Consider the following 57,671-nt stretch of genomic DNA (forward strand, 5'->3'; position numbering starts at 1 on the left):
CACGGAGATGGGCGAAGCGAAAACAGTGGGGGAGGTCATGGTTCACATTTCGTCTAGAGCACAGATTCGGGAGGGTGCGGGTGGGGCTGGAGGAAGCCGCGACAACAAAGATGACTATTGCCCACTATGGGTATTGTCACAACCGAACTCGGGTCTTTCTCAGGTTCACCCCTCGTTCAGGGGCAGACAATGCGCACGAAATAGGCGCAAAAAAGCGGCCGGACCTGCGATAACAGGCCCGACCGCATCCCACGAACAAATTTCGAGTNATCCCACGAACAAATTTCGAGTCCGAGCACAATCCGGCGCACGTGCGCGGTAGATCGGTATGCGGTAGCCGCGGTAAAGGACGCACCAGCTACCGTTCGGACGTCACCTTCGATCCCACGGCGTCCTTGTCAATGTGCAGGTCGCTGGGGCATAATGGCGCTATCGGCACGCTGGCCTCCAGTAACCGAACAATTTAATATTCACCGTCGTGTCACAACCCTGAGTTGAAGGCGCGGTCGTTCCGAGGTCGTTGGGGAAGACGAACCTACTAGGAACGGAGAAACACGATGGATGCATTACCCAACTGTCGGGCGCCGATCGCGCGGGGGGTGTTATTTGTGCATTCTTCTCCGCGAGCGGTCTGCGCTCACGTCGAGTGGTCTGCCGGTCGTGCCCTCGGCGAGGCCGTCAACTTCGACTGGTCAGAACAACCAGCCCTGCCCGGCTCCCACCGCGCCGAGTATTACTGGGAGGGATCTCCGGGCACCGGCGCCGCGCTCGCATCCGCTCTGCGCGGCTGGGCACAGCTGCGCTTCGAAGTCACCCAAGACGCCGGACCAGGTTCGGATGGTGGACGGTGGTTACACACGCCCGAGCTGGGTATCTTTTACGCTCAGACCGACAGCGTGGGTAACGTGGTCGTTCCGGAAGATCGCATTCGATCCGCTATGGAGGGTGCGGGGGCTAACGCCATCGAATTGCACCGGCAGTTACGCCTGGCCCTCGGGCAATCCTGGGACGACGAACTCGAACCGTTCCGGCAGGCGAGCGACCTGAATGCTGTCGTCTGGCTGCACCAGGTCGGCTGATCAGCCAATTTTCAAGCGTGCGGTTCGCTCAGGACGGCGCGGCCCGTCGACCGGCGATATTCCCGGCGACAATCCCACGAAGTCAAGTGAATCCCCTCACAGAAATGACCCCGTCCGAACCGGGCGGGGTCATTGTCTTCTGCTGAACTTTTAGACTGACCGGAACGCCACGACAGCGTTGTGGCCGCCGAAGCCGAACGAGTTGCTCAGCGCGAGCAGGTCACCGGTCGGCAGGGCGCGCGGCGTGGTGACCACGTCGAGCGGAATCTCTGGATCCTGCGACGTGAGGTTGATTGTCGGCGGTGCAGTGCGGTCGGCGAGAGCCTTCACCGTGAAGAAGGCCTCGAGGGCGCCAGCCCCGCCGAGCAAGTGTCCGGTTGATGCCTTCGTGGCCGAGACCGGGATGCCGTCGAGCAGATCGCCGAACACTCGCCTAAGGGCGTTGTACTCGGCGATGTCGCCAACCGGCGTACTCGTAGCGTGAACGTTGATGTGTGAGACATCGGCGAGGCTTGCTCCGGCGTTCTCAATGGTCGAGAGCATTGCGCGGGCGGCCGCCGATCCTTCGGGGTCCGGCGCGGTCACGTGGTAGGCATCACTATTGACAACGCCGCCGAGAATCTCGGCGTAGATGTGGGCGCCGCGCGCCTTAGCGTGCTCCTCAGTCTCAATAACGAGGGCGGCTGCACCCTCGCCGAGAACAAAACCGTCGCGAGTCACATCGTACGGGCGGCTCGCGGTAGCCGGGTCGTCATTACGGGTCGACAAAGCGTGCATCGCTGCAAACGAGGCAATCGGCAGGGGATGAATGGCAGCCTCGGAGCCTCCGGCGATAACGACGTCGGCCAGTCCAGACTGCAGGCGCTTATAGGCGTTGATCAGCGCTTCGGTACTCGACGCGCACGCGGAGACCACCGTGGTAATGCCGGCACGGGCGTGCAGGTCCATTCCGATGGCCGCCCCCGGACCATTGGGCATAAGCATCGGCACGGTCATCGGCAGTACGCGACGCGGGCCGCGTTCGCGCAGGGTGTCCCAGGCATCCAGCAGTGTCCACACTCCGCCGATCCCGGTCGCCCAGTCCACGGCAAGCCGTTCAGGCTCGACCTCGGGGGAGCCGGCATCGGCCCAGGCTTCACGTCCGGCGATCAGCGCGAATTGGCTGGACGGATCAAGGCGCTTGACCTCAAATCGCTGCAGCACATCCACGGTTTTCACCCGTGCCTGTGCGGCGAAAGTTACGGGGATCGCTGTTTGCGCCACCCAGGCCTGCTCGAGGGTGGTAGCACCCGATTCGCCGGCCAGAAGGGCCGTCCAGGTGTCGACCGCCGTGCCGCCCAGCGGCGTAGTGGCACCGATGCCGGTGATAACGATTTTCTTGGTCATAAGTCAACTCTCCATGGAACGACAAACGTGTGGGCCGGTGCGTTGTGGCACCAGCCCAATGAACAGGTCGGCCGTTGTCCGACCGACCCGGTTCAGGCTTGGGTCTAGTCCTGTGCCTTCACGATGAACTCGACGGCATCGCCGACGGTCTTGAGGTTTTTAACCTCTTCGTCGGGAATCTTCACATCGAACTTCTCTTCTGCGTTGACGACAATGGTCATCATCGAGATCGAGTCGATGTCCAAGTCGTCGGTGAACGACTTACCGAGCTCAACCGTGTCGGTTGCAATTCCGGTTTCGTCGTTGATGAGCTCGGCCAGGCCGGTCAGAACTTCTTCGGTGGACAATGCCATGTTTTTTTCTCCTTGAGGGGTGTCTCGGTTGACCGAGACTTAGTTTAGAGGGTGGATAGGTTAGGGCAGCACAACGACTTGCGCACCGAACACAAGTCCGGCACCGAAGCCGATCTGCAGCGCAAGTCCGCCGCTGAGCTCTGGGTGTTCCTCGAGCAGGCGGTGGGTGGCGAGGGGGATCGAGGCCGATGAGGTGTTACCGGTGGTGGCGACATCGCGGGCGATGACGACGGATTCCGGCAACTTGAGCTGCTTGGCGAACTCGTCGATGATGCGCATGTTGGCCTGGTGAGGAATGAACGCGGCGAGGTCGGCGCTTTCGATACCGGCGACTTCAAGGGCCTTCTTGGCTACCTTTGCCATATCCCAGACGGCCCAACGGAAGACGGTTTGTCCTTGCTGACGCAGGGTTGGCCAGTCGGCCTCGCCGCGACGGTACTCCTGCAGGGTGTAATTCATGTGAATCGCGTCTGCCTTGGAACCATCCGATCCCCACACCGTGGTGGAGATGCCCGGGTAGTCACTCGGGCCGATGACGACAGCGCCAGCACCGTCGCCAAGCAGGAATGAGATGCTTCGGTCTGTAGGGTCGACCAGGTCAGAGAGCTTTTCAGCGCCAACGACGAGTGCGTAGTGCGCAGCCCCCGTACGGATGAGCGCATCCGCCTGGGCGATGGCGTACGCATATCCGGCGCAGGCTGCATTGATGTCGTAGGCCGCAGCCGGATTGCTGCCAACGCGGTCGGCCAAAACGGCGGCCATGGATGGTGTCTGGCGGCCGTTGCTGATGGTGGCCACAATCACGGCATCAATGAGCGCCGGGTCAATGCCACTTTTTTCGATGGCTTCGCGGGCGGCATCCGTTGCCATGTCGACAGCGTTGACGTCTTGGCTGGCACGCGTGCGGGTGATGATGCCGGTGCGCTGCTGGATCCACTCATCGGAGGAGTCGATCGCTGCGACCAGTTCGTCGTTGGGTACGACGAGGTCACCGCGGGCGGCGCCGATCGAAAGGATGCGGGTGTACTGCGGTCCGTGGGACTGCTTCAGTGTTGGCACAGTTGCTTTTGTTGGCTTTGGCATTGTCTCTCTTATCAGATTCAGGACTGCTGGTCGATCATGGCCCAGGCGGCGGGCAAGTCGTCCGGGGTCTTGATGGCGACGGTGGGTACGCCTTTGAGGGCGCGCTTTGCGAGACCGACGAGCGCGCCGGCGGGCGCGACCTCGATGATTCCGGTGACTCCCGCTGCGGCGAAAGCCTCCATGCATCTGTCCCACCGTACCGGCGATGACACCTGACCCACGAGCAGATCCACAAAGCGGATGCCCTCGGCGATCTGACCTCCGTCATGATTGGTCCAGATGGGGAGGGTGGGGTTGGTGGGGGTGAGCGAGTCGGCGACCACGGTCATCCGTTCGACGGCCGGCTGCATATAACGCGTATGGAATGCGCCGGCGACCTGAAGGGGAATGACTCGGGCCCGGTGCGGGGGAGCCGCGGCGAGTTCGGCGAGAGCGTCGAGTGCCCCGGCGACGACGATCTGACCACTGCCATTGAAGTTGGCGGGTTCGAGGCCGAGCTCGGCCACTCGGGTGAGTAATTCGGTCTCGTCTGCACCGATCACGGCGCTCATTCCGGTGGGAACGAGGGCGGCGGCGGCCTGCATTGCCAGGCCACGCTCGCGAACAAATCGCACCGAATCCGTGGTTTTCAGGATGCCCGCGCCCGCGGCGGCAGTGAGCTCTCCGACCGAGTGCCCGGCGATCCCGGCGAGGCGGTCTCGGCGACCATCCGCGAGCAGCGCTTCAAGCGTAAGGATGCCGGCAGCCACGATGAGGGGCTGGGCAATCGCCGTGTCGCGGATGGTGTCGGCGTCGCTGACCGTGCCGTGGGCGACGAGATCCAGGTCGACGTCGTCCGAGATTTGCCGGAGACCTTCATTAAAGGCAGGCAAAGCCAACCAGGGTTCGAGGAATCCGGGAGTTTGGGAGCCCTGACCCGGGCAGACGACAACGATCATTTACTCAGTCTTCCAATCTGGTGACGCAAATGAATGTACAGATGGCACTAAGTATTTCGAGAACCTTTGTAGATTCCTGCAGGCGCATTCCTCGGGGAGGGATTTTGATTTGTCACATCGTGATCGATGGCGGGATCATTTTTGGCTGTTGTGCGATTCAGAATGCACCTTGCCGACCATCGGTTAGGTGTCCCCCACGCCGCTCCCTCCACGCCCGCCTCGGTAACGCCACAGGCTAACACCCATGAGTGACCCGGCCAGCAAGAGGGAAAGCCCAAGGGATTCCCTCGTTTCCGGGATGATCAACATCCCAACGAGCAGGGCGAGGATGCTGAGGATGGCGAACCAGGTGAGGTAAGGGAACAACCACATCTTGAGCGAGAGCGCCTTGGCGGCATCCGGTCCCATGCGGCGGCGCAGGATCAACTGCGAGGCGGCAATCACGAGCCAGACGAACAGGGCGATGGCGCCGGAGGTGTTCACCAGGAACAGGAATACGGTGTCTGGGGCAATGTAGTTGAGACCGACGGTCACAAACCCAACGATGGTCGAGGCGAGCACGGCGCTGCGCGGCACCCCCCTGGCAGAGATCTGTGCCCAGGAGCGGGGAGCATCGCCGCGCGTCGAGAGCGAAAACAGCATGCGGCTGGCGGTATAGAGCCCAGAGTTGAGGCACGACAGCACGGAGGTGAGCACAATCACGTCCATGATCGTGCCAGCGCCGGGAATCCCATAGAGCTCGATGGCCGCCACGTACGGGCTCTTTGCCACGGAGGCGCTGTCCCAAGGCAACAGGGTGACGACAACTGCGATCGAGCCGATGTAAAAGATCAGGATTCGCCAAACGGTGGATCGCACGGCCTGCCGAACAGCAGCGACGGGATTTTGCGACTCCCCGGCGGCGATCGTCGCGATCTCAGCGCCGAAAAAGGAGAAAACGACCACGAGCACTCCACCGAGTACTGCTCCGGCACCGTTGGGGAAGAACCCGCCACGACCGGTGAGGTTGTCGAGACCGGGCGCAGCCACGCCGGGCATGAAGCCAAGAATCGCCACGATGCCAAGCACCAGGAAGACCACAATCGCCGCGACCTTGATCGAGGCGAACCAAAATTCAAATTCCCCAAACGACTTCACCGAGGCCACATTCGTGAGGGTGAGCAGCACCATGAGCAGGAGAGCCCATACCCACTGATCGACCTCGGGCACCCAGCGATGCACGATCGCCGCGCCCGCGGTTGCCTCGATCCCGAGGACGATGATCCAAAACCAGGCATAGAGCCAGCCGATGCTGAATCCGGCCCAGCGGCCGAGAGCCCGATCGGCGTAGGCCGAGAACGAGCCGGTCTCCGGGCTCGCCGCCGCCATCTCACCGAGCATGCGCATAACGAGAATGACTACGAGGCCCGCAGCCGCGTAGGCCACAAGAATTCCGGGGCCGGCCTGCTGGATCGCCGCTCCTGATCCCACGAAGAGGCCGGCTCCGATAACTCCCGCGATCGCGATCATCGAGAGATGGCGGGGTTTGAGGCTGCGGGTCAGTTCGGGAGCCTTCGGAGCGACGCTGGCGGCTGCAGTGGGTTGTGCAGAACCTTTGATCGCGGATTTTGGGGATGGCGGCGTGACACGCTCCAAGTCTGAATACGGGCAACTCTGTTTCACGCGAGACGGCTGATGGCCATGGCAACGGATGCCGGTGTAGCAACGACGCCCACCAAGTCGTTTCTCACATTGAGAGGAACGTCACGACGACGTGACGATCGAATTACACCGTATACCCCCGCACATCAGCAAAATCGCCCGACTTGATTAGCGGCGGCGGCTGGACCCATCGTGGTCGCTGATGGAACCGATGATCAGCGCGGACTGCAAGATGAGCGCCTCGCGGGCTCCAGTGGCGTCGTAGCCGATGACTTCGGACACTCGTTTCAGGCGGTACCGCACGGTGTTGGGATGAACGAAGAGTTCACGTGCGGTGGCCTCGAGGGAGCGGCCGTTATCGAGGTAGCACCACAGGGTGGTGAGCAGTTCGGTGGAGTGCGCTTGCAGGGGCCGATAGATGCGATGGATCAGCGTGGCGCGGGCGAGCGGATCGCCGGCCAGGGCCCGTTCGGGGAGCAGATCGTCGGCCTGCACCGGCCGTGGGGCGTTGCGCCACGAGCGGGCGACGGCAAAACCGGCCAGCGCCGCCTTTGCACTCTTAGACGCGTCAACAAGGTTGGGTACCTCGTGGCCAAGCACCAAATGTCCGGGGCCGAAAATCGGCTCCAACTGCATGGCGATCTCCATAAAAGTGAGGGCAGCGGCCGTGCCGACGTCTTCGCTGTCAGCCGGCGCCGGACGGGCCCGGCCGATTACGAGCACGAGGCGGTTTCCCTGCACGCCGATGAGTACGTCGGCGGCCATGTGCCGGGCGGCCCGGCGCAATTGGTCGACGTCGAGCATCTGCGGGGTGGTGCCGACCAGTACGCAGACCTCACCGTGGCCATGCCAGCCGAGGGCCGCAATCCGGCTGGGTAGTTCGTCGTCATATTCACCGCTGAGAATGGAGTCAACGACGAGTGCTTCCAGCCGTGCGTCCCAGAGGCCGCGTGCTTCGGCTGCGCGTGCATAGACATCCGCTGCCCCAAAAGCGATCTCGCGCGAGTAGAGCAGAATCGCCTCCCGCAGGGCTTCACCGCCGTCCTTGACGCGTTCCTCGACGACCTCAACCGTCACGCGAATGAGCTGCAGCGTCTGCTGCAGGCTCACCGAGCGCAGCAACTCTCGCGGGGCGGCACCGAACACGTCCGCGGCGATCCACGGCGTTGACCGTGGATCGTCAAACCACGAGATGAAACTCGTGATCCCGGCCTGGGCGACCAGGCCGACAGCCGACCGCCGCCCTGGTGGCATATCGCCATACCAGGACAGCGTGTCCTCTAGTCGCTTGAGTGTCTGGGTCGATAGCTCACCAGAGATGGTGCGCAGCCAGTTGAGAGTTTGTTCTTTCGTCTTGGGCGCCGGTGCCACGGTTTCTTAGCTCTCGCCCCCGGCAGAGCCGGTGGTGCCCGCGCTCACATCGTGCAGGCGATACTTTGCGATCGCCTGGCCCGCGAGGGTGCGGTCTACTTCACCGCGACGAGCGAGCAGCTCCAGGGTGCGCACGACCATTGACGGACCGTCGATCTTGAAGAATCGGCGGGCCGCCGGACGGGTGTCCGAGAAGCCGAAGCTGTCGGCACCGAGCGTCGCGAAGTCGCCTGAAACAAACTGCCGAATCTGGTCCGGAACGGCGTGCATGAAGTCAGACACGGCTACGAAGGGGCCGGCAGCGCCTTCGAGCTTCGTGGTGATATACGGGATACGCGGCTCGTCGTCAGGGTTGAGAAAGTTGTGCTCCTCGGCGGCCAGACCATTGCGGCGCAGTTCAGTCCACGAGGTGACCGACCAGACGTCGGCCGAGACACCCCAGTCCTCGGCGAGCAGTTGCGCAGCTTCCAGCGCCCACGGCACGGCGACGCCGGAGGCGAGCAACTGCGCCTTCGGTCCGGTGAGCGCGGATGCGCTAACCCGGTGGATACCGTGCAGAATGCCGTCCACATCGACATCGGCGGGCTCGACCGGCTGTACGGCCGGCTCGTTATAGACCGTTACGTAGTACATGACGTTCGGGTCAGTGTGGGTGCCGCCGTACATGCGCTCGAGTCCGGCGCGAACGATGTGGCCGATCTCGTACCCGTACGCCGGGTCGTAGGAGACGACGGCCGGGTTGGTCGATGCCAGGAGCGGCGAATGACCGTCGGCGTGCTGCAGTCCTTCACCGGTCAATGTTGTGCGACCGGCGGTGGCACCGACAATGAACCCGCGGCTCATCTGGTCGCCGGCGGCCCACAAAGCGTCGCCGGTGCGCTGGAAACCGAACATGGAGTAGAAGACGTAAACCGGAATCAGCGGTTCACCCTGCGTGGAGTAGGACGTGCCTACATTGGTGAAAGCCGCGGCAGCACCGGCCTCGTTGATGCCGACGTGCAGGATCTGGCCCTGCGGGCTCTCCTTGTAGGCGAGCAGCTGGGCGTGGTCGACCGAGGTGTAGTGCTGGCCGTTGGGGTTGTAGATCTTCGCGTTTGGGAAGAACGCGTCGATGCCGAAGGTGCGGGCCTCGTCGGGGATGATCGGAACGATGCGGTTGCCGAAGTCCTTGGCGCGCAGCAGCTCCTTGAGCAATCGCACAAAAGCCATCGTCGTGGCAATTTCCTGCGTTCCCGATCCCTTCTTCGAGACGGCGTAGGTTTCATCGCCGGGCAGGTTGAGCTTGGTGTGTGTGGTGCGTCGCTCCGGTAGGTAGCCGCCGAGCGCACGACGGCGCTCGTGCATGTACTCGATCGCCTCGTCTTTGTCGCCGGGGGTGTAATAGGGCGGCAGGTAGGGGTTTTCCTCCAGCTGGGCATCCGTGATCGGCACGTGCATGCTGTCGCGGAACGACTTGAGGTTGTCAAGGGTCATCTTCTTCATTTGGTGGGTCGCATTGCGGCCCTCGAAGCTCGGACCAAGGCCGTAGCCCTTCACCGTCTTCGCGAGGATGACGGTGGGCTGGCCCTTGTGCTCCGACGCGGCCTTGAACGCCGCATAGACCTTGCGGTAATCGTGGCCGCCGCGCTTGAGGTTCCAGACCTCATCGTCGCTCAAGTGCTCGACAAGCTTGAGTGCTCGCGGGTCCCGACCGAAGAAGTTCTCGCGCACGTAGGCGCCGCTTTCGGCCTTGTAGGTCTGGTAGTCACCATCGGGGGTGACGTTCATCAGGTTGATCAGGGCGCCGTCTACGTCGTTCTTGAGCAGGTTGTCCCACTCGCGGCCCCACACCACCTTGATGACGTTCCAGCCGGCACCGCGGAAGAAGCTCTCCAGTTCCTGGATGATCTTGCCGTTACCGCGTACCGGGCCGTCAAGGCGCTGAAGGTTGCAGTTGATGACGAAGTTGAGGTTGTCGAGGCCCTCGTTGGCGGCGACCTGCAACTGGCCGCGGCTTTCCACCTCGTCCATTTCACCGTCGCCGAGGAACGCCCAGACCTGCTGGTCGCTGGCATCCTTGATGCCCCGGTTGGTCAGGTAGCGGTTGAGCTGCGCCTGATAGATCGCGTTGATCGGGCCGAGGCCCATGGAGACGGTGGGAAACTGCCAGAATTCCGGCATCAAACGGGGGTGCGGGTAGGACGAGATGCCGTCGGGGGCGTGCGATTTCTCCTGACGGAACCCGTCGAGCTGGTTCTCGGTCAGCCGGCCCTCGAGGTAGGCACGAGCGTAGGTGCCGGGGGAGGCATGGCCCTGAATGAAGATCTGGTCGCCACCGCCCGGGTGGTCCTGGCCGCGGAAGAAGTGGTTGAAGCCGACTTCATAGAGGGCAGCGGATGACGCGTAGGTCGAGATATGACCACCCACGGCAATACCCGGGCGCTGCGCGCGATGAACCAAAACGGCAGCGTTCCAGCGAATCCAGGCGCGGTAGCGACGCTCAATGTCTTCGTCGCCGGGAAAATCTGGTTCGTTCTCCGGCGCAATGGTGTTGATGTAGTCGGTTGTCGGAACCATGGGAACGCCCAGATGCAGCTCTTTCGAACGCTTCAAGAGGCTCAGCATGATCTCGCGGCCGCGCTCGTGGCCGTGTTCGGCAACGAGCGAATCGAGGGATTGCGACCACTCAGCCGTTTCCTCCGGATCGGAGTCGGCGTTGTTCGTCGAGTACGGGTCCTGGTCGTTGACCGTCACAGTCGACCTCTCTCTGGGGTTTATGCAGCGATGGTGCTCCGTGGGGACATTCCGCCACTACGAGGGCACGTGCCGTAGGCAAGCAGGTTGGATTGCAACCAACGGCACCCCGTAAGCCTACTGATTCCACTCGACGTCCGCGTACGGGGGTTTCACCGGCTAAAAACTCGCGCGGTCGGGTGGCGCGGTCTGTGAAACCACGCACGTTGCCGGGCTAGAGTGTGTCACCGGCCAATCCGTGCGTCAACGACGCACGACGAAAGGAGCATTTATGGCTCTCCAGAACGATACCCAGGCACCTGATTTCAAGCTCACCAACCAGTTCGGTGAGAGCGTGCAGCTCAGTGCGTACCGAGGAATCAAATCGGTAGCACTCGTCTTCTTTCCGCTGGCATTCTCCGGAATCTGCAGCGGAGAGCTGTGTGAGCTACGCGACAACCTCGCGATGTTCGAAGACGGCGGCGTCGAGTTGATTGGCATTTCGGTCGACTCTCGACACGCCCTGCGCGCGTTCGGGGAGCAGGAAAAGTATTCCTTTGACCTGGTCGCTGATTTTTGGCCCCACGGCGCCGTCGCGAAAGAATATGGTGTCTTTCTCGAGGAGAAAGGGTTCGCGAATCGCGCGACTTTTTTGATTGATCCGAGCGGTATTATCCGTGCCAGTTTCATTACCGCACCCGGTGAGGCGCGTTCGATTGACGCCTACATGGCGGCCCTCGAACAGCTCGTACCAGTCCTGTGACCCTTCCGGGTCGCCAAACCTGCGTCAACACTGACCTATACTGAACAAACCCGCACAGCGAGACGTCGGGGCCTTTAGCTCAGTTGGTAGAGCGCCACGTTTACACCGTGGATGTCATCGGTTCGAGCCCGGTAGGGCCCACAATCACTGTTTTTAGCCGCCACCTGCAAGTTAGGCCCAGTGTTTTGGGGTGTGCACGCCGGCGTTCGCCGTACATCCCACCGCACGAAAATGCGAGATCGCCGAATTTTCCTCTTGCGGGGGTAGACCGGGCATATACTGGCGTGGCGACCCTGGACCTTGGACGTACGTGAACTTTCTGCGAGCTTCGAGGGGCGATCATGAAACGCATATTTCACCCGGGCGGTTCGGTAATAACCGGCAGCGATCTTGCTGATGCGGTGCTTCTTTACGCTGAGGCGCTGTGCAATCGTCGACAAGTCGATGTCGTCGATATTCCCGTGATGGGCGACAACGGACTCCTGCTGCGGGCCCAGTTTTTAATCGGTTCCGCCAGTCAGCTCGTGAGCGTCACTGCTGACGGCGTGTCGCCCGAGCTGGTCGAACCGGAGACCACCGATTTTCTGCAGCGCAAGGCGCAAACCGGGGCCATGATCCCGGCGGCGTGGACGAGGGAAGAATCGGCTGCTGCGCAGTTCGACGATTTCGACTACTGACCCTTTTCGTCGGACACGGGGTATCGGGTAGCTTCGTGTCCGACGAAGCCCGACGCCGGTCGCCCAGTAGGCTGAACGAGTGTCATTCTCGCTAGCCGACTTCACTCGTGTCGTCCATACCCTGTGGCCACTGGACGGTGCTGAAGATTGGGATCGGCCGGGCCTGGCCAGCGGGGACCCGTCGCGCCCGGTGCGTAGTATCCACCTCGCAGTTGACGCCACTTCCCAAACCGTCGATGAGGCCATCCAGGCCGGGGCTGACGTGCTGCTGACGCACCATCCGCTGCTCTTGCATGGCATTACAAGCGTTGCTGAAGATCGCTACAAGGGCGCGCTGCTCAGCCGACTCATTCGGGCCGACTGCGCATTAATATCCGCGCATACGAACGCCGACGTTGTAGCAGACGGCGTGTCGGATATTATTGCCACGCACCTCGAGTTGGTCGAGGTGACGCCCATTACGGAGAGCACCGCACCCGGTACCGGCATCGGTCGCGTGGGACAGCTGACCCAGCCAACAACGCTGGGACACCTCGCGCACACCATGCTGGCGTTACTTCCCGCTACGGCGTCCGGCGTGCGTGTCGCGGGCGACTATGCCGCAGCGGTCACCACGATCGCGCTGTGTGGCGGCGCGGGCGATTCGCTATTGCGCCAGCCCAAGGTAATCGCAGCGGATGTTTACATCACCTCAGATCTGCGTCACCACCCTGCTTCCGAAGCTCGAGAGCAGGCGCTCTGCGCGGGTGGCCCCGCCCTCATAGACGTGTCGCACTGGGCCAGCGAGTGGCTCTGGCTGGAGCCAGCTGCCGCACAGCTGCGGGCGGCCCTCCCCGGAACCGTTGTCACGGTGAGTGAGCTAAACACCGATCCGTGGGACTTTGCCGTAGTGCACTGACTCGTGCACTAACCTCCGAGTCACCCTATTTTTTCGAACCACATCTCATTTTTTAGCGTTAGGTCAGGACATCGTGAAGGCATCACCACTCCACCAGAAGGAACTTCTGCGGCTTCAAGCCCTGGATATCAAGGTTCTTCAGCTCAGCCACCAGTCAAAGTCGCTCGCGGCGCACGCCGAGCTGGCCGAGCTCAATCGTGAAGCGGAAGCCAGCCGCATGAAACTGCTTGGCCGGTCGGGCGAGCTTGACGACGTGCGCACCGAACTGGGACGCATCGAGAACGACGTCGAGGTCGTCGAAAAGCGCATCGCGCGCGATACCGACCGTCTGCAGCACACCTCGTCAATCAAAGACATTCAGGCGCTTGATTCTGAGGTCGCGTCGCTCAAAAAGCGCCTGTTCGATCTCGAGGAGATTGAGATTGCCGTTTTGGAACGCCAGGAGGAGCATGAAGCGGCCGTCGCCGTGGTGGCACGGGAACGTGACGCCATCGCCGCACGGGTCAGCGCGACGGAATCAGCACGCGATGAGGTGCTGGGCGACCTCACCCGCCAGCTCGGCGAGCTCACCCGCGACCGGACGACCGTCGCGGCCACCATCCCTGATGACCTCGCTGCGCTGTACGAGCGCCTGCGCATCTCCGGCCACGGCAACGCGGCAGCGCTGCTGCGTGCCCGCACGTGCAGCGGCTGCACGATGACCCTGACGGGGAGCGACCTCGCCGACGTTCGTCAGGCGCCCACTGACGATGTCATTTTCTGCCCCGACTGTGGTGCCGTACTAGTGCGCACCGAAGAGTCCGGAATCTAGTAACGGTTCGCGGCGGACGGCTGGCCCGGTAGACTAATTTCTCGGAATGGGTCGGCAAGACGGTCGCGTCATTCGGGAGATCTTCGGGTCGAGCGGATGCCGAGGAACGTCCGGGCTCCACAGAGCAGGATGGTGGGTAACACCCACCCGGGGCAACCCGCGAGACAGTGCCACAGAAAGTAGACCGCCACCGGTGCGCGACCTTCGGGTTGAGCGTGGTGGTAAGGGTGAAACGGTGGTGTAAGAGACCACCAGAGGCCAGGGTGACCTGGTCGGCTCGGTAAACCTCGTCCGGAGCAAGGTCAGACAGAAAGCGCTAAGGCTGCTCGCCGAGCTTTCGGGTAGACCGCTAGAGGGCTGCGGCAACGTAGTCACGAGATAGATGGCCGTCGACGGTGTGTGAACACTTGGACAGAACCCGGCGTACTAGCCGGCCCATTCCACCTCACTGTGCCGACGGACCCATTATCCCACCCGGCGCGGCGGTGCGGACCTGACCGGGTGGGGTTCTGCGGTCGGACTAGCCGGGAAAGCGGGCAGCCAAAGCGGCCGCGCCAAGAATTCCGGCGTTGTTGCGGTGAACTGCGGGAATGATGCGCGTCTTCAGATTGAGCAAGGGCAGAAAGTTCTCGTGGTGCTTGGAGACCCCACCGCCGACGATGAACAGGTCGGGGGAGAAGAGCAGTTCGAGCGTCGAGTAATACTTCTGCAGGCGTGCAGCCCAGTTCTCCCAGCTGAGGTCGTCACGTTCCTTGGCGGAGTAGGCCGCACGAGTTTCGTAGTCGTGCCCGTCGATCTGCAGGTGGCCCAGTTCAGTGTTGGGCACCAGCACACCGTCATTGAGCAGCGCCGAACCGATCCCGGTACCGAGCGTGGTCAGCAGCACGACGCCAGCGACGCCCTTGGCCGCACCGAACTGCGCTTCAGCGTAACCGGCAGCATCCGCGTCATTGACGAAGTGAATGGGCAGGCCAAGACCTTTTTCGAACAGGGCTTCAGCGGCGAGACCAATCCACTTCGACGATACGTTTGCCGCTGACATGGTGTGACCATTTTTGACGACGGCAGGAAAACACACGCCGACCGGGAGGTCACCGACGCCTTTCGAGACGGTGGAGAGTAAAGCTCGGGTCGTCTCGACGATGTCCTGCGGGCGTCCCCCCTTAGGCGTGGGCAGCTTCACCCGGTCAGTGAGGAGCGCACCGGTAACCAGGTCGACCACGGCGCCCTTGATTCCCGTGCCGCCGATGTCGATTCCAATTGCCGTCGTTGCAGTCATGTGTGATCCTCTATCTGTTTGAAAACCGTGTCAGGCTAGGGTCAGAATCTCGGCGCCGCGCTCGGTCACTACGAGTGTGTGTTCAAATTGTGCGGTCAGGCTTCGGTCGCGGGTGAGAACCGTCCAGTCATCACTCCAGATGTCCCAGTCACCGGTTCCCAGGGTCAGCATCGGCTCGATGGTGAAGACCATCCCGACTTCCATAACCGTGTCGTACTGCGGTGCGTCGTAGTGCGGAATGATGAGGCCGGAGTGAAAGGCTTCGCCAACGCCGTGCCCCGTATAGTCGCGCACAACGCCGTAGTTGAACCGCTTGGCATAGGACGCGATGGTGCGACCGATCACGTTGACCTGGCGCCCGGGGGCAACGGCTTTGATGCCGCGGGCGAGCGCTTCCCTGGTTCGTTCGACCAGCAGCGTCACCTCCTCGGTGGCTTCGCCCACAATGAATGTGACGTTGGTGTCGCCGTGCACGCCGTTCTTGTACGCCGTGATGTCGATGTTGACGATGTCACCATTGTCGAGCACCGTGTTGTCGGGGATTCCATGGCAAATAACCTCATTCACCGAACTGCACAGCGATTTGGGGTAGCCGCGGTAACCCAGGGTCGACGGGTAGGCGTCGTTGGCCACCAAATAGTCATGACCGATCTGGTCCAGTTGCTCGGTGGTGACGCCCGGAGCGATGGCCCGCCCCACAGCAGCAATCGCCTCGGCGGCGATGCGGCCGGAGTCACGAATGAGCTCGATCTTCTCGGTCGAATAGACGTCGGAGCCGGTGAAGGGGCTCGGCCCTTTTTTGCCCACGTACTCCGGGCGAACGATGTGGGATGGAACGGAACGGGTCGGTGACACCGTTCCCGGGATGAGGTGACCGATGGAATCCTTAGGCATAGGATCAAGCTTATGGCCGTCGACAAAGAACACGCATTCTGGTACAACATGCGCACGGGCGAAGTGGAGCACGGTCTCCAGTCGACATCGCTGGATCGGGTGGGGCCATTCGCTACCCGGGACGAAGCAGCCCACGCCCTGGAGAAGCTGCGCGCGAACAGCGCCAAGTGGTCAGAAGACGACGCTCGGGATGCCCGCTAACCGTTGAACTCTTTCTACTCGTAGCTGTGTTCTGGTGCCGGATAAGCACCAGAGGCGACGTCAGCCGTGAACCGCTGCACGGCATCCGTCAGCACTGCGCGAACATCGGCGTACTGACGCACGAACTTCGGCACTCGACCACTGGTCATGCCGGCAAAGTCTGTCCAGACGAGCAGCTGGCCGTCAACGGATGGCCCCGCCCCGACCCCGATAGTCGGGATGGACAGCCGCTCCGTGACGAGTGCGGCGACCGACGCCGGTACCATCTCCAGGACGACGGCGAAGGCACCGGCGTCTTCCACGGCGAGGGCGTCCGCGATGAGTGTCTCGGCGGCGTCTCCCCTGCCCTGAATGATATGGCCTCCCAAACCGTGTTCGCTCTGCGGGGTGAATCCCACATGGCCCATCACGGGGATGCCGGCCGAGACAATGCGCCTGATCTGCTTGTGGCTGCGCTGGCCGCCTTCAAGTTTCACCGCGTGCGCCTGGGCTTCCTTCATGAACCGGACGGCGGTTCCGAGGGCCTGATCCGCGCCGCTCTCGTACGAACCGAACGGCATATCGGCCACGACGAAGGCACGGGTCACTGCTCGCGCAACGGCACGGGTCAGTGGGATGAGCTCGTCGACCGTGACGGGGAGGGTGGTCTCGTACCCGAAGACGTTGTTGCCGGCGGAATCGCCGACCAGTAGAAAGTCGATTCCGGCCGCATCGAAAATCTGGGCGGTGAGCATGTCGTAGCTGGTCAGGCCCGTAATGGGGATCCCCTGGGCTTTAGCGTTCTGAAAGTGCCGCGTGCGCACTCGCTTAGGCCCGGAAACCGCTTTATTCGGATGCTGCACGCCGGCGTCGCCGCCCGTCGCGTCGGGCTCTGGTGCTGTCAACTCGGGCATGCGATAAGTGTAGTCAGGCGAGCAATCATGCTCGGAGCCAGTAGCCTAGATAGGACGTGTTGAGGACGGTAGCTATTTCGGTACGTCCCCGTTGGAGCAATCAGAAAGAGCGTGAATGGACAAGCAGCGCGACTTCGTTCTTCGGACCATCGAGGAGCGAGGAATCAAGTTCGTTCGACTCTGGTTCACCGATGTCGTCGGTACCTTGAAATCAGTTGCTATCGCACCCGCCGAAGTCGAGGGCGCATTCAACGAAGGCCTCGGGTTCGACGGCTCCGCCATCGAGGGCCTCACCCGTTCTTTCGAAGCGGATGTCCTGGCACACCCGGATCCCACTACCTTTCAGATTCTTCCGTGGCGGGGGGAGGTCGACCCCACCGCCCGCATGTTCTGCGACATCACCACGCCGGACGGCCAACCGGCCGTTGCTGATCCGCGCAATGTACTCAAGCGAACCCTCGCCAAGGCGGCCGAGCGTGGTTTCACGTTCTACACCCACCCCGAGGTGGAGTTCTACCTGCTCAAGTCGTCCAAGTACGGCAAGAACGGTCCGATTCCGGTCGACTCGGCCGGCTATTTCGACAATGTTCCCGGTGGAACCGCCCACGATTTCCGTCGCCGGTCGGTGCGCATGCTTGAAGACCTCGGTATTTCCGTTGAGTTCAGCCACCACGAGGCGGGGCCAGGCCAGAACGAAATCGACTTGCGCTATGCCGACGCTCTGACCACCGCCGACAACATCATGACCTTCCGGACCGTGGTCAAAGAAGTTGCGATCGAGCAGGGCGTGTACGCCACCTTCATGCCCAAGCCCATGTCGGAGCACCCCGGATCGGGCATGCACACGCACATGTCTTTGTTTGAGGGTGACGCGAACGCGTTCTATGAGGCCGGTGCGAAGTACCAGCTCTCCAAGATCGGCCGGCAGTTCATTGCCGGGCTGCTCAAACACGCCCCCGAGATCACCGCGGTGACCAACCAGTTCGTCAACTCCTACAAGCGGCTGTGGGGCGGCGACGAAGCTCCAAGCTTTGTCTGCTGGGGTCACAACAACCGCTCAGCCCTGGTGCGCGTACCGCTGTACAAGCCGAACAAGGGCCAGAGCGCCCGCGTGGAATATCGAGCGATCGACTCCGCGGCCAACCCGTACCTCGCCTATTCGCTCATGCTGGCCGCCGGCCTCAAGGGCATCGACGAGGGTTACGAATTGCCGCCAGAGGCGGAAGACAATGTGTGGAGCCTGAGCGACACCGAACGTCGTGCGCTCGGCTACACGCAGCTGCCAGCCAGTCTTGATCACGCGATTCAGTTCATGGAGGAGTCCGAACTCGTCGCGGAGACGCTCGGCGAACAGGTCTTCAATTATGTTCTGTTGAACAAGCGTCAGGAGTGGCGGGACTATCGGTCACAGGTCACCCCGTTCGAACTTCAAAAAAACCTGGAGATGCTCTAACTCGCCAGTGTGTCGATGATCGAAGGAATCACCCGCAATGGAGCGTTTGCACTTGTCCCTGACCGAACTCGTTCGGGTAGGATTTGTAGACCTTGCCGAGATCCGTGTTCGACTCGACGAGGTTGCCCAGCTCGGTGCGGGCAGTCCGCACCGAGGTTTTGGTCCAGCCGTCCGGTTGACCGATACGCGGGCATTGCTGCCGTTGCTCACGAAGACGGCCAGCCCGGATGCCGCGCTGGTCGCGCTGGTCGCGCTGCTGCGGCAGGGTTCGCCTGAACTGTTCGACCTGCTCCAGTCGCCGAGTACGGCCGGGCGGCTGCTGAAGGTCGTCGGCGCTTCCAGCGGACTCACCGAATTCTTCCTCCGGCATCCGGCGGAACTCGCGGTTCTCGCCACGCCGCTAACCTTGCTGCCCGGCGTCGACGAACTGGTCAACGACCTGCTGGACTCTGTCGGCGCAACCGAGGGTTTCTCCGGCCTGGTCGATGATGCAGCCTGGATCGCCCTCAGGGTACGCTACCGTCGCCGTCTGGCGCAGCTCGCCGCCTTCGACCTCGAACAGGCCGACCCCGTTGCCGGGCTCGACGGCATCGCCCGTACCCTGTCCGATCTGGCCACGGCGGCGCTCGAAGCCGCCCTCGCGGTGGCCCGCACCATGTGCAGCGGCGACGCTGCGGGGCGCGTGCTGTTTGCTGCCGATCAGGTGCGCGCAACCCGCCTGGCCATTATCGGCATGGGTAAGGCCGGGGCGAGCGAGCTCAACTACGTGAGCGACGTCGACGTTATTTTCGTCGCCGACGGCGACGAATCAGCCGGTCTTGAAAGTTCTCGAGCTGTAGAGATCGCGACCCGCCTGGCCATGCTCGTCATGCGAGGCCTGGGCGAATCCGGCATTGAACCGGAGCTGTGGGAGGTCGACCCCAACCTTCGCCCGGAAGGCAAGAGCGGAGCCCTCGTCCGCTCGATCGAATCCCATCTCGCCTACTACGACCGTTGGGCTAAGAGCTGGGAGTTTCAGGCGCTGCTCAAAGCCCGCACGCTGGCCGGTGATCGCGAGCTCGGAGCCCGCTACATCGATGCGGTCACGCCCAAGGTCTGGAGCAGCGCCGGCCGCGAGAATTTCGTCCAATCGGTGCAGCGCATGCGGGAACGCGTCACCGACAACATCCCCGACGATGAGGTTGCTATTCAGCTCAAGCTCGGGCCGGGCGGACTGCGCGATATCGAGTTCACGGTGCAGTTGCTTCAGCTCGTGCACGGCCAGACCGATCCAGTCGTTCGACAGGCCGGCACACTCCCGGCGCTGACCGCCCTGGCCGCCGCGGGGTATGTGGGTCGGGTCGAAGCCACCGAATTCGCTCAGGACTATCGCATGCTGCGCCTGATGGAACATCGGCTGCAGCTGCAAAAACTGCGCCGTACCCACCTGATGCCGCGGGATGAGGCAACTTTGCGGGTGCTGGCCCGGTCAACCGGTCTGGCCACCAGCGCCGCCGGGCTCACCCTCCGCTGGTCGGAGACAAAACAGCGGGTGCGCGGCTTGCACGAGCGACTGTTCTACCGTCCCCTGCTAACGGCGGTGGCGTCCCTGCCGGCCGACGGGCTGAACCTGACAAGTGCACAGGCCGAAGCTCGGCTCGCCGCAATCGGCTTTCTGAACGCCAAGGGCGCTCTGGCCCACATCGCCGCCCTCTCCGGTGGAGTCTCCCGGCGCGCGGCCATCCAGCGGCACCTCCTTCCCGTGCTCCTGCAGTGGCTGTCGCAGGGGGCAGACCCGGACTACGGTTTTCTGGTTTTTCGACGCCTGAGCGACAGCCTCGGTTCGACCTATTGGTTTCTGCGCATGCTGCGTGACTCCTCGGGTGCCGCCGAACGCCTCACCAGAGTGTTGTCCGGAAGTCGTTTTATCGGCGAGCTGCTGGAGAAAATCCCCGAAGCGGTGGCGTGGCTCGAGGACGAAGCCGACCTGCAGCCACGGCCGCTGAGGGCTCTCCAGGACGAAACCCGGGCGGTCCTTGGCCGGCATGAAAGCCCGGATGCCGCCGCGACTATTCTGCGTGCGGCCCGGCGCCGTGAGATGCTGCGATTGGCCTTCGCAGCCCTTCTCGGTCAGATTAATCTCGACCAGCTGGGTCAGGGCCTGACAGATGTCAACGCCACGTATATTCAGGGCGTCATCGCTGCCATTCGTGGGGGAGAGCTGATTGTTCAGGGTGGTCATGATGGTTCCGACAACAGCGCGTCGAGCGGTGACGGCATTGAATTCGGTGTGATCGGTATGGGGCGGTTCGGCGGTGCCGAGCTCGGTTTCGGTTCCGACGCTGACGTCATGTACGTATTCCGCGCTGGAAGTCTCGACAGCGAAGCGGCCAACGAGCGTGCCCGGTACATCGTGCGCGAACTTAATCGGCTTACCGAAGACGGCCGTTTGCCGCTCGATCTGGACATCGGTTTGCGGCCGGAGGGCAACAATGGGCCGGTCGTGCGGTCGCTCGACTCCTATCAGGCGTACTACCGTCGCTGGTCCCTCACCTGGGAAGCTCAGGCGCTCCTCCGCGGTCGCGGTGTGGCCGGTGATGTTGCGCTGCTGCGGGACTTTGAGGCAGTCGCTGACGAGGTGCGGTACCCCGCAGGCATTAGCGAACAGGCCGTGCGGGAAGTACGTCGCATCAAGGCTCGGGTTGAGAACGAGCGTCTGCCGCAGGGCGCGGACCCGAACCGGCACCTGAAATTGGGGCGCGGCTCGCTCAGCGACGTGGAATGGCTGGTTCAGTTGCTTCAGCTGCAGCACGCCGCGGCGATTCCGGCGCTGCGCACGACGTCCACACTGGCGGCGTTGGACGAGGCAGTCAGGGCCGCATTGATACCAGCAGTGGATGCGGCGGTGCTGCGCAGCGCGTGGATCTTTGCGTCCCGCGCTCGCTCGGCCATCACTCTCTGGACGAACCATACCTCGAATGTGTTACCGACCGATCGTGCCGCCCTCGAGGGTATCGCCCGGGTCATGGAATACCCGCCAGGGTCGGGTAATCAATTGGAAGACGACTATCTCGCTGTGACTCGGCGTTCCCGCGCCGTATTCGAGCGCCTGTTTTACGGCCCCGTGGAACGTCCCGGCCCGACCGTCGGCTGACGATTCCACAAAAATCTGATCCACCAGGTCAGGAGCAACACAGACAGGGACCGCATCCGAAGATGCGGTCCCTGTCTGAGTGCCGTGTGGCCTATGGGCAGTGCGGTTTAGACCCCGTAGTACAGTTCGAATTCGAACGGGTGCGGACGCTGGGCGAGCGGCTTGATCTCGTTTTCGCGCTTGTACTGGATCCAGGTTTCGATCAGTTCAGGTGTGAACACGTTTCCGGCCAGCAGAAAGTCGTGGTCAGCTTCGAGGGCCTGCAGGGCCTCCTCGAGCGAAGCGGGAACCTGGGGGATGTTCTTGGCTTCTTCGGGGGGCAGTTCGTAGAGGTCCTTGTCGACGGGCTCGTGTGGCTCGATGCGGTTTTTGATGCCGTCGAGCCCAGCCATGAGTTGCGCGGCAAAGGCGAGATACGGGTTGCCAGATGCGTCGGGAGCGCGAAACTCGAGGCGCTTGGCCTTCGGGTTGGTTCCGGTAATCGGAATGCGGATCGACGCCGAACGGTTACCGGCCGAGTAGACCAGGTTCACCGGGGCCTCGAATCCGGGAACGAGACGGTGGTACGAGTTGACCGTCGGGTTTGTGAACGCGAGCACGGCCGGGGCGTGCTTGAGCAGGCCTCCGATGTACCAGCGAGCCACGTCGGAGAGTCCGCCATAACCGGCCTCATCGTAGAACAACGGCTTGCCATCGGCCCAGAGTGACTGGTGCGTGTGCATGCCGGAGCCGTTGTCGCCGAACAGCGGCTTGGGCATGAACGTTGCGGTCTTGCCCCAGTCGTGTGCCGTGTTCTTGACGATGTACTTAAATTTCAGCAGGTCATCCGCTGCGTGAACCATCGTGTCGAATCTGTAGTTGATCTCGCCTTGGCCGCCGGTGCCGACTTCGTGGTGGCTGCGTTCGAGGATGAGGCCCGATTCAATGAGCTTGAGGCAGATGTCGTCTCGCATGTCGACGTGCTGGTCGACCGGGCTGACCGGGAAATAGCCGCCCTTGAACGGCGTCTTGTTGGCGAGGTTTCCGCGTTCTTCTTTCTTTCCAGAATTCCAGGCGCCTTCGCCGGAGTCGACGGAATAAAAACTCGTGTGCTGGTTCACTTCGTAGCGCACGTCGTCGAAGATGTAGAATTCCGCTTCGGAACCGAAGAGCGCAGTGTCGCCAATACCCGTGGACGCGAGGTATTTCTCGGCCTTCTTAGCTACCTGGCGCGGGTCCTTGGAGTAAATCTCACCGTTACGCGGGTTGTAGATGTCGAAGAGCATAATGAGCGTCTTCTCGGTACGGAACGGGTCCAGGTACGCGGTCGAAACGTCGGGAATGAGCTGCATGTCCGATTCGTGGATCGACGCGAAACCGCGGATGGATGAACCATCGAACATTTGGCCAACGGTGAAGAACTCCTCATCGACGGTGGATGCCGGAATGTTGAAGTGCTGCTGCACACCGGGAAGATCTGTGAAACGGATGTCAAGAAATTTGACGTCATTTTCTTTGATGAATTTGAGCACTTCGGACGAATCGCGGAACATGCGGACTAACTCCAGACGACGGGGGCGTAGAAACGGCCGAATCGGACACATCGGCTCCCCTGAGATTAGTATCGCCGCGTTACTTCTCCGTGACGCTTATGTTTCCCCCATGTTACAGGGAGGGCTCCTCGGTAGACTCATCGGGTGCCAGACTCCAACCCCCGCCCGAACACTTTTGGTCAGCTTCCGCCCAGTAAATGGCCGGGGGAGCGACTCGGACTACCCCAGAGGGGACCCAATTCCATCGGCCGTCCCGGCAGACGGATGCTCGGCTTCGCCATTGATTGGGCGATCGCCATCGGGGTCTCCAAGGTCTTCTTCAACTATGACCCGGCCGCCAACCTGATCATTTTCGTCATTCTGCAGATCGTCTTCATTCCCACGATCGGCGCCAGCATCGGTCATCGGCTGGTCGGGTTGCGGATCATCTCTATCCACGGGGGGTGGGTCGGGTTGTGGCGTCCCATTGTGCGCTCTGTGCTTCTTGGAATTGCACTCCCCGCGCTGGTCTGGGATTCCGACCAACGTGGCTTCCACGACAAAATCGCGGGAACAGCTCTCATTCGCCGCTAGCCCGAAAGTCGGGAAACGCGGTCAGGCCGAACAGAGAACGGCCGGGCGCAGAGCGCCCGGCCGTTCATTTATTTACGGAGACTAACCGCGCTGTGGACGGGCCTTCATCGGGTCGACGCCCTTCGGAATGGGAAGTTTTGTACCCATGGAGTTGAGCCGGTTATTGACGGCGAGAACCTCAGCCTTGGTCAGTATGGGCTTGATTCGGGTCAGGCGGCGTGCCAGCTTGTGCAGCGGCACGGCGTCCTCGTCGGGTCCAACCGAGATCACCGTGACGCCGACGTTGCCACCGATGCGCACGATCTTGCGCTTTTCTTCGTCGAGCATGCGAGCGGTGCGCGTCTTGGGACCCTCGCTGATCAGCACGACACCGCCGCGACCGACGGCGCGATAGACCGCGTCCTGGGTCTTGCCATTGACGGCGACCGGCATCTCGCTGCCGACCCAACCACGCTTCAGTGAGCTGCGCAGCACGGCCCCGACGGCACCGGGCTGACCCTCAATCTGCGAATACGCTGCCTTCTCCGCGCGTCGACCCAGAATGATCAGCATCGCCAGAATGCCGGCAAGTACACCGGCGATGATCCAGAGCACCATGGTGAAGACGTTGCTGCCGGGAATCAACAGGGCCAGGGCCAGGCTGATCAGAACGGGTATGAGGAAGGCCAAAACCAGAATCCAAACGATGTTCGAGTCGTAGCGCCTCGTCATCTGGAAAACCTGCCACATTTGCTTCAAGCGGCCGGGCTGTTTTGGTTTTTTGGGGGTCTTTTCCTTGCTGCGTGCCATGGGTATAAGACTACCCAGTCACTTGAATGCCGCATGACCGAATTTGGTCACGACGCGGCTTGGGCAAACCCGAGCTGGGCATCGGCCAGCTGGCGCAGTTCAGCGGGGATCTCTCGACCGGTCGCGACCATGGACTGGGCCCAGAGTCGACCGGCACGATAAGAAGAACGCACGAGCGGGCCCGAGAGAACGCCAAGAAAGCCGATTTCCTTGGCTTCCTCGTTGAGCTCTACGAACTCCTCCGGGCGCACCCAGCGAGCGACCGGCAGGTGCCGGGCGCTCGGGCGCAGGTATTGCGTAATGGTGATGATGTCGGTGCCGGCCTCGTGCAGGTCGTGCAGCGCCTGGGTGATCTCAGCGCGTTCCTCTCCCATGCCGAGAATGAGGTTGGACTTGGTGATCAGTCCGGCGTTGCGTCCCTGGGTGAGCACGTCGAGCGACCGGTCATACCGAAACGCCGGGCGGATGCGTTTGAAGATGCGCGGCACGGTCTCGACGTTGTGGGCAAATACCTCCGGCTTGGCGTCAAACACCTGGGCCAGGTGCTCCGGATTGCCGGAGAAGTCCGGCACGAGAATCTCGACACCGGTGCCAGGGCTCTGCTGGTGAATCTGCCGAATGGTTTCGGCGTACAGCCAGGCCCCCTCATCGGGGAGGTCGTCGCGGGCGACGCCCGTGACGGTGGCATAACGCAGGTTCATGGTGACAACGGATTCGCCGACACGGCGCGGTTCGTCGGTATCGTAGTCGGCCGGTTTTCCGGTATCGATCTGGCAGAAATCACACCGTCTCGTGCACTGTGAGCCACCGATGAGGAAGGTCGCTTCGCGGTCTTCCCAGCATTCAAAGATGTTCGGGCACCCCGCTTCCTGACACACGGTGTGCAGATTTTCACTTTTGACCAGGCTTTGCAATTTCTGATACTCCGGCCCCATCTTGGCGACCGTCTTGATCCAGGCGGGCTTGCGTTCAATCGGCGTCTCCGCGTTGCGAATTTCTAATCGCAACAGTTTGCGACCTTCGGGTACTGCGCTCATGCGTTCGTCCTGACGTTGTCGAGGCTGGCGGAGGTCGTGTTGGCGAGGTTCACGCTCGCCGAGCGTCGGAAGGCGGCCGTGATGGGGTCAATCAACTCGCTTGGGTCAACCGTGTGTCCCAGCACGCGCGACATGGTGGTCACACCGGCATCGCGAATGCCGCAGGCGATGATGCGCGAGTAGGCTTCCAGCGAGTTGCTGCAGTTGAGAGCGAAACCGTGCATTGTGACGCCCTGGGCGACGCGGATGCCGATGGCGGCGATCTTGTCTTCATGTCCGGCCTCGCCGACCCAGACCCCCGAGCGTCCGGCCACCCGCACGGCGTCGATGCCGAACTCGATCAAGACCTCGATCAGGATGCTTTCAAGGGACCGAACATAGCCGACGACATCGACGGGTTCGTGCAGGTGCAGAATGGGATAACCCACCAATTGACCAGGTCCGTGCCAGGTAATCTTGCCACCCCGGTCGACGTCGATCACCGGGGTATCGTCGACGGGCCGTTCCTCAGGCAGGGTGCGTTTTCCGGCCGTATACACTGCTGGATGCTCCAACAGAAGGACGGTGTCCGGTCGTTCACAAGCGACGACGGAACGATGGACTGCGCGTTGGAGCTCTAGGCCCTCAACATACGGCACGGAGTTGGCGCTTAGCCCCGCGACGACAAAGTCGAGCATGTGCCCCAGTCTAGGGCGCCGTGGGCAATCTGTGTGCAGCGAACACCGTGGGTGCGAGGTCACCGGTGCGAATACTTCGACTCCTCCACAACGGCACGGATCGCTCGCGCTGCACTGATGAAAGATGTGCGGGTCGTTCAGCCGGTTATGCGCACGAACATGGTCCAGTGAGACGACGCGCTGAACGGTCCCCGGCTTCGGTCGACGAAACATATTGCCATGAGTCTGCTCAACAGGTCTCACACCAAGACGCCGACGATGCTGACGTTGATCCGAGCACTGTGGCATCGGTGCACACGGAGGGTGTCGTTGCCGGACACCGGGTAATCCGCCTTTTGGGCGCTGGGCACCGCGCCGTGGTCTACCTGGGACATTCCGGTGCCGGGAGCCTCGTTGCTCTCAAGGTCTTCCACGCCGCCACCGAGACGGCAAGCATTGAACTCGACATCACCGTACTGACGTCGGCCGCAGCGCCGGGACTCGTGCGTCTGCTCGACGTCGCGCAAGTTAGCGATGGCCGCATCTGTCTGATCCTGGAACGGCTCGCCGGGGGTTCCCTCGCCAGGTATCTGGTCGAACACCCGTCCTTGTCACCGGGCGAGGTCGTGACCCTGCTGGCACCGATCACTGTGGCCCTCAACGCGATGCACACGGCCGGGTTCGCGCACGGCGGCGTCACCCAGTCAACAATTCTGCTGGATGCGAATGGCCGGGCAGTGCTGACCGGTTTTGGTGCTGTTTTAAACCTCAACGACGTGCCCCGGGACCGAATACAGAGGCTGCGCGCCGACTACAAACGCTTGGCAGTTGTAATGGTGGCCGTCTTTGAGTCGGTCGCGAAAACGGACCCGCACCGCGAGAGCAGTGCCGCACTGATGCGACGATTTCAGGCTGCCATCAATCCCTCAGCACCTCCAGCACGTCCAGCACAGGCACCTGACGCCGCACACCCCGGATCGATCCTGGGCAGGCTCGAATACGACCTTTTTGATTGGGCCGACGCTGAACCACTTCACGGCTTTGACCCCGACGACCGACGCGATGCACAAGGAGTCACGGCGAACCCTGCCGCTGTCGAGACGAAAGCTGTGCAGGTCAACGGGGTTCAACTCCGCCACAGCGCTCTGCACACAGACCCGGCCGGACCGCGGGCTCCCGACGACAAGGACTTTGGCCATGAAACCCCCGCCGACCCAACGGGCGGCAAGCTCGACAACGAAGTAAGTTCACAGGCTTACCGCCCCGACGAACGCGCCGACGAACTCGTCGAAGACTTCGACGCGAGCTTCGACGATAGGTGGCCGCGCGATCGTTTCGCCGTCAGTGGCGGTGTTCTCCGCAACCTCTCCGGTCGGGGAACCACCCTCCTACGTGCACTACAGCCGCGGGCACGCCTCGGTCGGGTAATCGAGAGCGTGGTCTCCTCTGTGGTCGACTCGCATCCGCTCAACTCCGCGGGGCACGCACTACGTAAACGACTGCACGGGCACCATCGTCCCCTGCTGGTGGCCGCTATCGGAGGCGCCAGCATTCTCATGCTCGCCCTGACCCTGTTCCCCGTCTCAGGCCGTGCCGGGGAAACTGGGCCACCGCGTGTTGCGGCTACAGCCGGTGCTGCACCTGTCAACGACACTCCAGGGCCAACCGACGGTCCGACAATACCGAACGGTTTACCAGTGGATGCCGCAGGCTCCGCCAGCCAGGCGGCAATAGCGGGGGATGACCCGGTAGCGGCCGTGCTGGCCCTGCTCGGGCGCCGGGCCGCGTGCCTGTTGGCCGCGTCCCTGGTCTGCCTGGTCGACGTCGACCAGACCGGGTCGGCCATTCTGGCTTCAGACAGCTACGATGCCCGTGAGCGGCAGCAGGGTCTGTCCGGCCGGGATATCGCAGACTATTCGGACTATGTGCCGTCACTGGTCGAACGCAGCGGCGACCTCGCCGTCGTCGCATTGACCCCGGCGTCCGGGGAGCAAAAAAGCCAGCCGGCCTCGGTCCTTGTGGTTAAGGGCGAGGACGGCTGGCGTCTTCGTGAAATTTTCGACTACTGAACTGCGCCATAACCGCGGGTGGTCCAGGGCCGTAAGTTCAAGCTGTTAGATTCCGAGATTGCCCTCGAACGCACCGGCCTCAAGCCGCGCCTTCATCGTAGCGAGGAAGCTGGCTGCATCCGCACCGTCGATGATGCGGTGGTCGTAAGACAGGGCCAGGTACACGCTCGATCGGATCGCGATCGAATCAAGGCCGTCGTTGGTGACAACAAGCGGCTTCTTGTAGACGATTCCGGTACCAAGGATGGCGCTCTGCGGCAGGAAAACGACGGGCGTATCGAACAGGGCACCACGCGAACCGGTGTTGGTCAGCGTGAACGTTCCACCACTCAATTCGTCGGGCTTGAGCTTGTTGTCCCGCGTGCGAGCGGCGAGGTCCGCGATTTGAGCTGCGAAACCGGCCAGGTCGAGTTCCCCGGCGTTGCGTACGACCGGAGTCAGGAGACCACGTTCGGTATCAACAGCAATGCTGATGTTTTCCTGGGCCGGGTACACGATCGTGTCGCCGTCGATCGTGGCGTTCACGATCGGGATGGCACGAAGCGCCTCGGCGGCAGCCAGAGCGAAGAACGGCAGGAACGAGAGTTTGTTGCCGGTCTTCTCGGCAAAAGCTGCCTTGACCCGATCGCGCAGCAGGGCTACACGAGTGACATCCACCTCGACCACTGTCGTGAGCTGAGCGGATGACTGCATCGAGATGACAGCACGCTCGGCGACAACCTTGCGCAGGCGGGACATCGGCTGAGTCGTTCCGCGCAGCGGTGAGACCTCGATAACGGGCGCCGCTACGGCAGTGCCGACCGCGGAAGCGGCCTGAACGATGTCTTCCTTGCGGATGCGTCCGCCCACGCCGGTGCCGCTGATCGTCGACAGGTCAACGCCGGCCTCGTTCGCCAGCTTGCGCACAATCGGCGTGACGTAACCGCTGGTTCCAGCGTGTGAGCCTCGATTCGCCGGCGCAGCAGCAGGAACGGGGGCCGGCGCAGCTGGTACCGGGGCAGGGACCGGATCCGCTGCGACGGGTGCCGGGGCAACGACCGGAGCCGGGGCAGCGACCGGAGCGGCTGCGACGGGTGCCGGGGCAGCGACCGGCGCCGGGGCAACGACCGGATCCGGGGCAGCCACCGGAGCGGCTGCGACGGGCGCCGGCGTAGCGACCGGCGTCGGGGCGGGCGCAACGGGCTCGGGCTCTTCAACGGCAGCCGGTGCCTCAACGACCGGTGCCGCTGCACCGGAGCCATCGCCGATCGTGACGAGCGGGGTTCCGACCTCGACAGTCTCGTCTTCCTGCACCAAAATGGCTTCGATGATGCCCGCGACCGGGGACGGGATTTCCGTGTCCACCTTGTCGGTCGATACCTCGAGCAACGGCTCGTCGACCTCCACGCGGTCGCCCACGTTCTTGAGCCAGCGGGTGACCGTGCCCTCTGTGACACTCTCTCCGAGTGCCGGGAGGCTGACGGATTCGCTCATGCGTATGTCTCCTTCAAAACCGTTTGGTTGTCTGAAAATTGGTAGAAAATGGTGGGAGCCGACTACATCGCGTGAAGCGGCTTGCCAGCAAGCGCCAGGAACGCCTCGCCCAGCGCTTCATTTTGCGTCGGGTGCGCGTGCAGGAACGGTGCGATGTCCTCCGGGTACGCTTCCCAGTTCACCACGAGCTGGCCTTCACCGATGAGCTCACCAACGCGGGCACCGATCATGTGGATTCCCACGATGGGGCCGTCCTTGACACGCACCAGCTTGACCGAACCGGCCGTGCCGAGGATCGAGCTTTTGCCGTTTCCGCCGAGGTTGTATTCGTAGGTGGAGATCTGGTCAGCGCCGAACTTGTCGGCGGCCTTGGCTTCGCTGTAGCCGACGGAGGCGACTTCAGGATCCGAGTAGGTGACCTTGGGGATATTCAGGTCCTCGACGATGATCGGGTTCAGCCCGGCGATTTCTTCGGCAACGAAGATGCCCTGCTGAAAACCGCGGTGGGCGAGCTGCAGGCCTGGCACGATGTCGCCCACGGCGTAAACGCCGGGGATGTTCGTGGCGAGGCGATCATCGGTGATGACAAATCCGCGGTCCATGGTTACGCCGACCTCGTCAAAGCCAAGACCGGCGGTGACCGGGCCGCGCCCGACAGCCACAAGCAGCAGGTCGGCCTCAACGGTCGTGCCATTCTCGAGCGTGACGACAACGCCGGAGTCGGACTGAGTGACGCTCTGAAAGCGGATGCCGAGAGAGTACTCGATACCGCGCTTGCGGAACGCGCGCTCGAGCTGCTTGGAAATCGACTCTTCCTCGTTGGGCACGAGGTGCGGAAGTGCCTCGATGATCGTGACCTCGGCGCCGAATGACTTCCAAACGCTCGCGAACTCGACGCCGATGACGCCGCCGCCGAGCACAGCAACCTTCTTCGGAACATAGTCCAGGGCAAGTGCGGTCTCGCTCGTGATGACACGGCCGCCGATCTCCAGGCCGGGCAGCGAACGGGAATAGGAACCCGTGGCCAGGATCACGTTCTTGCCGACGATCAAGTCGTCACCGACCTGAACGGTCGTCGGGGATACCAGATGCCCCTCGCCCTCGATCACGGTGATCCCGCGCGCTTTGACCAGGCCCTGCAGCCCCTTGTACTTGCTCGCCACGATGCCCTCGCGGAACGCGGTGACGGCAGCGATATCGATGCCCTCGAACGCGGTCTTGACGCCGTATTTGGCGGCTTCACGGCTGACGTCGGCGACTTCGGCCGAGTGCAGGAGGGCCTTGGTGGGGATGCAACCGACGTGCAGGCAGGTGCCGCCGAGTTTGCCCTTCTCGATCAGACCAACGGTGAATCCCAGCTGCACGGCACGCAGCGCTGCTGCGTATCCACCGCTTCCGCCACCGAGAACGACAATGTCAAAATTCTGTTCCGACACTCAGCTACTCCCTCGCGCATTACGCTCTGTCACGACGGCCGACGGATTATGCTCATCGGCCACGTGGTTTGACAAGCTTTTTCTTGCCCCTTCGACTGTACTACGGGCGTGAAAAGTCCTCGGCCAGTCGAAGAAGCGCCCGAACGGACACCCCGGTTGGTCCCACACCGGTGAAACCCCAACCGGATCCGGAATTCTGAGCCGGCCCGGCGATGTCGAGGTGAGCCCACGGAATGGTTTGGCCAGCCGTGCCTGTTCCGATGAATTCCCTCAGAAATACCCCGGCGAGAAGCATCCCGCCGGCCGTGCTGCCGATTTTCGCATTTGCGATGTCGGCGACGTCAGAATTGAGGGTGGCGCGCAATTCCTGCGGGAAAGGCATGGGCCAGGCCGTCTCGCCGGTCGCGGCGCTGGCTGCGAGCACGTGCTGCACGAGAGTGTCATCTCCCATCGCGCCGAAATACCGGTTGCCGAGGGCCACGACAGCGGCGCCGGTCAGGGTTGCGACGTCGATGATGGCGTCGGGATGTTCTTCACCCGCGGCGACGAGTCCGTCGGCGAGCACGAGGCGACCTTCGGCATCCGTGTTGAGCACCTCGACGGTGCGTCCGCCGCGCAGGCGCAGCACGTCGTTGGGACGGATGGCCGATCCCGACGGCATGTTTTCGGCGATACACATCCATGCGGTGATTCGAACAGGGAGCTGGAGCCGGGCTGCGGCCACCACCACCGCCAGCACGGTGGCGGCGCCAGTCATGTCGTACTTCATGCCCACCATCGATGCCGGCGGCTTGAGCGAGAGTCCGCCGGTGTCGAACGTTATGCCCTTGCCAACGAGGGCGAGGTGTTTGGCGGCACCGCTCGGGCTGTAGCTGAGCTTGACCAGGCGCGGCGGGCGAGTGGAACCCGCACCGACGCCGGCAATGCCGCCGAACCCGTCGGCTGCGAGCTGACGCTCATCCCAGACGGTCACCTCAAGCGGCAGGCCACGTGCGGCGTCGACGGCCAGGTCGGCAAGCGCGGCAGGGAATAGATCGAGCGGCGGCATATTGACAAGGTCCTTGACCAGAGCAATCGCTTCGGCGCTGACCCGGGCGCGTTCCACAGCGGATGGCGCCGGGGTCGTACTATGCACGATAACGCTCCGGGCCGGCAGTTGCGCCGCAGCCAACGAACTGTGCCGGTAGGCCGTGTAGGAATAGCCGCCGAGGGCAGCTCCCTCCAGTACAGCTTCGACCTGGTCGGCATCGTCCATGGGTACTGAGAAGGCCACCGAGGCTGCACCGGTCAGCTGCCGTACGGCAGACCCGGCCGCGTGTCGAAGGGCCTCGGTGTTGAGCAGGCTTCCCAGTCCGACAACGGCGATACTGCGCGGTGTCCCGACCGTGACGACCAGGCGCACCACCTCGTCACGCGCGCCGGTCGCATTCAGGAGCGGCAGCTGGGCCGTCACCGACTTGATCAGATCCTGACCGAGTGTGACATCCGCGAGCAACTGCACCCCGTCATCCGTTTGGAGTGAAGCCAGAATGAGGATATCGGCGGTGGAGGCCTGCGCGGACTCGGTGGACAGGGACAGGGAGGGAACAGTCATACCTCGATGGTATCCGTGGCGCCCCTGGCCACCCGCTCTGGGCTGTTCGCTCAGGGCACGATGGTGAAAACCCTAAAAGACGGCAGGAACGGGCGCCTCGGATTACAGTTAAGGGATGTCAGACCCCGAGGATCTCTACGAACTCACTGCCGACGCTGAAGGCGTCCCGGAGGGACTACACCTGATCATGGGTCTTACCGGCTTTGCGGATGCCGGTGGCGCGGTAGCGCAGTTCACAGACTACTTGCTGACAACGCTGGATCACACCGTCGTTGCGTCGTTCGATACCGATACCCTGCTGGACTATCGTGCCCGGCGTCCGATCATTTACTTCGATCAAGATCACCTCACGAACTACCAGCCGCCTTCGCTCCAGCTGTACCTTGCCCGCGACGAGATCGGTCAGCCATTCCTTTTTCTGACCGGCTTCGAACCAGACTTTCGCTGGGAGCAGTTCACTGCGGCCATGCTGCAGCTCGTCGACCGATTCACGGTTTCCTCGACGACCTGGATGCACGCCATTCCAATGCCCGTTCCGCACACGCGCCCGATCGGTGTAACGGTCAGTGGCAATCGTTCCGATCTCATCGAAAATCGATCGGTCTGGCGACCGCACACGCAGGTAGCCGCCAACGTTTTACACCTTCTGGAGTTCCGCCTGCAAGAACGTGGCGCATCTACCGTCGGCTATGTATTGCTCGTTCCGCATTATCTGGGTGATACCGAGTTTCCGGCCGCAGCCCTCAGCGCGCTGGAGAGCACGAGTGCGTCAACGGGTTTGATTTTTCCGACCGATCGGCTACGCGAAGCAAACAGAGAATTTGTCGCGCGCATCGACGACCAGGTGCAGAGTAATCCGGAGCTGGCCAAGCTTGTGGGCACCCTCGAGCAGCGCTACGACGCCTATATGGAGGGGAGCACGCTGCGTTCGCCACTCACCGACGAAGACGGCGAGTTGCCGTCAGCCGATGAGATCGCCGCAGAACTCGAGAACTTCCTCGCCCTGCGCCGCAGCCGCGATGACGGCGCCAACAGCTGAAGCCAGCTCACGTAACGCGATGACCCGCCGTGAAGTGCCGGTCGGGTTGAACGCGATAGGTTAGAACCAGTGAACTCGTCTCGATCCACCCTGATCTTTATCGTCGGGTCGTTCGCGTACCTGTCGGCCGTGCTTCAGCGCACGTCAATGGGAATTGCCGGGGTGGCCGCTACGGAAAAATTCGGTGGCTCGGCCGCTATTCTCTCGAGTCTGGCCGTCGTGCAGCTCATCGTTTACGCCGCCGCGCAGATTCCGGTCGGGGTGTTGATCGACCGGTACGGTCCGCGAGGGCTCATGATCACGGGAACCACGCTCATGGTCACCGGCCAAATCACCCTAGCCTTGGCACCGGATATCTCGATCGCCGTCATCGGCCGCATTCTCGTCGGCGCGGGTGATGCGACCATTTTCATCTCGATGATCCGCCTTATCAGCTCCTGGTTCAGCGGTCGCATCGTTCCCCTGTTGAGCCAGTGGATGGGTAACATCGGCCAACTCGGTCAGGTGCTCTCCGCGGTGCCCCTGGCTTGGCTGCTGCACGCGCGCGGTTGGACGCCGGCCTTCCTCTCGGCGGCCTCCGTGGCCGTTATCGCCCTGATCGTGATCATCATTTTCGTGCAGGACCGACCCAAAGACACCACTGCGCGCGTGCATACCAACAGCCTCGGAATGGCGCTGACCCAGCTGCGGCACAGTTTTCGGCGCCCGGGAACCCAACTCGGGTTCTGGTCTCATTACGTTTCGCAGTCTTCCGGTACCGTGTTCAGCCTGTTGTGGGGCTATCCATTCATGGTCTTCGCCCTCGGCTACGAACCCGCGTTTGCGGCCGGCATGCTCACCGTTTTGGTCGGTGCAGGCCTGATATTCGGACCAATTCTGGGCCTGCTGACGGCGCGCCACCCGCTGCGCCGCAGCAATATCGTGCTCGCCATCGTGACCGGTATCGGTGTCGCCTGGGCGATCGTGTTGCTCTGGCCCGGCGTTCCACCACTCTGGACGATCGTGCTGTTGCTAGTCGTGCTTGGAATCGGCGGGCCCGGATCGCTGATCGGCTTCGATTTCGCGCGCACTTTTAATCCACAGCGAAGCCTGGGATCGGCTAATGGTGTCGTCAACGTCGGAGGCTTCACCGCGAGCTTCGTCATGATGTATCTAATCGGGCTACTGCTCGATCTTCAAAACGGATGGCGCATCGCCGGGGGAGCAGCGAGTGACCTGTATGCGCTCGACGCATTTCGGGTGGCCTTCGCAGTGCAGTACCTCGTCGTCGGACTCGGCATCGGCTTTCTGGTGCACGCCCGCCGGCGTACCCGGCGCCAGCTTTCCCGCGACGAAGGAATAGAAGTCGCACCTATTTGGGTTGCACTATCACGTGGCTGGAAACGGCGTAATCCGTAATTGTAGTACCGATTGTGGCTTGTCGTCCAGACAAACCGTGCAATAATTGATCCTAGGACCCGTTCTGGTCCGGGGCATTCCGAACTCACTTCGGCATGGGCATCCCGGGACTTGACATGGGTCCAAGTTCTGCCCAAAAACGCTTCTGGCTCCCTTGAGGTTTTCAGAAGCAGGTACGACTCTGCATGAGAGGTGTTCGAATGGCAACCACCGTCAAGACTGAGGTGACCGATGAGTCTGTCGCGACTCCGGTAGTATCGCCGGCCAAGAAAGCCGTCACTAAGGCCGCCGCAGCGAAGGCCGCTGCCGCCGAAGCTGCCGCGACGAAGAAGTCTGCAGCGGCTGACCTGGCTACCGAAAAGCCGGCCCCCAAGAAGCGCGCGACGAAGGCGAAGGTCGTCAAGAAAGACGACGAAGCCGACGTCGTCGGCGGTTCAGAAGCCGATGACGACGAGTTAGATGAGGACAGCACTAAGCGTTCGGCGTCGACCGAGCCGCTCCCCAGCGGGGCCCTCGTGCTCTCGCTCGTTGACGACGACGACGAGGTTCCGGTCTACTCCAGCGCCATCACCGGCGCCACGGCTGACCCCGTCAAGGACTACCTCAAGCAGATCGGTAAAGTCGCCCTGCTGAACGCCGCCGAAGAGGTTGAGCTGGCGATGCGCATCGAAGCCGGCCTGTTCGCTGAAGACAAGTTGTCGGAGATGACCGACGTTGAGAAGAAGAACACGCTGGGCCGCGAGCTGCAGTGGGTCGCCAAAGACGGCGCCAGGGCCAAGAGCCATCTCCTCGGCGCCAACCTGCGCCTCGTCGTGTCACTCGCCAAGCGGTATACCGGTCGCGGCATGCAATTTCTCGACCTGATCCAAGAAGGCAACCTTGGCCTTATTCGTGCCGTCGAGAAGTTCGACTACACCAAGGGCTTCAAGTTCAGTACGTACGCGACCTGGTGGATTCGGCAGGCCATCACCCGCGCCATGGCCGACCAGGCCCGTACGATTCGAATCCCCGTGCACATGGTCGAGGTCATCAACAAGCTCGCCCGCGTTCAGCGCCAGATGCTGCAGGACCTCGGTCGCGAGCCAACTCCGGAAGAACTTAGTCGCGAACTCGATATGACGCCTGAAAAGGTCGTCGAAGTGCAGAAGTACGGACGCGAACCGATCTCCCTTCACACCCCGCTCGGCGAAGACGGCGACAGCGAATTCGGTGACCTCATCGAAGATACCGAAGCCGTCGTTCCCGCCGATGCCGTGGGCTTCACGATGCTGCAGAAGCAGCTCGAGAGCCTACTTGACTCACTCTCCGAGCGCGAAGCTGGGGTGATCCGTATGCGTTTCGGCCTCGGTGACGGAATGCCGAAGACTCTCGACCAGATCGGTGACACCTTCGGTGTGACGCGCGAGCGCATTCGCCAGATTGAGTCTAAAACGATGGCGAAGCTTCGTCACCCGTCCCGGTCGCAGTCCCTACGCGACTACCTCGAGTAAACGTGACAGTGGCAGGTCCCGCCCCGGCTATGCAGTGCGCTTCGTGAGTGCCCTCCGGTTCGCCCCCGCGATTCTGGTCGGTCGAATCGTTCGAGTGCTGGCACGATGGCGCAAACCGGGCGGCGGCTCTGCCATCCCCGGAGTCGTCGTCAACCGCATCGCCCCGGGCTTTCTGGCCGCGACGCTGAACGGTTTTCCGCTCGGTCTCGTGATCGTGACCGGGTCAAGCGGCAAATCAACGACGACCAAGATGCTCGTCGCTATTCTTCGCGCCCACGGCCTCTCCGTGTTCACCAACCAGTCGACAGCCAACATCAGCCAGGGTCTGACCAGCGCCCTTCTGGAACAGGTCAGTCTCGCTGGCACGATCGCCGACGATGTTGCCGTGCTTGAAATGGATGAAGGACACGGCGCGTTTATCGCCAGGTCCCTGACTCCGCGAGTCGTTGCCCTGACCAACGTCATGGTCGACCAGATCGATCGGTTCCACGATTCCGAAATGGTCGCTGCCCTTCTGGAGAAAATCGCCGCTCGGGCGACGGAGTCCGTCGTGCTCAATGCCGATGACCGGTACCTGGCCGACCTAGGCTCTGCCCTCGAACCAGGCATTGCGGTGTCCCGCTACGGTGTGACGGCCGAGGTTCTCGCTGAGTATCCTCGTGGACTCGGTTATGCCGACACCGCATCGACTCGCCTGCCGGCCGGAAGCGGGCTACAGCTCACTCGGGTGGTCGGCCGAGACGCCGACGTGCAGTTTGCCACGGGTATTCACAGCATCCGCTTACCTGCCCGCGGGATCCACTATGCCGTCGACGCGCTGACCGCCTTGAGCACGGCTAGCGTGACCCTCGGCGAACGCTTCTCTCCGGAAATGGCCTGTGCGGCGTTGTCGGCTATGCCGGCCGTGTTCGGCCGCGGCGAAATGGTGACCGTCGGTGGCAAAACCATCGAGTTTGTTCTGGTGCAAAACCCGTCGAGCTTTCAGCTCAATGTCGACAGTCTCGTATCGGGCACAGAGCAAATTCTGGTGATTATCGGCTCGGACGTTCGCGACCCGTCGTATTTCTGGCCGGTGGACACGTCCGGGCTCGGCCACGTGCTTATGGCTTCCGGACTCAAGGCGCACGAGATCGCCCTGCAGCTGGCCTATGACGACGTTGCCGTTGACCGCATTGAACCGGATGTACCGACTGCCCTCGACGCGTTTCTGGCGCTGCCCGATCCCACATCCGGGGTGAAAACCATTATCTTTTCGGCCGACGGAATGCGGCGCACGCGCGCGCACCTCGGCCTCGTCTCCAACTCTGAGGACCCGGTATGACCGCCACTTCGCCTGACCGGCCCTTCACGGTCGTTTCGCTGCTGCCGCGCCTGCTCAATACGAATGGCGATGCCGGTAACGCCAGAGTGCTCGCGCAGCGCATTCGGTGGAGCGGCCACGACGCGCTGGTGGTCGAGGTGCATTCTCGCGCTGACCTGCCCGAACACGTGGACGCGGTGTCAATCGGTTCAGGTACGGACGCTGACCTCCTACCGGCCAGGGACGCACTGCGGACACTGGTCGAAGAACTGCGCGTCTGGTCCAACTCCGGTGTGCCCATTCTGGCCGTCGGAACTGGCTGGGAATTGCTGAGCTGGGGCATCGAGCTCGCCGATGGTTCTGTGCTGGAGGGTCTCGGGCTCGTGGCCGGCCACGCCGTACCGCGTGCTGCACGCGCAACCGATGACATCATCGTCGCGTCGAGGTACGGGCGGTTGATCGGGTTCGAGAACCATGCCCGCGACTATGTCGGCGCCGACGCCAGTCCGCTCGGGCGGGTGATCTACGGCATCGGTAACTCGGATACCCGGGCGAGCGGACCGCAGATTGAGGGGCTGACCATGGGCGAGGTGTTCTGTACCCACCTGCACGGGCCGGTGCTCGCGCGCAACCCGGCCCTGGCCGATCACCTGTTACAGGCAACTTTCACTCGATCCGGACTCGACTATGTACGCGGAGCACGGTCAATGTCCGTCGATGAAACCGCGCGGGCGGCACGCAATCAAGTGGCCGTGCGGCTCGGACATTCAGCCGAATAGCGCCCACATAGACGAAGCACGACCCTCAACAACGAGAAAGCCGCGCAGGCCGCTGGCCGAAGCCAGCCGCCTGCGCGGCATTTGTTTTGAAGTCGCTCAGTCAGCTAGGAACGCTGATCTTCGAGCAGCCGGCTCGATTCGTCGTGCCAGCTTTCAGCGATGGCCGCGAGCTTCTCCTGATGCTTCCGGCCGTGGTGCGCGCAGAACAACAGTTCGCTGTTCTTCACGACGACACGAATGTAAGCCTGGGCACCGCAAGCGTCGCAGCGGTCGGCTGCGGTGAGCTGATGGGGGGTACCCTGGTTGGCTACGGCACCATTATCGGTGGCGATCTGGGACATTTTCTCCTCCTCCAGATTGAATGCATGAACCCTGTTAATCAATGTAAACACGCCGAAGGAACTATGACGAGATGATTGGCCGGTATTTCGCTCACCGCGTAGACGTGTTGTGGTCAGTGGCGAGTCGCGACCAGCCGGTTCCGCGCGAAAACTTGCTAGTCGGTGCCGGTATTCTTAGATGTTGTGAACTCTGATTACTCCGCGCGCCACCTGTCCGTCCTTGAGGGACTCGAGGCGGTGCGCAAACGCCCCGGCATGTACATCGGTTCCACCGACTCGCGCGGGTTGATGCACTGCCTGTGGGAGATCATCGACAACTCCGTCGATGAAGCCCTGGGCGGACACGGTGCCAGCATCAACATCGAGCTGCACCCAGACCACAGCGTCGAAGTACGCGACACCGCCCGGGGAATCCCGGTCGATATCGAGCCCAAGACCGGACTGACCGGCGTTGAAGTCGTGTTTACGAAACTGCACGCCGGAGGAAAGTTCGGCAGCGGATCGTACGCGGCGTCCGGTGGTCTGCACGGAGTGGGAGCATCCGTCGTCAATGCTCTCTCCGAACGTCTGGATGTCGAAGTCGACCGCGACGGCAAGACCTGGGCCATGTCGTTTCACCGGGGCGAACCGGGCCTGTTTGCCGACGCGGAGCAAAAGAGCCCCGATGCCCCGTTCACTCCGTTTGAGAACCAGAGCGAGCTGCGGGTGATCGGAAAGGTCAAGCGCGGCGTCACGGGAACCCGCATCCGCTATTGGGCCGACCGTCAGATCTTCACCAAGGGCGCCACGTTCCAGACCGACGAGGTACTGGGTCGCGCCCGTCAGACCGCATTCCTCGTGCCCGGCCTCGCGATCGAGGTTGCCGACCGGCGCACCGATGTGCCCGTGATCAGCCTGTTCCAGTTCGACGGTGGCATCTCCGAATTCGTCGAGCACCTCGCTACGGATGCCCCAATCACCGACACCTGGCGACTGACCGGCAGCGGTACCTTCAGCGAAACCGTGCCAGTGCTCACCGACAAAGGTGCCATGGTGCCCACCGAACTCGTTCGCGACTGCCAGGTGGATATCGCCCTGCGCTGGGGGACCGGCTACGACACGATCGTGCAAAGTTTCGTCAACATTATTGCCACGCCTAAGGGTGGAACCCACCAGGCCGGCTTCGATGCCGGTCTGCTTAAATTTCTTCGCGGTCAGGTCGAACTGAACGCCCGACGACTGAAGGTCGGCAGCGACAAGCTCGACAAGGACGACGTGATGGCCGGCCTCACCGCCGTACTCACGGTGCGTTTGCCTGAACCGCAGTTCGAGGGGCAGACGAAGGAAGTGCTCGGTACGCCAGCGGTTCGGGCAATCGTCGCCAACGTGGTCGCCAAGACCATGGCTGAGCGCTATGCCTCGCCGAAGCGCGACGACAAGACCCAGTCAGCGTTGCTCCTCGACAAGATCGTCGCCGAGATGAAGTCGCGCATCTCCGCCAGGGCACACAAAGAGACCCAGCGGCGCAAGAACGCCCTCGAGAGTTCTTCCCTGCCGGCAAAGCTGGTGGACTGCCGCAGCAACGACGTATCGACGAGTGAGCTCTTTATCGTTGAAGGGGACTCAGCCCTCGGCACCGCCAAGCTGGCTCGCGACAGCGAGCATCAGGCGCTTTTGCCGATTCGGGGCAAGATCCTGAACGTGCAGAAAGCGTCGGTTGCCGACATGCTCTCCAACACGGAGTGTGCCTCGATCATTCAGGTAATCGGCGCCGGTTCCGGGCGCAGCTTCGACCTATCGGCTGCGCGCTACGGCAAGGTCATTATCATGAGCGACGCCGACGTCGACGGCGCCCATATTCGTACCCTGCTTCTCACGCTGTTTTTCCGCTATATGCGTCCGATGATCACCGAGGGCCGCGTGTTTGCCGCCGTACCGCCGTTACACCGAGTCGTCGTGATGAACCCGGGAAGCAAGCCCAACGAAACCATCTACACCTACTCGGAGATCGAACTGCACGGGGTCCTCAGCGCGCTCGAGAAGAAGAACCAGCGTTATCAAGATCCAATCCAGCGCTACAAGGGCCTTGGGGAAATGGATGCCGACCAGCTCGCCACCACGACCATGGAACGCGCCCACCGCACGCTGCGGCGGGTGCGCGTCGCCGATGCCGAGTCCGCCGGCAAAGTGTTCGAGCTACTGATGGGCAACGACGTTGCCCCGCGTAAAGAGTTCATTATCGACAGTTCCGACAAACTCTCACGGGACCGCATCGACGTCTAACCAGTCGCTATCGCCCCGACATCGGCTAGATCTCGGCGCCGATCGCTCCAATCATGGCGTCGAGCATTACTCCGGAGGCGTCGCGGCGGGAGCCGGAATCCGGCAGGGTGCGCGGAGTTCCGTCCGGGGCAACGGCGCGGGCAGGGGAGCGGCCGACCCAGGCCACCGCGAGGGTATCTTCACCCTTCAGGAAGCGTTGGGCGCGCACGCCGCCGGTGGCGCGTCCCTTGGCCGGATATTCCGAGAAATCGCTCTGCTTCGCGCTGCCGGGGTCGGTGCCTGGCAACGTTTGACTGCTCGATGCCACTGTGGCCACGACAGCCGTGGTGACGTCGTCGGTCGACAGGCTGGAAAAGAACACGACGTTTTCGCCCGGCGTCAGTTTGATGCCGGCCATCCCTCCGGCCGCTCGGCCCTGGGGGCGCACACCCGACGCGGTGAACCGCAGCAGCTGCGCATCCGACGTGATGAAAACGAGGTCGTCGTCCTCGGCGCCCTGCACGGCACCGACCACCTCGTCCTTCGGCTTGAGTGCGATGATCTCGAAGTCGGGTTTGTTGGCCCAGTCACCGGGAGTGACCCGCTTAACGACGCCTTGCCGCGTGGCAAGCGCGATTGCCCGATCAGAGTCGAGCGAGACAACGGCCAGCACGCGTTCCTTTTTGTCGGGCAGCACGAGGTACTCGCTGATCCGCACGCCAGCCGCCAACTGGATGGACGTGGGCGGCATCACCGGAAGGTCGACGGGGGAGAAGCGGATGAGCCGGCCCCGGTTGGTCACGGCGCCTACCTCCGTGCGGCTCGTTGTGTCGAGCGTCGACAGCACAGCATCGTGCTTACTGCGGCGCTGTGGCGGCTGGATCCGAGGAGGCACGGCGTCGTCGACCGCGACCAGATCCACACGGGCAATGCGCCCGGTCACGCTCAGAAAGACCCGGGTGGGAATGTCCTGCACCTCGAGGACTGCGGCTTGGCGTTTGGCGGCGGCGGCCGACAGCCCGGCGATGCTCGGCTTGGCCTCGGTCAGCACCGTGCGGCGCGGAGTACCGAACTTTTCGGCCACAGCACCGAGCTCTTGCGAAACGAGCGTGCGAATGGCCGCTTTCGACGACAGCAACTTCTGAAGTTTCGCGATCTCCGCGAGCAACTGGTCGCGTTCAGTTTCGAGTTCAATGCGAGAAAACTTAGTCAAGCGCCGCAAGCGCAGTTCGAGAATGTACTCAGCCTGGATCTGGCTGAGGTCGAACACATCGATCAGCTTGGCACGAGCCTGTTCGGTGTCGTCGCTGGCACGAATGACTTGGATGACCTCGTCAATGTCGAGGATCGCGACGAGCAGACCGAGCACGAGGTGCAGGCGTTCCTTTCGACGGGCCAGCCGGTACGCAGAGCGCCTGGTGACAACCTCGATGCGGTGGTTCACATAAACGTGCAGCAGTTCGAGCAACCCCAGGGTTTGCGGGGCGCCACTGACCAGGGCCACAGCGTTGATGTTGAAGGAATCTTCCAGCGGCGTGTACCGATAGAGCTGCTCGAGCACGGCGTCGGGGCTGAAGCCGGTCTTGATTCCAATGACCAGCCGCAGTCCCTTCATCCGGTCGGTGAGGTCGGTGACGTCCGAGATACCGCTGAGCTTCTTGGAGTTGACGCCGTCCTTGATCTTTTCGATCACTTTTTCCGGGCCGACCAGATAGGGGAGTTCGGTCACGACGAGTCCGGTCTTGCGGGCGCTGATCGCCTCGATTGAGACCCGGGCGCGGGTCTTGAAGCTGCCGCGGCCGGTGCTGTAGGCATCTCTGATCCCAAGTAGGCCAACAATCGTTCCGCCGGTGGGCAGGTCGGGCCCTGGCACGAATTCCATAACGTCGTCGAGGGTCGCGTTCGGGTGGGCCAGTAGGTGCCGGGCTGCCCCGACGACCTCGATCAGGTTGTGTGGGGCCATATTGGTTGCCATGCCGACGGCGATGCCGCTGGTGCCATTGACGAGCAGGTTGGGGTAAGCGGCCGGCAACACGTCGGGCTGGGTCAGCTGGTTGTCGTAGTTGGGCACGAAATCCACGACGTCCTCGTCGAGATTCTCGGTCATGGCCAGCGCCGGAGCAGCCAGTCGGGCTTCGGTGTAGCGCGGTGCGGCCGGTCCGTCGTCGAGAGAACCGAAGTTGCCGTGCCCGTCGATGAGCGGCACGCGCAGGGAAAATGACTGGGCCATGCGCACGAGGGCGTCGTAGATGGCAGTGTCGCCGTGCGGGTGGAGCTTGCCCATCACCTCACCGACGACGCGGGCACTCTTGACGTGACCCCTGTCGGGGCGCAGTCCCATTTCGCTCATCTGGTACAGGATGCGTCTCTGCACCGGTTTTAGGCCATCCCTGGCGTCGGGCAGGGCCCGGGAGTAGATCACCGAATAGGCGTACTCGAGGAAGGATCCCTGCATCTCCGCCGACACATCGACGTCTTCGATGCGTTCGGTGCTGGCTGTGCTGGCGGCTGGTGGGGTGCTGTCTGAGCGGCTCATTGAAAAATTCTGCTTCAAGCGTGCGGCGGAAACCGATTGAACCGGCGACCTCTGCACTATGTAGGAAGCGCTCTCGGGAGCGCTGGAGGGCCCGGGTTCATCCCTGTGAAAGAATGAGACCCGATGCCCACCATGCTACCGGCCCGCCAATTCAGTGCCCTGCGCCTTGCCGATGTTCTCGCCAGTTCCCTCAGTGCTGTTTGCGCCCGGCCGAACGCGCTGGACTTGCCCCCGGTGCGCAAGGCAGTCGTGATTCTGGCGGATGGGCTCGGCGTCAGCTCTCTTCGAGCACGCGCCGGGCACGCCCGATTCCTGTCGTCCCGGCTCAACAAGTCGAGCATCATCGATGGTGTCTTCCCTGCCACAACGGCCGCGGGAATTGCGTCGCTCACCACCGGCGTGGAACCGGGCCAGCACGGTCTGGTCGGCTATCAGGTTCTCGACCAGGCCAACGACCGCGTGGTCAACCAACTCACCGGTTGGGACGACGGTATGCAGCCAGCCACCTGGCAGCGGGCCCGCACCGTCTTCGACCGTGCTGCCGACGAGCACGTGCCGAGCTTCGCCATCGGCCCTAGGCGGTTTGTGGACTCCGGCTTCACCCAGGCGGTGCTGCGCGGCGCCCAGTACGTTCCTGCCGAGAAGGTGGCCGATCGATTCGCGGCCGCGCGCAACATCCTGAACGACAACCCGACCGCGCTGATCTACCTGTACGTGGCCGAACTCGACGTCGCAGCGCACGCTCTCGGTTGGGAGTCCGACCGGTGGCTGGCCCAGCTGGAAAACCTCGATTCCGAAGTGACCCGCTTTGCGGCGACGCTGCGCTCCGACGAGGGCCTGTTGCTCACCGCCGATCACGGTGTGATCGACGTACCGAACACACGACATGTACTCTTCGACACCGAACCCGCCCTCGTGTCCGGTGTGCGTCACGTGGCGGGGGACCCGCGCTGCGTACAGCTCTACCTCGATCCGCTGCAGTCCGCGGTGACCGCTGATACGCTGGCGGATGCCTGGCGCGCGTCCCAGGGGGACCGCGCCTGGGTCTATACCCGCGCTGAAGCCGTCTCGGCAGGCTTGTACGGACGCGTTGCCGCCGGGGTACTCCCGCGGATCGGCGATGTACTCGTCGCCGCCCGCAAGTCGATCGCCTACTACGACTCCCGTCCGACCGACCAGAGAGCCCGCAGAATGATCGGGCAGCACGGCTCCCTCACCGATGAGGAAGTGCGTGTGCCGCTGATCCGCGCGGGCGCCTTCGCGCGATAACTCGCCCACGCTGCGCGCTGGGAACCCGGCTGGTTAGACCGGGTACTGGCGGCGCTTGACCTGCGGCTTGGGCAGACGCATCGGCCGCAGCTGCAGCGCACGCATGGCTGCATACCAGCGAATGCGTTCGGCTTTGTCGGCTCCAAACTTGGCCTCAATCTTCTTGGTGAGAACGAAGCCGAGAACGACGCAGTCGATGACCGCGAGAATGAAAAACGCCCAGAGCGCAATCAGGGACACGCTGGCAAGGCTGGGAACCGTCGTGAGAAGGATAGCCAGGAACATTACCGGAATCATCAGCTCGCCGACGTTGAACCGTGCATCCACGTAGTCCCGGGCATAGCGCTTTTGCAGGCCGCGTTCGCGCAGCGGCAGGTATTTGTCGATGCCGGCGGCCATGCCGACCCTGGCCACGTCACGCGCAGCGGTCGACTTGGCGCGTGCCTGCTTAGCGGCCAGCTTGCGGTCATCGGGAACCAACGGGCGTTTGTTGGCCGCTTCCTGCTTCTTCCGGGTGGGGGTCGCCTGACCCTTACCCGGGTTAGGCGTGACACCGAGGCGCGCTGCGGTCTCGTGGGAACTTTCAATCGACGGCTGGGCGTCGGGGTTTACGGGAGGCTTAGCCACATCAAATCCTTGCAATTGGGTGCCTTAAGATTACCGGTATGACTGGTAACCCACAGACAAATTCTCATTCCAACGGCCTGGCGCCCGATTCGGCGACCGATTCGAGTGCCACTTCACAGACACGGGCTGCGCTCCGCGACGCCGTCGAATTGGGCCTTCCCACCACGATTGCTGACCTGTGCGCGCTGGTGCGCATTCCTTCTGTGTCATGGGCAGCGTTCGATCGTGCGCAGGTCGCGGCCAGCGCCGATGCCGTAGCCGCACTGGTGCGGGGCCTCGACGTGTTCGAGTCGGTCGAGATCGTGCAGGCCGGCATTGGGCCGACCGGAACTGGCGGCGGCACCGAATTGGGCCAGCCCGCGATCCTCGCCTCGCGTTCGGCCCGTAACGGCCGCCCGACCGTCTTGCTGTATGCCCACCACGACGTACAACCCCCCGGCAAGGACGAGGACTGGGAATCCGACCCGTTCACGCCGACCGTGCGCGGCGATCGACTCTACGGCCGCGGCGCTGCCGACGACAAGGCAGGCGTCATGGCCCACGTCGCGTCTATCCGCGCTCTCGTCGCGGCCGTCGGTCCCGACTTCGATCTGGGGATCGCACTGTTTATCGAGGGCGAGGAAGAATTCGGCAGCCGCTCCTTCGCTACCTTCCTCGACGAGAACCGCGAGGCCCTGCGCGGCGACGTGATCGTCGTGGCTGATTCGAACAACTGGGACATCAACACGCCCGCCATCACCACGGCCCTTCGCGGTAATGTCACTCTACGGTTGACGGTGCGCACCCTCGCGCATGCCTCACACTCTGGCATGTTCGGCGGAGCAGTCCCCGATGCCATGCTCGCCACCATCAAGCTGCTCTCGACCCTCTATAACGAAGACGGTTCGGTGGCCGTCGCCGGCCTGACCAGCATCGACGTTCCCACCCCGGACTATTCTGACGAGCAATTGCGCGCAGAAACGGGCCTGTTGCCCGGCGTCAGCCCGATCGGCCACGGCTCTATCCTGAGCCGAATCTGGTCGCAGCCAGCTCTCACCGTGACGGGAATCGACGCACCCACCGTCGATAACGCCTCCAATACACTCACCCCGGCGGTGACGGTTCGGCTCAGCACGCGGATCGCCCCCGGCCAGTCCGCCGTAGAGGCCGCAACGGAAATCGAAACGCACCTTCAGGAGAACGCGCCATTCGGCGCGATTATTGAGATCGACGATGTGGATACCGGTGAGCCCTTCCTCGTCGATACCAGTGGATGGGCCGTGACCGAGGCTCGTTCCGCCATGACAGATGCCTGGGGCGTTCCACCGGTCGACATCGGCGTAGGTGGTTCGATCCCGTTCATCGCCGATCTGGTACGGGTCTTTCCGGCTGCCCAGATTCTCGTGACCGGAGTCGAAGACCCGGATTCGAGGGCCCACAGCCCAAATGAGTCCCTGCACCTCGGCGTCTTCAAACGCGCCGTGCTCAGCGAGGCCTTCCTCTTGGGGAGCCTGAACGCACGCACCGGGCAGTGAGCGGACACCGTATCAGCGGCCGACGATCAAAGAAATCGTGACAGCGTGGGAATGCACCCGTCGAATTTATGGTTGTCGGGGGTAGGCTTAATGACATCGCAATCTATGAGATCGCACTGTGCGTGACTGCGTGAACCGAGGAGAAGCATGACCGACACCATGACCGAAACCGTCAGCACTGCTGACACCGCCCACGTCCCTGCCGCTGCGCATGGCGTCGGACTCACCGACACGGCCGCGCTCAAGGTACGCAGCCTGTTGACTCAGGAAGGGCGCGAAGACCTGCGCCTGCGCGTCGCCGTCCAGCCCGGGGGTTGCTCCGGCCTGATCTACCAGCTCTACTTCGACGAACGCGTGCTCGATGGCGATGCCCTCGTTGATTTCGATGGGGTCGAGGTCGTTGTCGACAAAATGAGTGTTCCCTATCTCGATGGCGCCTCAATCAACTTCGAAGACACGATCGAGAAGCAGGGCTTCACCATTGACAATCCCAACGCTGGCGGCAGCTGCGCCTGTGGTGACTCTTTCCACTAATAGTCGGCGCTCCAGCGCGCGTTTGTCCAGTAACTATTGCGGGGACATCATCACTTCGATGATGTCCCCGCTTTTTTCAGCCCAGAATGTACCGGATTCGCCCAAAATGACACCATCACGACAGTGCCAAGTGCACAAATCGTGTGCGACCCGGCCCGGAGTGCACTTCGTATGCGCTCTCGCGGAGTAGGCTAGGAATCGATCAAAACGCTTCCTGAGAAGCGTCCTCGAATCTCCCGAAAGGTCCCCCGGTGCGCAATAATCACCGCCTTCGTTGGGCTGCCATTCCGCTTGCAGCGACGTTAGCCGTTGTACTGGCAGGATGCACGCAAGCCCAGCTCCACGGTTTCCTGCCCGGTTTTGAAGAAGAGGGCGAAACGGCGGTGACCAATCAGACCGATCGCATAGCTGGTCTGTGGACCACCTCGTGGATCGTGCTCCTCATCGTAGGTCTCATCACCTGGGGCCTCATTATCTGGACGATTGTCGTCTACCGACGACGGAAGGGCCAGACTGGCCTCCCGGTTCAGCTTCGGTACAACATGCCGATCGAAATCTTCTACACCATCGTGCCGTTCATTCTCGTCATCGGTTTCTTCGCCTTCACCGTGCGCGACCAAGTCGCTATCGAGGCTCGCTACGACAATCCCGACGTGACGATTGAAGTTCAAGCCAAGCAGTGGGCTTGGGACTTCAACTATGTCGACGAAAATGTCTATTCGCCCGGCATCCAGGGCCAGGTTGATCCCAACGGCGAGGTCGGTGCGATCGACCAGTCGAAACTTCCCGTGCTGGTGCTCCCGGTCGACAAGACCATTGAAATAGCGCTTGAATCTCGCGACGTCATCCACTCGTTCTGGGTCATCGACTTCCTGTACAAAAAAGACGTCGTCCCCGGCAAGACGAACTACATGTCGGTCACCCCGGAGCGCATCGGCACATTCGCGGGCAAGTGTGCCGAGTTGTGCGGTGAATATCACTCCCTCATGCTCTTCAACGTCGAGGTCGTCTCCCAAGAGGACTACGACATCTACGTTCAGACACTACGCACTGCGGGTTACACCGGTCAGCTCGACAACGAGTTCGACCGGAATCAGAATCAGCCGGGCACGAGTGCCCCGACGGCACCGGAGGGCAACTAAGCCATGACAACGACAATCGCACCCGTTCCGTTACGCCCGGCTGCACCGGTTTCGAGCTCTGCCGAACGCAAGGGCAACGTTCTCGTCCGGTGGATCACCTCCACCGACCACAAGGTCATCGGGTACATGTACCTGATCACCTCGTTCATCTACTTCTGCCTCGGTGGCGTCATGGCGCTCATTATTCGTGCGCAGCTGTTCGCTCCCGGGCTCGACGTGGTGCAGACAAAGGAGCAGTACAACCAGCTCTTCACCATGCACGGCACGATCATGCTCCTGATGTTTGCAACGCCGCTCTTCTTCGGCTTTGCCAACTTCCTGGTTCCCCTGCAAATTGGTGCTCCTGACGTTGCATTCCCCAGGCTGAATGCGCTCGCGTACTGGTTCTTCAACTTCGGTAGTCTCATTGCCGTAGCCGGGTTTCTTACCCCTCAGGGCGCGGCATCCTTCGGTTGGTTCGCCTACCAGCCGTTAGCGAGCACCACGTTCTCGCCCGGCGTTGGAGGGAACCTCTGGATGGTCGGCCTCGGACTTTCCGGATTCGGTACCATTCTCGGGTCCGTGAACTTCATCACGACCATCATCACCATGCGCGCTCCGGGCATGACGATGTGGCGGATGCCGGTATTCACCTGGAATTCGCTCATCACGTCCCTGCTGGCCCTTATGGTCTTCCCGGTTCTCGCGGCTGCCATGCTCGCCGCAGCCTCCGACCGAATCTTCGGCTCACACATCTACGATCCGGCCAACGGTGGCGCCATCCTCTGGCAACACTTGTTCTGGTTCTTCGGCCACCCCGAGGTGTACATCATTGCCCTGCCATTCTTCGGCATTGTCTCCGAGGTATTCCCGGTCTTTAGTCGCAAGCCAATGTTCGGCTACAAGACGCTCATCTACGCGACCATTTCGATCGCGGCCCTGTCGGTATCGGTCTGGGCGCACCACATGTACGTCACCGGTTCGGTGTTACTGCCGTTCTTCTCTCTCATGACGATGCTGATCGCGGTGCCAACAGGGGTGAAGATCTTCAACTGGATCGGCACCATGTGGCGAGGGTCAATTACCTTCGAAACGCCCATGATCTGGGCCATCGGCTTCCTCGTCACGTTCACCTTCGGTGGACTTACCGGTGTCATCCTGGCATCGCCGCCGCTCGACTTCCACGTGTCGGACACGTACTTCGTCGTCGCGCACTTCCACTACGTAGTCTTTGGCACCGTGGTCTTTGCAATGTTCAGCGGGTTCTATTTCTGGTGGCCCAAGTGGACCGGCAAGATGCTCAACGAAAGCCTCGGCAAGTGGCACTTCTGGCTGCTCTTCATCGGATTCCACACAACCTTCCTGATCCAGCACTGGCTCGGTGTCATGGGCATGCCTCGCCGGTACGCAACGTACTCACCGGATGACGGTTTTACCTGGATGAATCAGGTATCCACCGTTGGCGCAATGGTTCTTGCCGTATCGATGATCCCGTTCTTCCTGAACGTGTACATCACTGCACGCAAGGCACCCCAGGTCACCGTTAATGACCCGTGGGGTTATGGTTCCTCACTCGAGTGGGCAACGTCCTGCCCGCCGCCGCGCCACAACTTCACCTCTATTCCAAGAATCCGCTCCGAGCGTCCCGCGTTTGACCTGAACCACCCTGAAGCCGGCATACCCGTCGGTATCGGCCCTGGTAAGGACGCGCCCGACATTGCGGTCTACGACATCGACTCGAACCAGGTTAAATAAATGAAGACCAACGTCAACATCCTCTGGGTCCTCACCGCGTTCTTTGTCGTCGTCGCAGCTGTGTATGTTGCGTGGAACGTGTTGGACCATGGTCGTGTCGAGTGGGCCGGCACCTTCATGCTCGCATTGACGGCGCTGCTCGTAGCGTTCATTGCTTTTTACCTCGACAGGGTACACGCGGCTCAAGCGGGGGAGCTGCCCGAAGACCGTCTCGATGGCAACATTGATGATGGTGATCCAGAGATGGGCTTCTTTAGCCCCTGGAGCTGGTGGCCCATATTCCTGGCCGTTTCAACGGCGCTACTTTTCCTCGGTTTAGCCGTGGGCTATTGGATTTGCTTCATCGGTCTAGGTATCGGTCTTGTTGCCCTTACCGGTTGGGTCTACGAGTACTACCGGGGCGTGTTCGCCCGCTGAGCACATAACTTTGTCGATACCGATCTCCCTTAAGGGGGGGTCGGTATTGTCGTTTAACCAATCAGCCGCGTCGCATCACGGGGATGCATGACGCAAAGAAACAGTCGGATGCTCCGCACTGTTCTTTCAGCGTCGCCGAAAACCAAAGATGTCGAAGGCGACTGTAACGACTCGATCCGTTGCCGCTGAGTCCACCCCCGCCAGCCCTGAGTGATGCGCGGACGGCCCCATACCGATCAATGAGATCACTTCTACTGCCGTTAGCTGCACGGTACGGCCGAGCTGCTCGTGCACCTCGAGAGTGAACCAGGCGGCGAGACTCGCCGTCAAATGAGCAGCCTTGTCGGCGTGCATTTGCACGGCGAGTCCCGACTCGCGCAATTGCTGCAGATGGGTCGGCTGCGGAACCACGACCAGCAGAAGCCCGTCCGCTCGCAGCACGCGGGCGAATTCAGCGGCATTGCGGGGTGCGAAAACGTTGAGGATGATGTCCGCGACGCCATCGCGTACCGGGAGCGGCGACCAGACGTCCGCCACGAGCCCGTCAACGCGATCGCTTGAGCGGATAGTACGACCCACGGCAGTGGGGGACAGGTCCATTCCCAGCGCCCGTTTATCGTCTCCTGGGGGCAGCGCTGCGCCCAGGTAATAACCAGTGCCACAACCCACATCGAGGATGCGGTGGGGCGCCTCATCGGCGACGATGTCGCGGATGCTGTCTCGAAGCGGCTCGTACCACCCGGCATCGAGGAAATGGTCCCGGGCATCCAGCATTGTCGCGCTATCGCCAATGAATTTGCGCTGCCCGCCAAGAAGATTAACGAAGCCCCGCTTGTTCACGTCGAAGGAATGCCCGTGGTCACAGCCCAGCAGAAGCGCACCGCTGGAGCGTAACGGCAGAAAACAGTTCGGGCACCGAAGCCACTCCGATAGTGTCTGGAGTGACATCGATGCCCGTTCTGTTGGTTTCGCTCTACTTTTCAGTGATCTCCGCTGGATGATCACCGTGGGCTCTGCTGAGCTCAGTCTGCGTAACCGGAGTGATCCGGTCCTCGAAGAACCACCGGGACAGGCCGGCCCGGACTTTCTCAGCCGCGCCGATCTTGCCCTGAGCGTTGGGACGCAACATGAGCGGCTTGAAGTCGCTGTAGCTGACCAGCTTCCAACGCTCGTACTCGTCGACGGGCTGATGCACCTCGACGAATTCGCCACCGGGGAGTCGTACGATGCGGCCAGACTCATAACCGTGCAGCACGATCTCGCGGTCCTTCTTCTGCAGGGCCAGGCAAACCCGCTTGGTGATGAAGAAGGCCAGGAACGGGCCGAGCAGCGTGGTCACCTGGAGTGTATGGATGACACCCTCCATGGTGAGGTGGAAATGCGTCGCCATGATGTCCGACGATGCTGCTGCCCAAAGCGACGCGTAGAACGTCACACCGGCCGCGCCAATGGCCGTGCGAGTGGGGGCGTTGCGCGGACGGTCGAGCACGTGGTGCTCACGCTTGTCGCCCGTGATCCACGCTTCAATAAACGGATAGACCATAACGGTCACGATGAACAGTCCGACCACGACCAGCACCACGAGGATGTTGAGCGAGTACGTGTGGTTCAGCCAGACGAACTCCCAACCGGTAGGAATCAGCCGCATGGCACCGTCGGCGAAACCGATGTACCAGTCGGGCTGAGTACCGGCCGAAACCGGTGACGGATCGTATGGCCCGTAGTTCCAGATCGGGTTGATCGTGAACAACGAAGCGATCAGCATGACGACACCGAAGACAATGAAGAAGAATCCACCGGCCTTGGCGGCGTAGACCGGCAGGACCGGGTAACCCACAACGTTCTCATTGGTGTGTCCGGCAGCGGGGTACTGAGTGTGCTTGTGCACGACAATGAATAAGAGGTGCATGGCAATCAACGCCACGATGATCGCTGGCAACAGCAGAATGTGCAGCGAGTACAGCCGTCCGACGATGTCCGTACCGGGGAATTCTCCACCGAAGAGCAGGAATGAGACCCAGGTGCCTACGACTGGAATGCCCTTGATCAGGCCGTCGATGATGCGCAGCCCGTTACCGGAGAGCAAGTCGTCGGGGAGGGAGTAGCCGGTGAAGCCTTCGGCCATGGCCAGGATGAAGAGGATGAAACCGATGACCCAGTTGAGCTCCCGCGGTTTGCGGAACGCACCCGTGAAGTAGATGCGAAGCATGTGCAAGCCGATGGCTGCAACGAAGAGAAGCGCTGCCCAGTGGTGGACCTGACGCATGAGGAGGCCACCGCGAATGTCAAACGAGATGTCCATCGTTGATGACATGGCAACGGACATCGGAATGCCCTTGAGCGGGGCGTACGAACCTTCATAGACGACTTCGGCCATCGATGCCTGGTAGAAGAACGTCAGGAATGACCCCGACAACAGAATGATGACGAAGCTGTACAGCGCCACTTCTCCCAGGAGGAACGACCAGTGATCCGGGAAAATCTTGCGACCAAGTTCTTTGACCGCACCCGAAATGCTCGTTCGCTCGTCAATATAGTTGGCCGCCGAGGCGGTGAATCCGCCGGACTTCTTCGCTCCGACGCTTTGATCGTCAGCGGTATCGCGGGTGGTTAACGTTGTCATGCTCGCTCCCAGAAACTTGGGCCGACTGGTTCAGTAAAATCGCTTTGTGCGATCAGGTAGCCCTCAGCGTCCACGGCGATCGGGAGCTGGGGTAGTGCCCGTTTGGCCGGTCCGAAGATGACCTTGCAGTGGTTCTCAACGTCAAACTGGGACTGGTGGCATGGGCAGAGCAGGTGGTGCGTTTGCTGTTCATAAAGTGCGACCGGGCAGCCGACGTGAGTGCAGATCTTAGAATATGCCACGATGCCGTCATACGACCAAGACTTGCGGTCTTCCTGCTCGGTTAGGTCGTTTGGATCCATTCGAATGAGCAGAACAGCGGCTTTGGCCTTCTCTTCCAAACGACCGTGACCCATTTCGGACAATCCCTCGGGGATGACGTGGAACGACGATCCAAGCGTGACGTCTGCTGCTTTGATCGGGGTTCCGCTCGGGTCCATGGTCAGACGAACGCCTTTTTTCCACATGGTTTCATGGAGTAGGGCTACCGGGTCCTGATCCATCGGGCCAAGGCCACGAAACAAAACGACGGCCGGCAACGGAAAGACGACGAGGGCGCCGATCAGGCTGTTCCGGATGAGCGTACGGCGGCCAAAACCTGATTCCTCGTTGGCCTGCTGGAAAATCTCTACGGCGCGGGCGCGAACCGGTTCGGTTCCCCGAACGGGATGGCGTTCGTCAACGCCCTCGTGATCGCTCATGAGGGCTTTGCCCCAGTGCACCGCTCCGATGCCGATCGCCATCAGGGCGAGAGTCAGGCCGAGGCCGATGAAGAGGTTGTTCAGGCGAACGGAACCGGGATCTTCGGCAACGATGGGAAAAGCCATGTATGCGGCGATCGCAAAAACGCTGCCCACGATGGACACGTAGAACAACGTGTAGACGGTGCGCTCGGCCTTGCGCTCTTCCTTGTGGTCAAGGTCGGTGATGCGCGGACGGTGCGGCGGGAATCCCGGGTTAACCAGGGAATCCCGTGTAACGACGGCTGTGCTTGCGGCAGATGTCGCGAGCTGCGCGCCAGGCGAGTCGGCGGCGGTTACGTGCTCCGCGCCGTTATCGTCCTTGGCCATTGTTCTCCTTCGTGGGTGTAAATACTTTGCGCTGTGGTGCTACGCAGCGTTCGATCGGTACCGAATGGCGTGTCAAGGCCGGATACCGCGTTCTAGTTTGATTTTGCGGTGATCCACACGGTGAGGGCCACGATTGCGCCCAATCCGAAGATCCAGATGAAGAGGCCTTCAGCTACCGGTCCCAAGGAACCGAGGGCTAATCCGCCCGGAGACGGATTGTTCTCGACGTACTTGAGGTAGGTGATGATGTCGCGCTTATCTTCGGGGGAGATGTTCATATCGTTGAAGACCGGCATGTTCTGCGGACCCGTGATCATGGCTTCGTAGATGTGCTGGGCCGATACGTTCTCGATTGCGGGAGCGAACTTTCCCTCCGTCAGAGCGCCACCGGCGCCGGCAACGTTGTGGCACATTGCACAGTTGATGCGGAACAGTTCAGCTCCGCTTGCGGCGTCTCCAGCTGCGTCGAGCACCTCGCCGGAGGGGATAGCCGGACCGGGGGCGAGCGAGGCGACGTAGGCGGCCAGTGCGGCAGTCTGCTCGGCCGTGAACTGCACCGGCTTCTTCTGCGCCTGCGGGCCCTGCATCTGCAGGGGCATGCGACCGGTACCGACTTGGAAGTCGACCGAGGCTGCTCCGACTCCAATCAGGCTGGGGCCTTCTGACGATCCCTGAGCGTTGAGCCCGTGGCAGGTGGCGCAGTTCGCCGCGAAGAGTTTTTCACCCTGGGCAATGGTCTGCTGGGAGGACGCATCCGTTGTCGCAACGGCAGTACTCGTGCTGAAGGCGACGTAGGCGCCTCCAGTGAAGAGCAGTCCGACGGCAATGAGCGCAACACTGGCGAGAGGATGGCGACGTCCGGTCTTGCGTGGCCGGCGTGCGCGAAGGGTTTTGATCTTGGTCATGCTGGACTAGTCCGCTCCCGTTTCTGAGTATTATCTTCTATTTTAGAACGTAGATGACCAGGAAGAGCCCGATCCAGACGACGTCGACGAAGTGCCAATAGTAGGAAACCACGATGGCGCTGGTGGCCTCTTTGTGGCCGAAGTTCTTGACCGCGAAACCGCGCCCAATCACAAGAAGGAAGGCGAGCAGTCCAGCAGTCACGTGAATGCCGTGAAAGCCAGTCGTTATGTAGAAAGCCGAACCATAGGCGTTGGAGGATAGTGAAATTCCTTCGGAGACCAGCGTGGCGTACTCAAACACCTGGCCGGTGACGAAGATTGCGCCGAGGGCGTAGGTGAGGAAGAACCACTCGACCATGCCCCACTCACTCGGCTTCCAGCCCGTTGAACGAGCCTGCAGCCGTTCGGCAGCGAAGACTCCGAACTGGCAGGTGACCGAAGACGACACCAGGACCAACGTGTTGATCAACGCGAAGGTGAAGTTGTGCTTGTCGGCCTCGAACAGCCACTGCTCGGGGGCGGTTGAACGAAGCGTGAAGTAGATTGCGAAGAGCCCCGCGAAAAACATCACCTCGCTGCCCAACCACACAATGGTGCCCACAGCCACGCTGTTAGGCCGGTTCACGACGGGCGCTGCCGTCTGAGTAATTGAGGTGCTGGTCACCCCTCCATTATGGCCGATATTCCCACAGGTTTTTCTCAATCAGGCATGCGAGAGGGACTTTTTACCCGATCTGAGCGTGCAATTTCCGTCTGGAGATGCGGTGAATTCCGGGAGTAGGTCCAGTTCTCCTATGATCGGGACCATGCTTGAATCGCAGTCTTGGCCCAACATATTAAATTCTCTTCTTAGCGGAAGGGACCTGAGTGTGGCCGACGCCGCCTGGAGCATGGAACGCATTATGCTCGGCGAGGCTTCTCCGTCCCAGTTGGGCGCTTTTTTGGTGGCTCTCCGGGCTAAGGGGGAGACCGTCGACGAGATTGTCGGATTTCGTGACGCGATCCTCGAGCAGGCAGTTGCGCTCCCAATTCATCCGATGGCACTCGACATTGTCGGTACGGGTGGTGATCAGTTCGGGACCGTAAACATTTCGACGATGGCCTCGATCGTCTGCGCGGCAGCGGGTGTGCCGGTAGTCAAGCACGGTAACCGCGCCGCCAGTTCAGCTTCCGGCTCGTCCGACGTTCTCGGCGAATTGGGGATCGACTTGTCGCGGGACGCGACGCGAGTGGCCCAGATATTCGAGGAGACCGGGATCACCTTTGCCTTCGCTGCCGCCTTCCATCCCGGGTTTCGCCACGTGGCCCTCACTCGCAGGGAGTTGGGTATTCCCACCGTGTTCAACTACCTCGGTCCGCTGTGCAATCCGGCGCGGCCTGAGGCATCCGCCGTCGGCGTGGCTGACCTCAATCAGGTGCCCCTCTTCGTCGGTGTGTTTCAAACTCGCGGTGCAACGGCCTTGGTCTTTCGGGGGGATGATGGCCTCGACGAAATGACGACCACCGGGCACAGCCATGTCTGGGAAGTGTCGCGCGGCCTGGTCACCGAACACGATATCGACCCGCGTGACCTCGGCATCAAGCGAGCGCAAATTAGCGATTTGGTCGGCGGTTCGCCCCAACACAACGCAGAAATTGTGCACCGTGTCCTCGCCGGGGAGCCAGGACCTGTTCGTGACATCGTGTTGCTCAATGCCGCGGCCGGGCTGGTGGCCTTCGACTTGGCCAATGATGCTTCCCAAGTTCAGGTGGCTATTTTGGAGCGCTTTCGCAATAAGTTGGCCGTGACCGCCGAAGCAATTGACTCTGGCGTGGCCACGGCCAAATTGTCGGCGTGGATTGCGGCGGCCCGGGTCTGAAACCGAGGCCGCCAATCACATGACGCTCGCTAGAGAACGTCCTCGTCAACCCACCCAAATGTCTTCGTGACCGCTTTTTTCCAGTTGCGCAGCTGGCGGCTGCGTTCGGCCTCGTCCATCTGCGGCGTC

Annotated in this window: 49 protein-coding genes, 1 tRNA gene and 1 other RNA gene (1 of these 51 running past the window's edge); 25 read left to right on the top strand and 26 right to left on the bottom strand. The window is 62.0% G+C overall.

Annotated elements, in window-relative coordinates; genetic code table 11:
• Positions 1-557 precede the first annotated feature (557 nt).
• The gene (locus CXY70_RS12145) at positions 558-1,079 is read left to right on the top strand and encodes a DUF3145 domain-containing protein (protein ID WP_104192633.1); all 522 of its coding nucleotides are present in this window, start codon (positions 558-560) and stop codon (positions 1,077-1,079) included.
• 150 nt (positions 1,080-1,229) lie between these two features.
• Here CXY70_RS12145 and CXY70_RS12150 read toward each other — a convergent pair whose 3' ends face one another.
• The 7 genes from CXY70_RS12150 to aceE form a co-directional block, all read right to left on the bottom strand.
• Complete coding sequence (locus CXY70_RS12150) at positions 1,230-2,465, bottom strand: beta-ketoacyl synthase (protein WP_104192634.1); 1,236 nt, start codon at positions 2,463-2,465, stop codon at positions 1,230-1,232.
• 104 nt (positions 2,466-2,569) lie between these two features.
• Positions 2,570-2,818 (bottom strand): acyl carrier protein, encoded by a 249-nt coding sequence (locus tag CXY70_RS12155; RefSeq protein ID WP_092108059.1) that lies wholly within the window; start codon positions 2,816-2,818, stop codon positions 2,570-2,572.
• A 60-nt stretch (positions 2,819-2,878) separates the two neighbouring features.
• Positions 2,879-3,901, bottom strand: coding sequence for a beta-ketoacyl-ACP synthase III (locus CXY70_RS12160; RefSeq protein WP_104192635.1), 1,023 nt, complete (start codon positions 3,899-3,901; stop codon positions 2,879-2,881).
• A 17-nt stretch (positions 3,902-3,918) separates the two neighbouring features.
• Positions 3,919-4,839 carry an ACP S-malonyltransferase gene (locus CXY70_RS12165; protein ID WP_104192636.1) on the bottom strand — a complete coding sequence of 307 codons (921 nt, stop codon included), beginning with the start codon at positions 4,837-4,839 and terminating at the stop codon, positions 3,919-3,921.
• Positions 4,840-5,022: 183 nt separating this feature from the next.
• Positions 5,023-6,438, bottom strand: a complete 1,416-nt coding sequence (locus CXY70_RS12170; protein WP_255412041.1) for an amino acid permease — start codon at positions 6,436-6,438, stop codon at positions 5,023-5,025.
• A 210-nt stretch (positions 6,439-6,648) separates the two neighbouring features.
• Positions 6,649-7,851, bottom strand: a complete 1,203-nt coding sequence (locus tag CXY70_RS12175) for a CdaR family transcriptional regulator (protein ID WP_104192638.1) — start codon at positions 7,849-7,851, stop codon at positions 6,649-6,651.
• A gap of 6 nt (positions 7,852-7,857) precedes the next feature.
• Entirely contained in the window at positions 7,858-10,584 is a 2,727-nt protein-coding gene (gene aceE / locus CXY70_RS12180; protein ID WP_104192639.1) for a pyruvate dehydrogenase (acetyl-transferring), homodimeric type, read from the bottom strand.
• Between the two features lie 271 nt (positions 10,585-10,855).
• Between aceE and CXY70_RS12185 the strand changes: the two genes are divergently transcribed.
• From CXY70_RS12185 to rnpB, 6 genes are all read left to right on the top strand, one after another.
• The gene (locus tag CXY70_RS12185; RefSeq protein WP_104192640.1) at positions 10,856-11,326 is read left to right on the top strand and encodes a peroxiredoxin; all 471 of its coding nucleotides are present in this window, start codon (positions 10,856-10,858) and stop codon (positions 11,324-11,326) included.
• Between the two features lie 68 nt (positions 11,327-11,394).
• Positions 11,395-11,467: transfer RNA gene (locus CXY70_RS12190), tRNA-Val, on the top strand.
• A 200-nt stretch (positions 11,468-11,667) separates the two neighbouring features.
• Positions 11,668-12,003 carry a hypothetical protein gene (locus CXY70_RS12195; RefSeq protein ID WP_104192641.1) on the top strand — a complete coding sequence of 112 codons (336 nt, stop codon included), beginning with the start codon at positions 11,668-11,670 and terminating at the stop codon, positions 12,001-12,003.
• Positions 12,004-12,082: 79 nt separating this feature from the next.
• Positions 12,083-12,901, top strand: a complete 819-nt coding sequence (locus CXY70_RS12200) for a Nif3-like dinuclear metal center hexameric protein (RefSeq protein WP_104192642.1) — start codon at positions 12,083-12,085, stop codon at positions 12,899-12,901.
• A 73-nt stretch (positions 12,902-12,974) separates the two neighbouring features.
• On the top strand, positions 12,975-13,712 hold the full coding sequence (locus CXY70_RS12205; RefSeq protein ID WP_104192643.1) for a zinc ribbon domain-containing protein: 738 nt from the start codon (positions 12,975-12,977) through the stop codon (positions 13,710-13,712).
• A gap of 47 nt (positions 13,713-13,759) precedes the next feature.
• Positions 13,760-14,154, top strand: an RNA gene (gene rnpB, locus CXY70_RS12210) — RNase P RNA component class A.
• A 78-nt stretch (positions 14,155-14,232) separates the two neighbouring features.
• Here the strand turns inward: rnpB and ppgK are convergent.
• Complete coding sequence (gene ppgK / locus CXY70_RS12215; RefSeq protein ID WP_104192644.1) at positions 14,233-14,991, bottom strand: polyphosphate--glucose phosphotransferase; 759 nt, start codon at positions 14,989-14,991, stop codon at positions 14,233-14,235.
• 30 nt (positions 14,992-15,021) lie between these two features.
• Positions 15,022-15,885 (bottom strand): type I methionyl aminopeptidase, encoded by an 864-nt coding sequence (gene map / locus CXY70_RS12220; protein WP_104192645.1) that lies wholly within the window; start codon positions 15,883-15,885, stop codon positions 15,022-15,024.
• A 12-nt stretch (positions 15,886-15,897) separates the two neighbouring features.
• Between map and CXY70_RS12225 the strand changes: the two genes are divergently transcribed.
• Positions 15,898-16,086, top strand: coding sequence for an SPOR domain-containing protein (locus CXY70_RS12225; RefSeq protein ID WP_104192646.1), 189 nt, complete (start codon positions 15,898-15,900; stop codon positions 16,084-16,086).
• Positions 16,087-16,100: 14 nt separating this feature from the next.
• On the opposite strand, the gene panB is transcribed toward CXY70_RS12225, so the two are convergent.
• Positions 16,101-16,979, bottom strand: coding sequence for a 3-methyl-2-oxobutanoate hydroxymethyltransferase (gene panB, locus CXY70_RS12230; RefSeq protein WP_104192647.1), 879 nt, complete (start codon positions 16,977-16,979; stop codon positions 16,101-16,103).
• Between the two features lie 115 nt (positions 16,980-17,094).
• Here panB and CXY70_RS12235 point away from each other — a divergent pair, with 115 nt between their 5' ends.
• Both CXY70_RS12235 and CXY70_RS12240 read left to right on the top strand, forming a co-directional pair.
• A complete protein-coding gene (locus tag CXY70_RS12235; protein WP_104192648.1) occupies positions 17,095-18,432 on the top strand; it encodes a glutamine synthetase family protein in 1,338 nt (445 codons plus the stop codon).
• A 37-nt stretch (positions 18,433-18,469) separates the two neighbouring features.
• Positions 18,470-21,565, top strand: coding sequence for a bifunctional [glutamine synthetase] adenylyltransferase/[glutamine synthetase]-adenylyl-L-tyrosine phosphorylase (locus tag CXY70_RS12240; RefSeq protein WP_104192649.1), 3,096 nt, complete (start codon positions 18,470-18,472; stop codon positions 21,563-21,565).
• A 107-nt stretch (positions 21,566-21,672) separates the two neighbouring features.
• On the opposite strand, the gene glnA is transcribed toward CXY70_RS12240, so the two are convergent.
• Entirely contained in the window at positions 21,673-23,097 is a 1,425-nt protein-coding gene (gene glnA, locus CXY70_RS12245; RefSeq protein WP_104192650.1) for a type I glutamate--ammonia ligase, read from the bottom strand.
• Between the two features lie 144 nt (positions 23,098-23,241).
• Here glnA and CXY70_RS12250 point away from each other — a divergent pair, with 144 nt between their 5' ends.
• Positions 23,242-23,670: an RDD family protein gene (locus CXY70_RS12250; protein ID WP_233205919.1), complete on the top strand. Its 429-nt coding sequence runs from the start codon at positions 23,242-23,244 to the stop codon at positions 23,668-23,670.
• A gap of 81 nt (positions 23,671-23,751) precedes the next feature.
• Here CXY70_RS12250 and CXY70_RS12255 read toward each other — a convergent pair whose 3' ends face one another.
• The 3 genes from CXY70_RS12255 to lipB are packed head-to-tail and all read right to left on the bottom strand — an operon-like array spanning position 23,752 to position 26,173.
• Entirely contained in the window at positions 23,752-24,459 is a 708-nt protein-coding gene (locus tag CXY70_RS12255; RefSeq protein WP_104192652.1) for a DUF4191 domain-containing protein, read from the bottom strand.
• A gap of 47 nt (positions 24,460-24,506) precedes the next feature.
• The gene (gene lipA / locus CXY70_RS12260; protein WP_104192653.1) at positions 24,507-25,496 is read right to left on the bottom strand and encodes a lipoyl synthase; all 990 of its coding nucleotides are present in this window, start codon (positions 25,494-25,496) and stop codon (positions 24,507-24,509) included.
• Positions 25,493-26,173 carry a lipoyl(octanoyl) transferase LipB gene (gene lipB, locus CXY70_RS12265; RefSeq protein WP_104192654.1) on the bottom strand — a complete coding sequence of 227 codons (681 nt, stop codon included), beginning with the start codon at positions 26,171-26,173 and terminating at the stop codon, positions 25,493-25,495. The genes lipA and lipB overlap by 4 nt, the downstream gene beginning before the upstream one ends.
• A 290-nt stretch (positions 26,174-26,463) precedes the next feature.
• On the opposite strand from lipB, the gene CXY70_RS12270 reads away from it, so the two are divergent.
• Complete coding sequence (locus tag CXY70_RS12270; protein ID WP_158250977.1) at positions 26,464-28,221, top strand: protein kinase; 1,758 nt, start codon at positions 26,464-26,466, stop codon at positions 28,219-28,221.
• A gap of 45 nt (positions 28,222-28,266) precedes the next feature.
• Here the strand turns inward: CXY70_RS12270 and CXY70_RS12275 are convergent, their stop codons facing one another.
• The 3 genes from CXY70_RS12275 to CXY70_RS12285 all read right to left on the bottom strand — a co-directional run bounded on the left by CXY70_RS12275 (position 28,267) and on the right by CXY70_RS12285 (position 32,724).
• Positions 28,267-29,694, bottom strand: coding sequence for a 2-oxo acid dehydrogenase subunit E2 (locus CXY70_RS12275; RefSeq protein WP_104192656.1), 1,428 nt, complete (start codon positions 29,692-29,694; stop codon positions 28,267-28,269).
• A 62-nt stretch (positions 29,695-29,756) separates the two neighbouring features.
• On the bottom strand, positions 29,757-31,130 hold the full coding sequence (gene lpdA, locus CXY70_RS12280) for a dihydrolipoyl dehydrogenase (RefSeq protein ID WP_104192657.1): 1,374 nt from the start codon (positions 31,128-31,130) through the stop codon (positions 29,757-29,759).
• Between the two features lie 100 nt (positions 31,131-31,230).
• Positions 31,231-32,724, bottom strand: coding sequence for a leucyl aminopeptidase (locus CXY70_RS12285; RefSeq protein ID WP_104192658.1), 1,494 nt, complete (start codon positions 32,722-32,724; stop codon positions 31,231-31,233).
• 115 nt (positions 32,725-32,839) lie between these two features.
• Here CXY70_RS12285 and CXY70_RS12290 point away from each other — a divergent pair, with 115 nt between their 5' ends.
• The 5 genes from CXY70_RS12290 to CXY70_RS12310 all read left to right on the top strand — a co-directional run bounded on the left by CXY70_RS12290 (position 32,840) and on the right by CXY70_RS12310 (position 38,730).
• Complete coding sequence (locus tag CXY70_RS12290) at positions 32,840-33,763, top strand: proteasome assembly chaperone family protein (protein ID WP_104192659.1); 924 nt, start codon at positions 32,840-32,842, stop codon at positions 33,761-33,763.
• A 69-nt stretch (positions 33,764-33,832) separates the two neighbouring features.
• Positions 33,833-35,161, top strand: coding sequence for a nitrate/nitrite transporter (locus tag CXY70_RS12295; RefSeq protein ID WP_104192660.1), 1,329 nt, complete (start codon positions 33,833-33,835; stop codon positions 35,159-35,161).
• Positions 35,162-35,361: 200 nt separating this feature from the next.
• Entirely contained in the window at positions 35,362-36,651 is a 1,290-nt protein-coding gene (locus CXY70_RS12300; RefSeq protein ID WP_104192661.1) for an RNA polymerase sigma factor, read from the top strand.
• Positions 36,652-36,694: 43 nt separating this feature from the next.
• Complete coding sequence (locus CXY70_RS12305) at positions 36,695-37,972, top strand: MurT ligase domain-containing protein (RefSeq protein WP_146066130.1); 1,278 nt, start codon at positions 36,695-36,697, stop codon at positions 37,970-37,972.
• Positions 37,969-38,730 (top strand): type 1 glutamine amidotransferase, encoded by a 762-nt coding sequence (locus tag CXY70_RS12310; protein WP_104192663.1) that lies wholly within the window; start codon positions 37,969-37,971, stop codon positions 38,728-38,730. The genes CXY70_RS12305 and CXY70_RS12310 overlap by 4 nt, the downstream gene beginning before the upstream one ends.
• Before the next feature lie 104 nt (positions 38,731-38,834).
• On the opposite strand, the gene CXY70_RS12315 is transcribed toward CXY70_RS12310, so the two are convergent.
• Complete coding sequence (locus tag CXY70_RS12315) at positions 38,835-39,071, bottom strand: hypothetical protein (RefSeq protein ID WP_104192664.1); 237 nt, start codon at positions 39,069-39,071, stop codon at positions 38,835-38,837.
• A 183-nt stretch (positions 39,072-39,254) separates the two neighbouring features.
• On the opposite strand from CXY70_RS12315, the gene CXY70_RS12320 reads away from it, so the two are divergent.
• Positions 39,255-41,333, top strand: a complete 2,079-nt coding sequence (locus CXY70_RS12320; protein WP_199183436.1) for a type IIA DNA topoisomerase subunit B — start codon at positions 39,255-39,257, stop codon at positions 41,331-41,333.
• 25 nt (positions 41,334-41,358) lie between these two features.
• Here the strand turns inward: CXY70_RS12320 and CXY70_RS12325 are convergent, their stop codons facing one another.
• Positions 41,359-43,848, bottom strand: a complete 2,490-nt coding sequence (locus CXY70_RS12325) for a DNA topoisomerase (ATP-hydrolyzing) subunit A (RefSeq protein ID WP_104192666.1) — start codon at positions 43,846-43,848, stop codon at positions 41,359-41,361.
• 123 nt (positions 43,849-43,971) lie between these two features.
• On the opposite strand from CXY70_RS12325, the gene CXY70_RS12330 reads away from it, so the two are divergent.
• A complete protein-coding gene (locus tag CXY70_RS12330) occupies positions 43,972-45,117 on the top strand; it encodes an alkaline phosphatase family protein (protein ID WP_233205920.1) in 1,146 nt (381 codons plus the stop codon).
• Positions 45,118-45,150: 33 nt separating this feature from the next.
• Here the strand turns inward: CXY70_RS12330 and CXY70_RS12335 are convergent, their stop codons facing one another.
• Positions 45,151-45,744, bottom strand: a complete 594-nt coding sequence (locus CXY70_RS12335; protein WP_104192667.1) for a DUF3043 domain-containing protein — start codon at positions 45,742-45,744, stop codon at positions 45,151-45,153.
• A gap of 38 nt (positions 45,745-45,782) precedes the next feature.
• Between CXY70_RS12335 and CXY70_RS12340 the strand changes: the two genes are divergently transcribed.
• The 5 genes from CXY70_RS12340 (at position 45,783) to CXY70_RS12360 (ending at position 51,085) form a co-directional block, all read left to right on the top strand.
• A complete protein-coding gene (locus tag CXY70_RS12340) occupies positions 45,783-47,258 on the top strand; it encodes a dipeptidase (RefSeq protein WP_104192668.1) in 1,476 nt (491 codons plus the stop codon).
• 147 nt (positions 47,259-47,405) lie between these two features.
• Entirely contained in the window at positions 47,406-47,792 is a 387-nt protein-coding gene (locus tag CXY70_RS12345) for an iron-sulfur cluster assembly accessory protein (protein WP_104192669.1), read from the top strand.
• Positions 47,793-48,043: 251 nt separating this feature from the next.
• Entirely contained in the window at positions 48,044-48,934 is an 891-nt protein-coding gene (gene coxB / locus CXY70_RS12350) for a cytochrome c oxidase subunit II (protein ID WP_104192670.1), read from the top strand.
• 3 nt (positions 48,935-48,937) lie between these two features.
• A complete protein-coding gene (gene ctaD / locus CXY70_RS12355) occupies positions 48,938-50,668 on the top strand; it encodes a cytochrome c oxidase subunit I (RefSeq protein WP_104192671.1) in 1,731 nt (576 codons plus the stop codon).
• Positions 50,669-51,085, top strand: coding sequence for a cytochrome c oxidase subunit 4 (locus tag CXY70_RS12360; RefSeq protein ID WP_104192672.1), 417 nt, complete (start codon positions 50,669-50,671; stop codon positions 51,083-51,085).
• 126 nt (positions 51,086-51,211) lie between these two features.
• Here CXY70_RS12360 and CXY70_RS12365 read toward each other — a convergent pair whose 3' ends face one another.
• From CXY70_RS12365 to CXY70_RS12385, 5 genes are all read right to left on the bottom strand, one after another.
• The gene (locus tag CXY70_RS12365; RefSeq protein ID WP_104192673.1) at positions 51,212-52,033 is read right to left on the bottom strand and encodes a putative RNA methyltransferase; all 822 of its coding nucleotides are present in this window, start codon (positions 52,031-52,033) and stop codon (positions 51,212-51,214) included.
• Positions 52,034-52,058: 25 nt separating this feature from the next.
• Positions 52,059-53,708: a ubiquinol-cytochrome c reductase cytochrome b subunit gene (locus CXY70_RS12370; RefSeq protein WP_104192674.1), complete on the bottom strand. Its 1,650-nt coding sequence runs from the start codon at positions 53,706-53,708 to the stop codon at positions 52,059-52,061.
• Positions 53,705-54,778, bottom strand: a complete 1,074-nt coding sequence (locus CXY70_RS12375; RefSeq protein ID WP_104192675.1) for a ubiquinol-cytochrome c reductase iron-sulfur subunit — start codon at positions 54,776-54,778, stop codon at positions 53,705-53,707. Before CXY70_RS12375 ends, CXY70_RS12370 begins: the two co-directional genes overlap by 4 nt.
• Before the next feature lie 92 nt (positions 54,779-54,870).
• Positions 54,871-55,683, bottom strand: coding sequence for a cytochrome c (locus CXY70_RS12380; RefSeq protein WP_104192676.1), 813 nt, complete (start codon positions 55,681-55,683; stop codon positions 54,871-54,873).
• A 37-nt stretch (positions 55,684-55,720) separates the two neighbouring features.
• The gene (locus CXY70_RS12385) at positions 55,721-56,347 is read right to left on the bottom strand and encodes a heme-copper oxidase subunit III (protein ID WP_233205921.1); all 627 of its coding nucleotides are present in this window, start codon (positions 56,345-56,347) and stop codon (positions 55,721-55,723) included.
• A 142-nt stretch (positions 56,348-56,489) separates the two neighbouring features.
• Between CXY70_RS12385 and trpD the strand changes: the two genes are divergently transcribed.
• Complete coding sequence (gene trpD / locus CXY70_RS12390; protein WP_104192850.1) at positions 56,490-57,542, top strand: anthranilate phosphoribosyltransferase; 1,053 nt, start codon at positions 56,490-56,492, stop codon at positions 57,540-57,542.
• Positions 57,543-57,571: 29 nt separating this feature from the next.
• On the opposite strand, the gene glpK is transcribed toward trpD, so the two are convergent.
• Positions 57,572-57,671: the 3' end of a glycerol kinase GlpK gene (gene glpK, locus CXY70_RS12395; protein ID WP_104192677.1), read on the bottom strand. Its footprint extends 1,415 nt past the window's final position; only the last 100 of its 1,515 coding nucleotides appear in the window; the start codon falls outside the window, past its right edge; it ends in the stop codon at positions 57,572-57,574.

Origin of the sequence: Cryobacterium sp. Y82 (genome assembly GCF_002929495.1) — a bacterium.
Classification (GTDB): domain Bacteria; phylum Actinomycetota; class Actinomycetes; order Actinomycetales; family Microbacteriaceae; genus Cryobacterium; species Cryobacterium serini.

What these genes read in the sequence shown, in the direction of transcription:
- ppgK (WP_104192644.1), bottom strand. Translation starts at nt 14,991, where the DNA reads ATGACTGCAACGACGGCAATTGGAATCGACATCGGCGGCACGGGAATC.
- CXY70_RS12365 (WP_104192673.1), bottom strand. Translation starts at nt 52,033, where the DNA reads ATGTCACTCCAGACACTATCGGAGTGGCTTCGGTGCCCGAACTGTTTT.
- glnA (WP_104192650.1), bottom strand. Translation starts at nt 23,097, where the DNA reads ATGTTCCGCGATTCGTCCGAAGTGCTCAAATTCATCAAAGAAAATGAC.
- CXY70_RS12145 (WP_104192633.1), top strand. Translation starts at nt 558, where the DNA reads ATGGATGCATTACCCAACTGTCGGGCGCCGATCGCGCGGGGGGTGTTA.
- CXY70_RS12165 (WP_104192636.1), bottom strand. Translation starts at nt 4,839, where the DNA reads ATGATCGTTGTCGTCTGCCCGGGTCAGGGCTCCCAAACTCCCGGATTC.
- map (WP_104192645.1), bottom strand. Translation starts at nt 15,885, where the DNA reads ATGCCTAAGGATTCCATCGGTCACCTCATCCCGGGAACGGTGTCACCG.
- CXY70_RS12345 (WP_104192669.1), top strand. Translation starts at nt 47,406, where the DNA reads ATGACCGACACCATGACCGAAACCGTCAGCACTGCTGACACCGCCCAC.
- CXY70_RS12240 (WP_104192649.1), top strand. Translation starts at nt 18,470, where the DNA reads ATGGAGCGTTTGCACTTGTCCCTGACCGAACTCGTTCGGGTAGGATTT.
- CXY70_RS12315 (WP_104192664.1), bottom strand. Translation starts at nt 39,071, where the DNA reads ATGTCCCAGATCGCCACCGATAATGGTGCCGTAGCCAACCAGGGTACC.
- CXY70_RS12290 (WP_104192659.1), top strand. Translation starts at nt 32,840, where the DNA reads ATGTCAGACCCCGAGGATCTCTACGAACTCACTGCCGACGCTGAAGGC.
- CXY70_RS12380 (WP_104192676.1), bottom strand. Translation starts at nt 55,683, where the DNA reads ATGACCAAGATCAAAACCCTTCGCGCACGCCGGCCACGCAAGACCGGA.
- CXY70_RS12285 (WP_104192658.1), bottom strand. Translation starts at nt 32,724, where the DNA reads ATGACTGTTCCCTCCCTGTCCCTGTCCACCGAGTCCGCGCAGGCCTCC.
- CXY70_RS12185 (WP_104192640.1), top strand. Translation starts at nt 10,856, where the DNA reads ATGGCTCTCCAGAACGATACCCAGGCACCTGATTTCAAGCTCACCAAC.
- CXY70_RS12370 (WP_104192674.1), bottom strand. Translation starts at nt 53,708, where the DNA reads ATGACAACGTTAACCACCCGCGATACCGCTGACGATCAAAGCGTCGGA.
- CXY70_RS12235 (WP_104192648.1), top strand. Translation starts at nt 17,095, where the DNA reads ATGGACAAGCAGCGCGACTTCGTTCTTCGGACCATCGAGGAGCGAGGA.
- CXY70_RS12325 (WP_104192666.1), bottom strand. Translation starts at nt 43,848, where the DNA reads ATGAGCCGCTCAGACAGCACCCCACCAGCCGCCAGCACAGCCAGCACC.
- CXY70_RS12275 (WP_104192656.1), bottom strand. Translation starts at nt 29,694, where the DNA reads ATGAGCGAATCCGTCAGCCTCCCGGCACTCGGAGAGAGTGTCACAGAG.
- CXY70_RS12375 (WP_104192675.1), bottom strand. Translation starts at nt 54,778, where the DNA reads ATGGCCAAGGACGATAACGGCGCGGAGCACGTAACCGCCGCCGACTCG.
- CXY70_RS12255 (WP_104192652.1), bottom strand. Translation starts at nt 24,459, where the DNA reads ATGGCACGCAGCAAGGAAAAGACCCCCAAAAAACCAAAACAGCCCGGC.
- ctaD (WP_104192671.1), top strand. Translation starts at nt 48,938, where the DNA reads ATGACAACGACAATCGCACCCGTTCCGTTACGCCCGGCTGCACCGGTT.
- CXY70_RS12160 (WP_104192635.1), bottom strand. Translation starts at nt 3,901, where the DNA reads ATGCCAAAGCCAACAAAAGCAACTGTGCCAACACTGAAGCAGTCCCAC.
- CXY70_RS12155 (WP_092108059.1), bottom strand. Translation starts at nt 2,818, where the DNA reads ATGGCATTGTCCACCGAAGAAGTTCTGACCGGCCTGGCCGAGCTCATC.
- lipA (WP_104192653.1), bottom strand. Translation starts at nt 25,496, where the DNA reads ATGAGCGCAGTACCCGAAGGTCGCAAACTGTTGCGATTAGAAATTCGC.
- CXY70_RS12360 (WP_104192672.1), top strand. Translation starts at nt 50,669, where the DNA reads ATGAAGACCAACGTCAACATCCTCTGGGTCCTCACCGCGTTCTTTGTC.
- lipB (WP_104192654.1), bottom strand. Translation starts at nt 26,173, where the DNA reads ATGCTCGACTTTGTCGTCGCGGGGCTAAGCGCCAACTCCGTGCCGTAT.
- CXY70_RS12330 (WP_233205920.1), top strand. Translation starts at nt 43,972, where the DNA reads ATGCCCACCATGCTACCGGCCCGCCAATTCAGTGCCCTGCGCCTTGCC.
- CXY70_RS12340 (WP_104192668.1), top strand. Translation starts at nt 45,783, where the DNA reads ATGACTGGTAACCCACAGACAAATTCTCATTCCAACGGCCTGGCGCCC.
- CXY70_RS12225 (WP_104192646.1), top strand. Translation starts at nt 15,898, where the DNA reads ATGGCCGTCGACAAAGAACACGCATTCTGGTACAACATGCGCACGGGC.
- CXY70_RS12150 (WP_104192634.1), bottom strand. Translation starts at nt 2,465, where the DNA reads ATGACCAAGAAAATCGTTATCACCGGCATCGGTGCCACTACGCCGCTG.
- CXY70_RS12300 (WP_104192661.1), top strand. Translation starts at nt 35,362, where the DNA reads ATGGCAACCACCGTCAAGACTGAGGTGACCGATGAGTCTGTCGCGACT.
- CXY70_RS12195 (WP_104192641.1), top strand. Translation starts at nt 11,668, where the DNA reads ATGAAACGCATATTTCACCCGGGCGGTTCGGTAATAACCGGCAGCGAT.
- CXY70_RS12310 (WP_104192663.1), top strand. Translation starts at nt 37,969, where the DNA reads ATGACCGCCACTTCGCCTGACCGGCCCTTCACGGTCGTTTCGCTGCTG.
- panB (WP_104192647.1), bottom strand. Translation starts at nt 16,979, where the DNA reads ATGCCCGAGTTGACAGCACCAGAGCCCGACGCGACGGGCGGCGACGCC.
- trpD (WP_104192850.1), top strand. Translation starts at nt 56,490, where the DNA reads ATGCTTGAATCGCAGTCTTGGCCCAACATATTAAATTCTCTTCTTAGC.